At 71.7% G+C, this 56,984-nt stretch carries 45 protein-coding genes and 3 tRNA genes (1 of these 48 running past the window's edge); 25 read left to right on the forward strand and 23 right to left on the reverse strand.

Going from position 1 to position 56,984, the window contains the following annotated elements:
* Positions 1-343: 343 nt before the first annotated feature.
* Positions 344-1,492, reverse strand: coding sequence for a ParB/RepB/Spo0J family partition protein (locus tag ACFPZJ_RS01345; protein ID WP_381015951.1), 1,149 nt, complete (start codon positions 1,490-1,492; stop codon positions 344-346).
* Between the two features lie 847 nt (positions 1,493-2,339).
* Here ACFPZJ_RS01345 and ACFPZJ_RS01350 point away from each other — a divergent pair.
* Both ACFPZJ_RS01350 and ACFPZJ_RS01355 read left to right on the forward strand, forming a co-directional pair.
* Positions 2,340-2,882 (forward strand): hypothetical protein, encoded by a 543-nt coding sequence (locus ACFPZJ_RS01350; RefSeq protein ID WP_215174658.1) that lies wholly within the window; start codon positions 2,340-2,342, stop codon positions 2,880-2,882.
* Position 2,883: 1 nt separating this feature from the next.
* Positions 2,884-3,699 (forward strand): hypothetical protein, encoded by an 816-nt coding sequence (locus ACFPZJ_RS01355; RefSeq protein WP_381015953.1) that lies wholly within the window; start codon positions 2,884-2,886, stop codon positions 3,697-3,699.
* On the opposite strand, the gene ACFPZJ_RS01360 is transcribed toward ACFPZJ_RS01355, so the two are convergent.
* Positions 3,650-4,600: a recombinase family protein gene (locus ACFPZJ_RS01360; RefSeq protein ID WP_381015956.1), complete on the reverse strand. Its 951-nt coding sequence runs from the start codon at positions 4,598-4,600 to the stop codon at positions 3,650-3,652. The two genes, ACFPZJ_RS01355 and ACFPZJ_RS01360, sit on opposite strands and share 50 nt — an antisense overlap.
* Positions 4,601-5,145: 545 nt before the next feature.
* Between ACFPZJ_RS01360 and ACFPZJ_RS01365 the strand changes: the two genes are divergently transcribed.
* Positions 5,146-7,035, forward strand: a complete 1,890-nt coding sequence (locus ACFPZJ_RS01365) for a tyrosine-type recombinase/integrase (RefSeq protein ID WP_381015959.1) — start codon at positions 5,146-5,148, stop codon at positions 7,033-7,035.
* A gap of 150 nt (positions 7,036-7,185) precedes the next feature.
* Here ACFPZJ_RS01365 and ACFPZJ_RS01370 read toward each other — a convergent pair.
* From ACFPZJ_RS01370 to ACFPZJ_RS01380, 3 genes are all read right to left on the reverse strand, one after another.
* Positions 7,186-7,259 (reverse strand) — tRNA-Ile (locus tag ACFPZJ_RS01370).
* 191 nt (positions 7,260-7,450) lie between these two features.
* Positions 7,451-7,523: transfer RNA gene (locus tag ACFPZJ_RS01375), tRNA-Asn, on the reverse strand.
* Between the two features lie 5 nt (positions 7,524-7,528).
* Positions 7,529-7,601: transfer RNA gene (locus tag ACFPZJ_RS01380), tRNA-Asn, on the reverse strand.
* Positions 7,602-7,760: 159 nt separating this feature from the next.
* On the opposite strand from ACFPZJ_RS01380, the gene ACFPZJ_RS01385 reads away from it, so the two are divergent.
* The 4 genes from ACFPZJ_RS01385 to ACFPZJ_RS01400 all read left to right on the forward strand — a co-directional run bounded on the left by ACFPZJ_RS01385 (position 7,761) and on the right by ACFPZJ_RS01400 (position 13,381).
* Positions 7,761-8,066 carry a YtxH domain-containing protein gene (locus tag ACFPZJ_RS01385; RefSeq protein ID WP_381015962.1) on the forward strand — a complete coding sequence of 102 codons (306 nt, stop codon included), beginning with the start codon at positions 7,761-7,763 and terminating at the stop codon, positions 8,064-8,066.
* A 95-nt stretch (positions 8,067-8,161) separates the two neighbouring features.
* Positions 8,162-9,613 carry a xylulokinase gene (locus ACFPZJ_RS01390; RefSeq protein WP_381015965.1) on the forward strand — a complete coding sequence of 484 codons (1,452 nt, stop codon included), beginning with the start codon at positions 8,162-8,164 and terminating at the stop codon, positions 9,611-9,613.
* A gap of 106 nt (positions 9,614-9,719) precedes the next feature.
* Positions 9,720-11,453, forward strand: a complete 1,734-nt coding sequence (locus ACFPZJ_RS01395) for an ABC transporter ATP-binding protein (RefSeq protein WP_381015968.1) — start codon at positions 9,720-9,722, stop codon at positions 11,451-11,453.
* On the forward strand, positions 11,453-13,381 hold the full coding sequence (locus tag ACFPZJ_RS01400) for an ABC transporter ATP-binding protein (protein ID WP_381015970.1): 1,929 nt from the start codon (positions 11,453-11,455) through the stop codon (positions 13,379-13,381). The genes ACFPZJ_RS01395 and ACFPZJ_RS01400 overlap by 1 nt, the downstream gene beginning before the upstream one ends.
* A 62-nt stretch (positions 13,382-13,443) precedes the next feature.
* On the opposite strand, the gene ACFPZJ_RS01405 is transcribed toward ACFPZJ_RS01400, so the two are convergent.
* The 5 genes from ACFPZJ_RS01405 to ACFPZJ_RS01425 form a co-directional block, all read right to left on the reverse strand.
* The gene (locus tag ACFPZJ_RS01405) at positions 13,444-14,754 is read right to left on the reverse strand and encodes an RNA polymerase sigma factor (RefSeq protein WP_381015972.1); all 1,311 of its coding nucleotides are present in this window, start codon (positions 14,752-14,754) and stop codon (positions 13,444-13,446) included.
* A gap of 151 nt (positions 14,755-14,905) precedes the next feature.
* Positions 14,906-16,810, reverse strand: coding sequence for a DNA primase (gene dnaG / locus ACFPZJ_RS01410; protein WP_381015975.1), 1,905 nt, complete (start codon positions 16,808-16,810; stop codon positions 14,906-14,908).
* Positions 16,811-16,848: 38 nt separating this feature from the next.
* Complete coding sequence (locus tag ACFPZJ_RS01415; RefSeq protein WP_381015978.1) at positions 16,849-18,114, reverse strand: NAD(P)/FAD-dependent oxidoreductase; 1,266 nt, start codon at positions 18,112-18,114, stop codon at positions 16,849-16,851.
* Between the two features lie 135 nt (positions 18,115-18,249).
* On the reverse strand, positions 18,250-19,524 hold the full coding sequence (locus ACFPZJ_RS01420; RefSeq protein ID WP_381015980.1) for a deoxyguanosinetriphosphate triphosphohydrolase: 1,275 nt from the start codon (positions 19,522-19,524) through the stop codon (positions 18,250-18,252).
* A 125-nt stretch (positions 19,525-19,649) separates the two neighbouring features.
* Positions 19,650-20,567, reverse strand: a complete 918-nt coding sequence (locus ACFPZJ_RS01425; RefSeq protein ID WP_381015983.1) for a sirohydrochlorin chelatase — start codon at positions 20,565-20,567, stop codon at positions 19,650-19,652.
* Between the two features lie 211 nt (positions 20,568-20,778).
* On the opposite strand from ACFPZJ_RS01425, the gene ACFPZJ_RS01430 reads away from it, so the two are divergent.
* The 3 genes from ACFPZJ_RS01430 to ACFPZJ_RS01440 all read left to right on the forward strand — a co-directional run bounded on the left by ACFPZJ_RS01430 (position 20,779) and on the right by ACFPZJ_RS01440 (position 24,736).
* Positions 20,779-21,471, forward strand: a complete 693-nt coding sequence (locus ACFPZJ_RS01430) for a SanA/YdcF family protein (RefSeq protein ID WP_381015986.1) — start codon at positions 20,779-20,781, stop codon at positions 21,469-21,471.
* Positions 21,472-21,590: 119 nt separating this feature from the next.
* Positions 21,591-24,101: a molybdopterin oxidoreductase family protein gene (locus tag ACFPZJ_RS01435; protein ID WP_381015989.1), complete on the forward strand. Its 2,511-nt coding sequence runs from the start codon at positions 21,591-21,593 to the stop codon at positions 24,099-24,101.
* 206 nt (positions 24,102-24,307) lie between these two features.
* Positions 24,308-24,736 (forward strand): gamma-glutamylcyclotransferase family protein, encoded by a 429-nt coding sequence (locus ACFPZJ_RS01440; RefSeq protein WP_381015991.1) that lies wholly within the window; start codon positions 24,308-24,310, stop codon positions 24,734-24,736.
* Positions 24,737-24,904: 168 nt separating this feature from the next.
* Here the strand turns inward: ACFPZJ_RS01440 and ACFPZJ_RS01445 are convergent, their stop codons facing one another.
* Positions 24,905-25,489, reverse strand: coding sequence for an NADPH-dependent FMN reductase (locus ACFPZJ_RS01445; RefSeq protein ID WP_381015992.1), 585 nt, complete (start codon positions 25,487-25,489; stop codon positions 24,905-24,907).
* Between the two features lie 280 nt (positions 25,490-25,769).
* Between ACFPZJ_RS01445 and ACFPZJ_RS01450 the strand changes: the two genes are divergently transcribed.
* Both ACFPZJ_RS01450 and ACFPZJ_RS01455 read left to right on the forward strand, forming a co-directional pair.
* Positions 25,770-26,291, forward strand: a complete 522-nt coding sequence (locus ACFPZJ_RS01450) for a hypothetical protein (protein ID WP_381015995.1) — start codon at positions 25,770-25,772, stop codon at positions 26,289-26,291.
* A gap of 180 nt (positions 26,292-26,471) precedes the next feature.
* Complete coding sequence (locus tag ACFPZJ_RS01455; protein WP_381015998.1) at positions 26,472-27,110, forward strand: class F sortase; 639 nt, start codon at positions 26,472-26,474, stop codon at positions 27,108-27,110.
* Here ACFPZJ_RS01455 and ACFPZJ_RS01460 read toward each other — a convergent pair.
* Positions 27,048-27,461, reverse strand: coding sequence for a winged helix-turn-helix transcriptional regulator (locus tag ACFPZJ_RS01460; protein ID WP_381015999.1), 414 nt, complete (start codon positions 27,459-27,461; stop codon positions 27,048-27,050). The two genes, ACFPZJ_RS01455 and ACFPZJ_RS01460, sit on opposite strands and share 63 nt — an antisense overlap.
* A 106-nt stretch (positions 27,462-27,567) precedes the next feature.
* Here ACFPZJ_RS01460 and ACFPZJ_RS01465 point away from each other — a divergent pair, with 106 nt between their 5' ends.
* The gene (locus ACFPZJ_RS01465; RefSeq protein ID WP_381016002.1) at positions 27,568-28,488 is read left to right on the forward strand and encodes an NAD(P)-dependent oxidoreductase; all 921 of its coding nucleotides are present in this window, start codon (positions 27,568-27,570) and stop codon (positions 28,486-28,488) included.
* Here the strand turns inward: ACFPZJ_RS01465 and ACFPZJ_RS01470 are convergent.
* Entirely contained in the window at positions 28,475-29,416 is a 942-nt protein-coding gene (locus tag ACFPZJ_RS01470) for a hypothetical protein (RefSeq protein ID WP_381016003.1), read from the reverse strand. The two genes, ACFPZJ_RS01465 and ACFPZJ_RS01470, sit on opposite strands and share 14 nt — an antisense overlap.
* A 27-nt stretch (positions 29,417-29,443) precedes the next feature.
* Positions 29,444-30,226, reverse strand: a complete 783-nt coding sequence (locus ACFPZJ_RS01475) for a sulfite exporter TauE/SafE family protein (RefSeq protein ID WP_381016005.1) — start codon at positions 30,224-30,226, stop codon at positions 29,444-29,446.
* Positions 30,227-30,478: 252 nt separating this feature from the next.
* Between ACFPZJ_RS01475 and ACFPZJ_RS01480 the strand changes: the two genes are divergently transcribed.
* The 4 genes from ACFPZJ_RS01480 to ACFPZJ_RS01495 all read left to right on the forward strand — a co-directional run bounded on the left by ACFPZJ_RS01480 (position 30,479) and on the right by ACFPZJ_RS01495 (position 35,840).
* Positions 30,479-31,711, forward strand: a complete 1,233-nt coding sequence (locus ACFPZJ_RS01480) for an NAD(P)/FAD-dependent oxidoreductase (protein WP_381016008.1) — start codon at positions 30,479-30,481, stop codon at positions 31,709-31,711.
* Entirely contained in the window at positions 31,711-34,320 is a 2,610-nt protein-coding gene (gene nirB / locus ACFPZJ_RS01485) for a nitrite reductase large subunit NirB (protein ID WP_381016011.1), read from the forward strand. Before ACFPZJ_RS01480 ends, nirB begins: the two co-directional genes overlap by 1 nt.
* On the forward strand, positions 34,317-34,667 hold the full coding sequence (gene nirD / locus ACFPZJ_RS01490) for a nitrite reductase small subunit NirD (RefSeq protein ID WP_381016013.1): 351 nt from the start codon (positions 34,317-34,319) through the stop codon (positions 34,665-34,667). Before nirB ends, nirD begins: the two co-directional genes overlap by 4 nt.
* 228 nt (positions 34,668-34,895) lie before the next feature.
* Positions 34,896-35,840, forward strand: coding sequence for an SMP-30/gluconolactonase/LRE family protein (locus ACFPZJ_RS01495; RefSeq protein ID WP_381016016.1), 945 nt, complete (start codon positions 34,896-34,898; stop codon positions 35,838-35,840).
* 1 nt (position 35,841) lies between these two features.
* Here the strand turns inward: ACFPZJ_RS01495 and ACFPZJ_RS01500 are convergent, their stop codons facing one another.
* Positions 35,842-36,768 carry an oxidoreductase gene (locus tag ACFPZJ_RS01500; RefSeq protein ID WP_381016019.1) on the reverse strand — a complete coding sequence of 309 codons (927 nt, stop codon included), beginning with the start codon at positions 36,766-36,768 and terminating at the stop codon, positions 35,842-35,844.
* 515 nt (positions 36,769-37,283) lie between these two features.
* Between ACFPZJ_RS01500 and ACFPZJ_RS01505 the strand changes: the two genes are divergently transcribed.
* Both ACFPZJ_RS01505 and ACFPZJ_RS01510 read left to right on the forward strand, forming a co-directional pair.
* Entirely contained in the window at positions 37,284-37,763 is a 480-nt protein-coding gene (locus tag ACFPZJ_RS01505) for an excalibur calcium-binding domain-containing protein (RefSeq protein WP_381016022.1), read from the forward strand.
* Positions 37,764-37,854: 91 nt separating this feature from the next.
* Positions 37,855-38,364: an NUDIX hydrolase gene (locus ACFPZJ_RS01510; protein ID WP_381016024.1), complete on the forward strand. Its 510-nt coding sequence runs from the start codon at positions 37,855-37,857 to the stop codon at positions 38,362-38,364.
* 30 nt (positions 38,365-38,394) lie between these two features.
* On the opposite strand, the gene ACFPZJ_RS01515 is transcribed toward ACFPZJ_RS01510, so the two are convergent.
* The 3 genes from ACFPZJ_RS01515 to ACFPZJ_RS01525 all read right to left on the reverse strand — a co-directional run bounded on the left by ACFPZJ_RS01515 (position 38,395) and on the right by ACFPZJ_RS01525 (position 43,489).
* On the reverse strand, positions 38,395-38,841 hold the full coding sequence (locus tag ACFPZJ_RS01515; RefSeq protein ID WP_381016027.1) for a nuclear transport factor 2 family protein: 447 nt from the start codon (positions 38,839-38,841) through the stop codon (positions 38,395-38,397).
* Positions 38,842-39,100: 259 nt separating this feature from the next.
* A complete protein-coding gene (gene ppdK, locus ACFPZJ_RS01520; RefSeq protein ID WP_381016030.1) occupies positions 39,101-41,848 on the reverse strand; it encodes a pyruvate, phosphate dikinase in 2,748 nt (915 codons plus the stop codon).
* A 405-nt stretch (positions 41,849-42,253) separates the two neighbouring features.
* Positions 42,254-43,489, reverse strand: a complete 1,236-nt coding sequence (locus ACFPZJ_RS01525) for an ROK family protein (protein WP_381016033.1) — start codon at positions 43,487-43,489, stop codon at positions 42,254-42,256.
* Positions 43,490-43,609: 120 nt separating this feature from the next.
* Between ACFPZJ_RS01525 and ACFPZJ_RS01530 the strand changes: the two genes are divergently transcribed.
* The 3 genes from ACFPZJ_RS01530 to ACFPZJ_RS01540 all read left to right on the forward strand — a co-directional run bounded on the left by ACFPZJ_RS01530 (position 43,610) and on the right by ACFPZJ_RS01540 (position 49,334).
* Positions 43,610-45,133, forward strand: coding sequence for an MGH1-like glycoside hydrolase domain-containing protein (locus tag ACFPZJ_RS01530; protein ID WP_381016036.1), 1,524 nt, complete (start codon positions 43,610-43,612; stop codon positions 45,131-45,133).
* The gene (locus ACFPZJ_RS01535) at positions 45,130-47,067 is read left to right on the forward strand and encodes an amylo-alpha-1,6-glucosidase (RefSeq protein WP_381016039.1); all 1,938 of its coding nucleotides are present in this window, start codon (positions 45,130-45,132) and stop codon (positions 47,065-47,067) included. Before ACFPZJ_RS01530 ends, ACFPZJ_RS01535 begins: the two co-directional genes overlap by 4 nt.
* Before the next feature lie 440 nt (positions 47,068-47,507).
* Positions 47,508-49,334, forward strand: a complete 1,827-nt coding sequence (locus tag ACFPZJ_RS01540; protein WP_381016042.1) for an alkaline phosphatase family protein — start codon at positions 47,508-47,510, stop codon at positions 49,332-49,334.
* Positions 49,335-49,487: 153 nt separating this feature from the next.
* Here the strand turns inward: ACFPZJ_RS01540 and dusB are convergent, their stop codons facing one another.
* Positions 49,488-50,660: a tRNA dihydrouridine synthase DusB gene (gene dusB, locus ACFPZJ_RS01545; protein WP_381016045.1), complete on the reverse strand. Its 1,173-nt coding sequence runs from the start codon at positions 50,658-50,660 to the stop codon at positions 49,488-49,490.
* Positions 50,661-50,757: 97 nt separating this feature from the next.
* Here dusB and ACFPZJ_RS01550 point away from each other — a divergent pair, with 97 nt between their 5' ends.
* The 3 genes from ACFPZJ_RS01550 to ACFPZJ_RS01560 all read left to right on the forward strand — a co-directional run bounded on the left by ACFPZJ_RS01550 (position 50,758) and on the right by ACFPZJ_RS01560 (position 53,937).
* Positions 50,758-52,203, forward strand: coding sequence for an MFS transporter (locus ACFPZJ_RS01550; protein ID WP_381016048.1), 1,446 nt, complete (start codon positions 50,758-50,760; stop codon positions 52,201-52,203).
* 241 nt (positions 52,204-52,444) lie between these two features.
* The gene (locus ACFPZJ_RS01555; RefSeq protein WP_381016051.1) at positions 52,445-52,660 is read left to right on the forward strand and encodes a hypothetical protein; all 216 of its coding nucleotides are present in this window, start codon (positions 52,445-52,447) and stop codon (positions 52,658-52,660) included.
* Positions 52,661-52,752: 92 nt separating this feature from the next.
* The gene (locus ACFPZJ_RS01560; RefSeq protein ID WP_381016054.1) at positions 52,753-53,937 is read left to right on the forward strand and encodes a serine hydrolase domain-containing protein; all 1,185 of its coding nucleotides are present in this window, start codon (positions 52,753-52,755) and stop codon (positions 53,935-53,937) included.
* Here the strand turns inward: ACFPZJ_RS01560 and ACFPZJ_RS01565 are convergent.
* The 4 genes from ACFPZJ_RS01565 to ACFPZJ_RS01580 all read right to left on the reverse strand — a co-directional run.
* Entirely contained in the window at positions 53,894-54,490 is a 597-nt protein-coding gene (locus ACFPZJ_RS01565) for a TetR/AcrR family transcriptional regulator (protein WP_381016057.1), read from the reverse strand. The two genes, ACFPZJ_RS01560 and ACFPZJ_RS01565, sit on opposite strands and share 44 nt — an antisense overlap.
* A gap of 26 nt (positions 54,491-54,516) precedes the next feature.
* Positions 54,517-55,527: an aldo/keto reductase gene (locus ACFPZJ_RS01570; protein ID WP_381016060.1), complete on the reverse strand. Its 1,011-nt coding sequence runs from the start codon at positions 55,525-55,527 to the stop codon at positions 54,517-54,519.
* A gap of 83 nt (positions 55,528-55,610) precedes the next feature.
* Positions 55,611-56,219 carry a LysE family translocator gene (locus tag ACFPZJ_RS01575; protein ID WP_381016063.1) on the reverse strand — a complete coding sequence of 203 codons (609 nt, stop codon included), beginning with the start codon at positions 56,217-56,219 and terminating at the stop codon, positions 55,611-55,613.
* 84 nt (positions 56,220-56,303) lie between these two features.
* Positions 56,304-56,984, reverse strand: partial view of a glycine--tRNA ligase gene (locus ACFPZJ_RS01580; protein ID WP_381016066.1) — the 3' end only. Its footprint extends 702 nt past the window's final position; 681 of the gene's 1,383 nt are visible here — the last part of the coding sequence; its start codon lies beyond the right edge, outside the window; the stop codon is at positions 56,304-56,306.

The raw sequence follows: 56,984 nt of genomic DNA on the forward strand, positions 1-56,984 counted from the left end.
CGGGTACATACTCACGGGCCTCCGCCAGAAGGAAGGAGAGGTGGTCCGCAAGCTGACGGATCACAGGGGAGGCCGACTTGTGCCCCCAGTCCACGCACTCCGGCCTGACCTGGTGGATTCCAACAGAGTCCAGTTTCTGACCTTCGCCCATTTCTCCATCTCCAACCCCGGATGGAATTTCCCTTTTCGTACTTATATCTTATGACATTTGCAATTCCATGAACATGGAATTCGGAAGGGAATTCCAATCGAAGCGGGGCGCAGCCGATAGTCCCGGCTGCGCCCGCTCCTTCGCCTCCTGGTGAGAGGTGGGGCGCGGCCACCGCCGCGCCCCACCCCCGCTCTACTTCGCCGCCGCCTCGGCCTTCTTGGCGGGCGCCCGGCGCCCCGTGGGCTTGGCCGCCGTGGAAGTCCGCGCCGCGGGCTCCGCGCCGGCCTTCGGGGCGGGCTTGGCCACCGCCTTCTTCGCCATGGACTGCGCGTCCGCCGCCTTCGCCTCCGGCTCTTCGGTCGTCGCCTCGGACTTGGCCGCCGCCTCGGCCTTCTTCGCAGCCGCCTCCTGCTGGACCTCGACGGCCGCCTTGGTGAACTCCTCGACCATGGCCCGCTGGATGCCCTGCGCCTTGCTCAGCAGGTTCTTCACCATCTGCACCTTCGCGTACAGGCGGCCGACGACCCGCAGGTGACGGGTGAGGTCGTCACCGAGGATGACGGCCAGGTCCTCCGGCTTCTTCTCCGCCAGCTCCTCCAGCAGCGGGATCAGGACCTCCTCCGCCTTGCCGAGCCCGTCCTTCGTCTTGGCCTTGGCCTTCTTCTGCTTCTCCTGCTCCTCGGCCGTGGGTGCCTTCTCGTTAGTGAGGGAGGTCTGCTGCTCCATCATCTTGAGGCCGTTGGCGAAGTGCTGCGCCTCGGCTTCGCTGTCGAAGTCACCACGCACGTACCGCATGGCCGCCACCATCTGGTTCGCCGGGTTGAGCTGGGCGATGTGCCAGGCGAGGTTGTTCTTGATCTGCCCCTGGTCGACCATCTCGGCCACCTCAGGGCGCAGGGTGAGCAGGCCCAGCCGCCAGGTGATGTGGGTCTCCGTCTTGCCGAACTGCTTGGCGATCTTCGCCGGAGTCCATCCGGCGGCCTTGAGGTCGGCGTACGCACCGGCCTCCTCCATGATCGTCATGTCCGCCCGGTTGACGTTCTCGGCGATGCTGAGGACGTAAGCCTCTTCCTCGGTGGCACCCTCGACGACCTTCGCCGGAATGACCTCCAGGCCGGCCGCCTGGCAGGACCGCCAGCGCCGCTCGCCCGCGATCAGCATGTAGGGGACCTTGGCGCCCTCGACCGGCCTGATGACGACCGGCTGGAGGAGGCCGTTCTCCTTGATGCTGCTGGTCAGTTCCGCCTGCGCCTCCTCCGAGAAGAACTTCCTCGGCTGCTCCGGGTTGGGGGCGATCTCGCTGACCTTGACGTTGATGAACTCGACCTTGTTGTCAGCCATTTTCCCGCGCCTTTCGTGAATTCCAGTGGGGTGTTTTCCTTTGTTCTTACGCTTATATCTTAATAGCGAATACCGCCAAAGCAAGTTCAGAACTCTTTTATTTCAAGGGAATTCAAGAAGGAGAATTTGCCGCTTTTGCGGATTCCCGTTTCTGGGCGGGGACATGAGAGAGCCCGCCACAACCAAGCGGTCACGGCGGGCTGACTCCCGTCACGCACCCCGACAGCCGCACCGGACGGCCGACTCCTCGCCGGGCGGGGCGCGGGGGGGTCGGCCGCCCGGCGAGGAGTAGGGAAGGACGCCGCTCACGCGACGCTGCCGTGCGGGGCTCCTGCGGCTACTGTACCCGCCCGGCACTCCAGAACGTACAGCAGCTCTTCAAAAATGTCATCTATCTCAGTCCTCGAGGGCATGACGTCGCCCTCACAGGCTGTCAGGTCTCACCCCCACCGCTTCCTCCGCCCGGCTTCCGCCTTCGCATGAGCGCCATCACCTCGACAACCCTGCGCGCATCGTCCCCCGCCGACCGGCTCGCCCCACCACGCAGGACCCGCGGGGCCCCCTTCGCAATCTCAGCGATCCGGCGCTCGTCAACTTCGGACATGGATATGCGGTTCCTCCCGTTGCACGGCGTGCGCCCCGCTCCGCCCGCCGCTGTAAGCGACTCCTCGGGGCGCCAGCCCGGAGGCAGGCGCACGGGAGCGCAGCCGGTGCCGCCTCACCGGTCAACGCTCCGCCGAGAAACTGTGCGACAAACCCTATAACCCCCGCGACCTGCGATGTAGTGTTGCTTCACACGGTGATTACCGGTCAGTCACAACGCCCGGAGCATACGACACAGCCTGAGATGACGGACATGGCAGAAAACCGCGCCACCGGGCGGCCCCTGAGCCTGCGAGTGAAACTGCTCACTCTGCTAAGGCTGCGGCGCGACCCCGAGGGCTTCACCCCCAGTGCACGCGACATCTCCGAGGCGACCCGTGGCGGTCCAGGCGCCTCGATCTCCCACGGCCAAGTCACCAGCCTGCTCAACGGATCGAGTGGCAACCCACGCACGTCCACCATCGACGCGGTGGCTCACGCCCTTGGTGCGCCGGCCGCCTTCCTCCTGCCAGGGCCCGAGTGGGACGACCTGGCCGCGCTCACGGTGTACGTGTCGCACCCGGAGGCACGTCAAGTCTTGCGTTTAATGGAGGGTCTTGAGGTGCAGGACATTCTTGAAATCACCTCAAGGCTCCGGGAGATCCGTCGCCTGAAGGGACTGTCCGAGGACGTCCCGGCGATCCCCCCGCCTCCCCCCGGCGTCGACCAGCCCCGTGAGGGGCGTCCGCGCCGCCGGAGCTTGGATGAAGCCGCTGAGAGGGCAGCGGATTACTTGGAAGGACGCTGACGTGGAAGGCCCGATCTTCGGCCTGTGCGCGGTGCTCACGCTGTTGAGTACCGCAATAGCCATCAGCCGGAGCCTCGTGCAGAAGAGACGCAGCGGCAAGACGTACCGCTTGGCGCTGTCGGCCCACCTCGTGGCGCTGGTGAGCAGCTTCGTCGGCTCCCTACTGGCCGTCCCGACCATGGCGGACATCGCAGACAGAGCCACCACGGCCGAACTGTCGACCCTCGTCTCGGACATCGCCGCGGTGATCTTCTGTGCCAGCCTTCAAATCCTCATCATCGACTGGGAGTACTACAGAGAGCTGCCGCACTACGTCAGCATCGCGTGCCGTGTCACCTTGGTGTTGATGGTGACCAGCCTGCTGATCTGGCAGTTCCGTCGGGCCGACCCCACCGGGCTCGGGGTGGAACTGTCCACCTCCTACGCGCGGATCAGCGAGGTCCGTACCTACTTGCTGACGTACCTGTGCTTCTTCGCTGCTGCCGGAGCCGAAGTGGCGATGCGCGCCGCGAAGCTCGCGTACGGCATGCGTCGAACGGGCCGCTCGGCTGGCACCGGAATGGCCGTGGCAGCGGCCGGGGCGGTACTGGGTGTCCTCTACGCCATGAGCCGAAGCGGCTACGTTCTCGCATACGAAGCCGGCCACGCGTGGCCCTCGACGCTTGAGCGCATCATCAGCCCCGCGTTGGCTGGACTCTCTCTGGGCGGCATCGTGGCCGGCTTGTCGATGGCCGTCCTCGCCAACAGCCGCTCTGGATCGTCAACGCCTAGGCGGAGCGCGGCTCCTGCTCGGCGGCACCCCACTGCCGCCAGGTAAGAGCGACCCGGTCCGCGTCCACGGTGCGCGATCCCCTGGATGCGGCCGGGTACACGGCGATCTGTTCCAGGAGAAGCACGACCAAGCCCTTTTTCGCTTTCAACGGGGCGTGCTTCCACCAGCGCACAAGGTCCGGGACGTCCCCAACGGGGACGTGCTTGACCTGCTTCAGGAACCGGGCCTGTGTTGCCGTCTCCCGGATCAGGTTGGTCAGCTCCTTGTCCGCCGTCTTGAAGGCGGCAAGCGACATACCTGACCCCTTGGCGTAGTCCGCGCCCAGCTTCTTCTGCCGTCGGCGTGCCGATGCGACCTGCTTGTCCAGCTTCTCCGCCTGAGCCAGCAATTCATCACGCGCAGCACCGATCAGCTCCGCCACTTCGGGCTTCGCCAGCTCCGCCAGGACGTGTTCGCTGACATAGGTCTCGAACAAGTCGGCATTGATGCGGACTTTTCCACAACCGCCTGGGTGCTGTGGAGAACTCGGGGGGCAACGGTGACCTCGGGCACCGGCATTCGACGGTGACGCCCCCAGCGTGTGCCCACACAGACCGCACACGCTGAGGGGACCCGAGAGCAGGTACTCCCGCTGGTCGCCGCGCTGCTTATCCGGGTCGTTCACCTGCCGCATGGCACGGATGGCGAAGAAGTCCTCCACCGGGATGATCCGAGGGCCGCCGCTGTCGACCAGCTCGCCGTCCTCCGTCTCCCGCAGACCGGCGATGGCCGGGTGATGGAGGACACCGGCCAGCACATCCGGCTTGAACTCGTTGCCCTGGGTCGTGCGGTAGCCGTGCTCGGTCATCCATACAGTGATCGCGGGCCAGGTCTGCTTCTCCAGCCGCCGCGAGGCGGCGGCCCGGATGCCCTCCGCCTCGTCCTCGCGCACGCGCTGGTACGCCATGTCCCAGAACCCGTAGAGCCTTGGCATGATCTCGACCCCTCTACCCGACCCCTCCCAACATTGACTAATTTACCAGCGAGATAGGTCACAGTGTTGATAAACCAACGAACACCTCAGAATCGTGCATATCTCGTGATCATGGACTCACCTCCGCGCGAGGCTCGACACCCAGCACCCTCCAGAGCTCAGCCGTCGGAACGCGGACCGTCCCCCCAAGGGGCAGTGTCCTGACGGGGAACGTGCCCGTCCTGATCAGCTCGTACGCCTTGTCGCGGCCAATGCCCAGCGCACGTCCAGCTGTTGTCACATTGACCGTGGCCGGGAGAGCGAGTAGCTCCTCCAGCCCCATGGCTCCGCTCGGTCCGCTCGCTTTCTGAGCAGTCATGTCGTTGGTCGCCTGTCTCCCCCGCGCCAACATGCTGGCAACTTTACAACGGTGTCCGACAGCCCCAGCAAGATCGAAAGAGATCACGCCAGACACGTACGGATACGTACGCACGCCGACGACTGGCTGTGAGCCAAGCAACAGACCAGCAGGGGGTCGGATGTTCGAGCCGAGCTACTACCGGCGGTGCCAGTGCAAGGGGCCGCTCAAGGACAAGGAGGGCAACCCGGTCCTCGACGCGGACGGCAAGCCGAAGATCGGGGACATCGGGCTGACATGCCCGAAGCTCGGCAAGGGACACGGCACCTGGTACTTCTACTTCGAGGCCGAGCGCGGCGAGGGCAACAAGCGCGCCCGAATACGCCGCGGGGGCTTCACCAGGCTGGACGACGCCAAGAAGAAGGCCAAGGAGCTGTACGACGCGGCCACGGCCGGCACCGACGTACTCTCCGACGAAACGTGCGGCGACTTCTTCCTGCGGTGGATCAAGGCGAAGAAGTCCCTCGCCCGCACCACCCGCCACGGCTACGAGGAGCACATCAACAACTACCTGATGCCGCACCTCGGTCACATCAAGCGCCGTGACCTCAAGGTCCGGCACCTCGACAAGATGTACGACGCGATCGAGAAGGAGAACGCCGAGCGGATTCTCCACCGTCTCCGCGTCGATCAGCTCCAGAATGAACGGGACGCCGCGCACCGGGCCTGGGTGAAGACGGCGGGCTATGCCAAGAAGGAGGAGCGCCGCGCCGCCCGCCGTGCCTTCCTCGACGCGAACGCCGCGCTCCGCGAGGGCAAGAAGGGGCTGCGGAAGGTCACCTCCGCCGCCACCATGCACCGCATCAACGACACCCTCAGCTCGGCGCTGTCCTGGGGGATCAAGCGCGAGCAGGCGTTCGCCAAGAACTGGGCGCAGCTCGTGGAGCTGCCGCCGGTCACCCGGCCGAAGCCGCTCGTCTGGACGCCCGAGCGCATCGAGCACTGGAAGCGCACCGGCGAGAAGCCCGGCCCGGTCATGGTCTGGACACCGGAGCTGACCGGTCAGTTCCTCGACTTCGTCAAGGACGACTGGCTCTACGAGCTGTGGCACAGCTTCATCTTCCTCGGCCCCCGCCGAGGCGAGATGGCCGCACTGCCCTGGACAGAGGTCAGCACCGACGCCCTTTGGCTACGGATCTCCCAGCAGATCGTGGAGGTGGCCTACCAGCTGTACGGCGAAGCACCGAAGGCCGACAGCGTCCGCACCCTCTCCCTGAGCCTCGAGTCCGGCGAGAACCTGGTCAGCTTCCGGGCAAAGCAGGAGCAGAAGCGCCAGGAGTGGGGAGACGCCTACGTCGAGACCGGCCGCGTGTGGACGCACGAGAACGGCGAGGCGCTGCACCCCGACTGGATCTCCCGCCGCTTCACGCGCCTCGTGGAGCTGTCTGGACTGCCGCCGGTCCGCCTGCACGACCTGCGTCACCTGGCGGCCACCCTGTCCCTGCTGGCCGGTACCGACATCAAGGTGGTCCAGGAGAAGCTGGGGCACTCCTCGCGCCAGATCACCTCCGACACCTACACCAGCGTGCTGCCCGAGATGATGCGGGCCGAGGCCGAGTCGGTCATGGCCGTCGTCCCCCGAGAAGTCCCCTTCGAGGTGCGCGCCCCGCTGACGATCCCCGAGAAGGCATGGCAAGGGGACATCGCGGTCTTCTTCGCCCACGGTGCACGGCAGTCAGGTGGCACCTGGGCCGTGGGAGCGCAGACCCAGCCCGACTCCGATCTCCTCGGCATGATCACCCTCGCCGGCCGGGGCCAGGACGACGCCGCCAACGCGGCCGTGAAGTGGATACGCGAGCACTGCGCCGCGAACGACCTGGAGCTGGTCCGGGTCGAGAACTTCAATGATCGCTACCCGGAGGAGCAGCGAGCCGACTTCTCGCTCACGCGCTTCACGATCGCCCGCTCCGAGTCTCCGGGGGTGGACGGCTGGGCACTGCCGACGGGCCTGCCGCCCGCAGCATCGCGGCCCACCCGCCGGGCTCCGAATGGGCGCCGGAAGGCGGCCTGAAGGCCCCTGTGTCCCCTGACCGGTCCCGTGTCCCCTGTGTGTCCCCTGGATCTTGGTCTGAACGGATGAACAGGGGTCGCCACCCTGGAGTGGTGACCCCCGTTCTCGCGTTTCCGCAGGTAGAAACGGTTCTCTAGGTGAACCGCGGGGTGGGGCGGGTGGGACTCGAACCCACGGCCGACGGATTATGAGTCCGCTGCTCTAACCGGCTGAGCTACCGCCCCATAGCGGCGTGTCGCGTACATGTGTGCGCGCCGTCTGCCGCAGCATAGCCGCTCATACGATCTCCTGCTTCGGATGGTCGGCTCTGCACGGCTGCCTTCATGACCTTGAGGACTCCGCCGCGCCCCGCGCGGTTCCCGGGGCGGGGGAGCGGACATGAAAAAGGACCCCTGTGGGGTCCTCGTTCAGCATGCTCCCCCGACTGGACTCGAACCAGTAACCTGCCGGTTAACAGCCGGCTGCTCTGCCAATTGAGCTACGGAGGACCGAGCTCCCCCGACTGGACTCGAACCAGTAACCTGCCGGTTAACAGCCGGCTGCTCTGCCAATTGAGCTACGGAGGAATGCCTCGTCTGCATCGAACGTACCTACCTGGGTATTCGCCAGGGGGCGCGCGCTCGCTGCGACACATACATTAGCGCAAGCAGGGGGGTGCTCCGCCAATCGGTACTCCCCGGCGCCGACGCCGTACCGGAGACCTACGCAAGGGAAGGGTGGCCGCGATGCGTTACCGGCTCACGTTCGTCGCCGGACTCGCTCTGGGTTATGTGCTGGGCACACGCGCCGGGCGCGAGCGCTATGAGCAGCTGATGAAGTCAGCCCGGCAGATCGCGCAGAACCCCGCCGTCCGCAACACCGCGGAGACGGCGGCACAGCAGGGCCGCGAGTTCGCGGGCAAGGCGTACCACGCGGTGAGCGACAAGGTCGGCGACCGCGTCCCCGACTCGGTCGCCGAACGGGTCCGCTCCCTCAAGGAGCGCACGGCCCACGGCGCGGGCGAGGACGACTGGGGCACCAGCAACACCTGACGATTCGTCTCGGGTGCCTTGAGCGGCCGTGCCCGCTCGGGGCACCTGGGCGCCCGCGGCCCGAGCAGACGGAGCGGTGCGGCAGAATTTTCGCCATGGGGATAGTCGCCGGGTTGGACAGTTCGCCCGATTTCACTCGCATCGTCGTCTGCGACACGGACACGGGAGCCGTGCTCCGGCAGGGCTATGCGCCGCATCCGGTGGAGAGCCCCGAGGGCGGCAGGCCCTCCGACGTCGATCCGCAGGCGTGGCTGCTGTCCCTGGGGGAGGCCGCGGGCGGCGGGCTGCTGGAGGGTGTGCAGGCGATCGGGGTGTCCGCGCAGCAGAACGCGGTGGTGCCGCTGGACGCGCAGGGGGCCACCGTGCGGCCGGCGATGGTCGGGAGCGACAAGCGGACCCAGGTCGCGGCGGCCGACCTCGTCGACGCGCTGGGCGGCCGGGAGGCGTGGGCGCAGGCCGTGGGGTGTGTGCCGCAGGTCGCGCAGCCGGTGACCAAGCTGCGCTGGCTGGCCCGGACCGAGCCGGACAACGCCCTGCGCACGGCCGTCCTGATGCAGGCGCACGACTGGCTGGTGTGGCAGTTGCTCGGGCGGCCTGTGAGAAGGACCACGGACCGGGGCGGCGCCTCGGGCACCGGGTACTGGTCGGCCGCGACCGGCGCCTACCGGCCCGACCTGGTGGAGCTGGCGCTCGGGCACCAGGTCATGCTGCCGGAGGTGCTCGGCCCGGCCGACGCGGCCGGTACGACGCCGGAGGGGCTGCTGATCTCGGCGGGGACCGGGGAGACGATGGCCGCCGCCTTCGGGCTCGGGATCGGGCTGGGTGACGCGGTGGTGTCGCTGGGCGCGTCCGGGTCGGTGATGGCGGTGCATCCCGAGGCGCTGGTCGACGGCACGGGGATGATCACCGCCCTGGCCGACGCGACCGGTATGCACCTGCCCGTCGTGACGACCCTGAACGCCGTGCGGACCCTGCGCGGAGCTGCCGAACTGCTCGGGCTGCCCGATCTGGAGAGCCTGTCGGACCTGGCGATGAAGTCGACGCCGGGGGCGCACGGGCTGGTCCTGCTGCCCTATCTGGAGGGTGAGCGCACGCCGCATCTGCCGCACACCGCCGGGACCCTGGCGGGGCTGCGGCGTGAGTCGATGAAGGCGGAGCACCTGGCGCGGGCCGCTTTCGAGGGCATGCTGTGCGGGCTCGCCGACGCGCTGGACGTGCTGCGGGGCCGGGGTGTGGACGTACGGCGGATCTTCCTGCTGGGGCCGGCCGCCGAGCTGCCCGCCGTGCAGGCCGCGGCGCCCTCGCTGTTCGGTACGCAGGTCGTGGTGCCGCAGCCCGCCGACTACGCCGCGATCGGCGCCGCCCGGCAGGCGGCGTGGGCGCTCGGGGTGTCCCAGGGCACGCTCGATCCGCGCAACCCGCCGGCCTGGCAGGGCGCGGTCGCGCAGGTGCTGGAGCCCGGCGAGGAGCTGGCGGTGGGGCAGGCGGTGCGGCAGCAGTTCGTGTCGGTGCGGGAGCAGACCCATCCAGGGGCGTTTCGCTCGTGACGGGCGCCGCTGACGGGTTAATCGGTTGAGGTAACACGGGTGGAGTGTTCGACGATAGGGGCCAAGGGCAACCATCCGCCCCGCCGCCGACTCCGAGAGAAGCAGCGTGCTCATACGACTCCTGCGGACCTATCTCAGGCCGTACCGAAAACCCATCGCCTGGCTGGTGCTGCTGCAGTTCCTGCAGACGTGCGCCACTCTCTACCTGCCCACGCTCAACGCGGACATCATCGACCAGGGCGTCGTCCACGGGGACACCGGCTACATCCTCGGGTACGGCGGCCTGATGATCGGCATCTCGCTGGCGCAGGTCGTGTGCAACGTCGGCGCCGTGTACTACGGCGCCCGTACGGCCTCCGCGCTCGGGCGGGACATCCGGGCGTCCGTCTTCGACCGGGTGCAGTCGTTCTCCGCGCGTGAGGTCGGTCACTTCGGTGCGCCGTCGCTGATCACGCGTACGACCAATGACGTCCAGCAGGTGCAGATGCTGGCGCTGATGACGTTCACGCTGATGGTGTCGGCGCCCATCATGTGCGTGGGCGGGATCGTGATGGCGCTCGGGCTGGACGTGCCGCTGTCCGGGGTGCTGGTCGCGGTGGTGCCCGTGCTGGGCCTCTGCGTGACGCTGATCGTACGGCGGCTGCGGCCGCTGTTCCGGGCCATGCAGGAGCGGCTGGACACGGTGAACCGGGTGCTGCGGGAGCAGATCACCGGCAACCGTGTGATCCGGGCGTTCGTGCGGGACGAGTACGAGCAGCGGCGGTTCCGGAAGGCCAACGCGGACCTCACCGACGTGGCGATGGGCGCCGGCAATCTGCTCGCGCTGATGTTCCCGGTGGTCATGACGGTGGTGAACCTGTCGTCCATCGCGGTGGTGTGGTTCGGCGCGCAGCGCATCGACAGCGGCGGCATGCAGATCGGTGATCTGACGGCGTTCCTCGCCTATCTGATGCAGATCGTGATGTCCGTGATGATGGCCACCTTCATGTTCATGATGGTGCCGCGCGCGGAGGTCTGTGCCGAGCGCCTCCAGGAGGTGCTGGGGACCGAGTCGAGTGTCGTGCCGCCGGTCGCGCCCGTGACGGAGCTGCGGCGGCACGGACATCTGGAGATCCGTGGGGCGGGCTTCCGCTACCCGGGTGCCGAGGAGCCGGTGCTGAAGGCGGTCGACCTGGTGGCGCGGCCCGGTGAGGTGACCGCCGTGATCGGGTCGACCGGCAGCGGCAAGACGACGCTGCTGGGGCTGGTTCCCCGGCTGTTCGACGCCACCGACGGGGAGGTGCTCGTCGACGGCGTGGACGTACGGACCGTCGATCCGCGGCTGCTGGCGCGGACCGTGGGACTGGTGCCGCAGAAGCCGTACCTGTTCGCGGGGACGGTGGCGACCAATCTGCGGTACGGCGATCCGGACGCCACCGACGAGGAGTTGTGGCACGCGCTGGAGGTGGCGCAGGCCAGGGAGTTCGTCGAGCGGCTGGAGGGCGGGCTCGACGCGCTGATCGCCCAGGGCGGGACGAACGTCTCCGGCGGTCAGCGGCAACGGCTCGCGATCGCGCGCACGCTGGTGCAGCGGCCGGAGATCTACCTCTTCGACGACTCCTTCTCCGCCCTCGACTACGCCACCGACGCGGCCCTGCGCGCGGCGCTGGCGCGGGAGACCTCCGAGGCGACCGTCGTGATCGTCGCCCAGCGGGTGGCGACCATCCGGGACGCCGACCGGATCGTGGTGCTGGACGAGGGCCGGGTCGTCGGCACCGGTCGGCACCACGAGCTGATGGCGGACAACGAGACCTACCGGGAGATCGTGCTCTCCCAGCTGACGGAAGCGGAGGCCGCCTGATGGCCGGGCCGATGGGGCGGATGATGGCCGGGGGCGGCCCCGATCAGCGGTCGATGGACTTCAAGGGGTCGGGCAAACGGCTCATCAGCCGGTTCCGGCCCGAGCGGCTCACGCTCTACGGGCTGCTGCTGTGCGTGGTCGTGAGTGTCGGGCTCAACGTGATCGGGCCGAAGATCCTCGGCAACGCCACCGACCTGGTCTTCGCGGGGATCGTCGGGCGGGAGATGCCGGACGGGGCGAGCAAGGAGCAGGTCCTCGACTCCATGCGCGAGCGCGGCGACGGTGACGTCGCCGACATGCTGCGCGGCACGGACTTCACTCCGGGAAAGGGCATCGACTTCGCGGCCGTCGGGCACGTGCTGCTGCTCGCGCTGGCCGTGTTCGCGGTGGCCGGGCTGCTGATGGCGGTGGCGACCCGGCTGGTGAACCGGGCCGTGAACCGGACGATGTACCGGATGCGCGAGGACGTGCAGACGAAGCTGTCGCGGCTGCCGCTGTCGTACTTCGACAAGCGGCAGCGCGGTGAGGTGCTGAGCCGGGCCACGAACGACATCGACAACATCGGGCAGACGCTCCAGCAGTCGATGGGCCAGCTCATCAACTCGGTGCTGACCATCATCGGCGTGCTCGCGATGATGTTCTACGTCTCCTGGATCCTGGCGCTGGTCGCGCTGGTGACCGTGCCGCTGTCGTTCGTCGTCGCCACCCGCGTGGGCAAGCGGTCGCAGCCGCACTTCGTGCAGCAGTGGCGCACGACGGGCAAGCTCAACGCGCACATCGAGGAGATGTACACCGGGCACACGCTGGTGAAGGTGTTCGGACGGCAGGAAGAGTCGGCCCGTCAGTTCGCCGAGCAGAACGAGGCGCTGTACGAGGCCGGGTTCAAGGCGCAGTTCAACAGCGGGATCATGCAGCCGCTGATGTTCTTCGTGTCGAACATCAACTACGTGCTGGTGGCGGTCGTGGGCGGTCTGCGGGTGGCGTCCGGCGCGCTGTCCATCGGGGACGTGCAGGCCTTCATCCAGTACTCGCGGCAGTTCTCGATGCCGCTGACGCAGGTCGCGTCGATGGCGAACCTGGTGCAGTCCGGTGTCGCGTCGGCCGAGCGCGTCTTCGAGCTGCTGGACGCCGAGGAGCAGGAGGCCGATCCGGTGCCGGGGGTGCGGCCGGAGGAGCTGCGCGGGCGGGTGGCGCTGGAAGAGGTGTCGTTCCGGTACGACCCCGACAAGCCGCTCATCGAGGACCTGTCGCTGACGGTGGAGCCCGGGCGGACGGTCGCGATCGTCGGCCCGACGGGAGCGGGCAAGACCACGCTGGTCAATCTGCTCATGCGGTTCTACGAGGTCACCGGCGGGCGCATCACCCTCGACGGCGTCGACATCGCGCGCATGTCCCGCGACGAACTGCGCGCGGGAATAGGGATGGTGCTCCAGGACACCTGGCTGTTCGGCGGCACCATCGCCGAGAACATCGCGTACGGGGCGGCCCGGGAAGTCACCCGCGGCGAGATCGAGGAGGCCGCGCGGGCCGCGCACGCCGACCGGTTCGTCCGGACGCTGCCCGACGGCTACGACACGGTGATCGACGACGAGGGCACGGGCGTCAGCGCCGGTGAGAAGCAGCTCATCACCATCGCGCGGGCGTTCCTGTCCGACCCGGTGATCCTGGTGCTGGACGAGGCGACGAGTTCGGTGGACACCCGCACGGAGGTGCTGATCCAGAAGGCGATGGCCAAACTCGCGCACGGGCGTACGTCGTTCGTCATCGCGCACCGGCTGTCGACGATCCGGGACGCCGACACGATCCTCGTGATGGAGAACGGCTCGATCGTCGAACAGGGCGCGCACGAGGAACTGCTGGCCGCCGACGGCGCCTACGCGCGGTTGTACAAGGCGCAGTTCGCGCAGGCGGTCGCGGAGGTGGACTAGGGGGTGGGGCCGCCCTCCGAGGCAATCCGAGAGCACGCGAGGGGAGCGGCCCCCGTCCCGGCTCAGTCCAGGTAGCCCCTCAGCTGGTCCGCGAAGGCGTGGTCGCGGAGTTTGTTGAGGGTCTTGGACTCGATCTGCCGTATGCGTTCGCGGGTGACGCCGAAGATGCGGCCGATCTCCTCCAGGGTGCGGGGGCGGCCGTCGATCAGTCCGTAGCGGAGCTGGACCACCTTGCGTTCGCGCTCGCCGAGGGTGGAGAGCACCGCCTCCAGGTGCTCGCGCAGCAGCAGGAACGCCGCCGACTCCACCGGGCTGGTGGCGTCGCCGTCCTCGATGAGGTCGCCCAGCGCGACGTCATCCTCCTCGCCCACCGGGGCGTGCAGGGAGACCGGTTCCTGGGCGAGGCGGAGCACCTCGCCGACCCGCTCGGGCGGCAGGTCCAGGTGGGCGGCGACCTCGTCGGCGGTCGGTTCCTGGCCCCGCTCCTGGAGCATGCGCCGCTGGACGCGGACGACCCGGTTGATGAGTTCGACGACGTGCACGGGCACGCGGATGGTGCGGGCCTGGTCGGCCAGGGCGCGGGACATGGCCTGGCGGATCCACCAGGTCGCGTACGTGGAGAACTTGTAGCCGCGGGCGTAGTCGAACTTCTCCACGGCCCGGATCAGACCGAGGTTGCCCTCCTGGACGAGGTCGAGCATGGTCAGCCCGCGGCCCACGTACCGCTTGGCCACGGAGACGACGAGCCGCAGGTTCGCCTCGATCAGGCGGCGCTTGGCCATCCGGCCCATGACGACGAGCCGGTCCAGGTCGAGGGCGAGCTGGCTGTCCAGGTCGGGCGTGTTGAGGAGCTTCTCCTCGGCGAACAGGCCGGCTTCGACACGGCGGGCGAGTTCCACTTCCTCGGCCGCGGTGAGCAGGGGGATGCGGCCGATCTCGCGCAGGTACTGGCGGAACAGGTCCGAGGAGGGGCCGCCGGTCTCGGTGCGCGCCGGCGAGGCCTCGACGGGTGCGACGGGCTCGGTGACCTCCAGCGCCTCGGCCGGCGGCTCGCTCGGCTCGGGCGGGGTGACGGGCTCCGTCTCGGGGTGGGTCTCGGGGTGGTGCGCGACACGGTTCTGCGCGGGTCCCGCGGCGAGCGCGTCGGTCTCCGCGTCGGGTTCCGTGCCGTCCGTACGTGTGTCGGTCGGGATGAGGGTCTGGGTCTGCACGGGGGCGACCTCCAGGATGATCGCTGCTGAGGGGTACGGCAGCGGTACTTCGGGGGCGGAGTCGGCGGCCTCGCCGCTGTCCGTCCCGTACGCGATGGGCGGAACCGCGGGGGTCTTGGACCCGTGAGGGACGGATCGGCCGCGCTCCGAGGACTCAGGCACCGGAACCCAGTGTGGGGTAAGACACATCGCCGCCACGAGGGGCGTGCGATGACTTTTTGCGTTCGGTCCGTGACCGCGCGGTGATGGTCCGGCGTACGGGTGTGCAGCCCTGCGGGAGGTGAAACCGGTGGGAAGGCCTACCTCGCGTCGGTCAGAGCGCCGCGGCGCCGTGTTCCCGCAGGGCCTGGTCGTACTGCTGGAGGACCCACAGTTCGTTCTGTACGGCGGCCAGCTGAGCCGGGTCGCCGCCGGTGGAGAGGCGGGCGACGGTGCTCTGGAGGTCGCGGATGCGGCGTTCCACCGCGCGGCGGCGGACGGTGACCAACTGGGCGCCCGCGTAGGCCTCGTCGACTTCTCTGCGCAGCATGATCGGTTCGACCGCGAGTTCGGTGACCATCGCGCGGACCGTGTCGTCGGGGGCCGCGTCGCGGACGCGGACCAGGTACTCCTGCGGGTCCTGCGTGCCGTACTCGGCGCCGCCCGCGTCCAGGACGGCCTGGCGTACGGCCGCGTAGGGCGGGGCGGTGAACTCGTCGACGCCGTACGCGTCGAAGGCCGGGGAGACCAGCTCGGGGCGTTGCAGGGCGAGTTTGAGCAGCTCGCGTTCGGTGGCGTAGACGGGGTTGCGCAGGTTGAGGGCCGGGCCGCGGGGGGCGGACGGCTGGGCGGGACCGTGCCCCCGCTCCGGCTGCCGGGTGGGCGCCGGGCCCTTGCCGCCGCGTTCCCGGGCCCAACGGGCCAGCTGGGCCACGCGCTTGACCACGAACTGGGTGTCGAGGATGCCGAGCATGCCGGCGAGCTGGACGGCGACCTCGTGCTGGGCGCCGGTGTTCTTGATGCGGGCGACGACCGGGGCGGCCTCGTCCAGCGCCGCCGCACGGCCCGCCGGGGTGTCCAGGTCGTAGCGGCCGACGATCTGGCGCAGGGCGAACTCGAAGAGCGGTGTGCGGGGTTCGACCAGGTCGGCGACCGCCTCGTCGCCCTTGGCCAGGCGCAGGTCGCAGGGGTCCATGCCGTCGGGAGCGATGGCGATGTAGGTCTCGGCGGCGAACTTCTGGTCGTCCTCGAAGGCGCGCAGGGCCGCCTTCTGCCCGGCCGCGTCGCCGTCGAAGGTGAAGATCACGCGGGCGCTGCCGTTGTCCATCAGCAGGCGGCGCAGGATCTTGATGTGGTCGCCGCCGAAGGCCGTGCCGCAGGTCGCGATGGCGGTGGTGACGCCGGCGAGGTGGCAGGCCATGACGTCGGTGTAGCCCTCGACGACGACGGCGCGGCTCGTCTTGGCGATCTCCTTCTTGGCGAGGTCGATGCCGTAGAGGACCTGCGACTTCTTGTAGATCGCCGTCTCGGGGGTGTTGAGGTACTTGGGGCCGTTGTCCGCCTCGTACAGCTTGCGGGCACCGAAGCCGACGACGTCGCCGCCGATGTCGCGGATGGGCCACATCAGGCGGCCGCGGAAGCGGTCGATGGGGCCGCGGCGGCCCTCCTGGGAGAGGCCGGAGAGGATCAGTTCCTTGTCGCTGAAGCCCTTGCCGCGCAGGTAGCGGGTGAGGTGGTCCCAGCCCTGGGGGCTGTAGCCGACGCCGAAGTGGACGGCGGCGGCCTGGTCGAAGCCGCGCTCGGCCAGGAAGACCCGGCCGGTCTCGGCCTCGGGGCTGGTGGCGAGCTGCTCGGCGTACCACTCGGCGGCGATCTTGTGGGCCTCGACCAGGCGGATGCGCTCGCCGCGCTGGTGGGTGGGGTTGTACCCGCCCTCCTCGTAGCGCAGGGTGATGCCGGCCTGGCCGGCGAGGCGCTCGACCGCCTCCGAGAAGGAGAGGTGGTCGATCTTCATCACGAACGTGATGGTGTCGCCGCCCTCCTGGCAGCCGAAGCAGTGGAACAGCCCCTTGCTGGGGCTGACCTGGAAGGACGGCGACTTCTCGTCGTGGAACGGGCAGAGGCCCTTCAGGTTGCCGCCGCCCGCGTTGCGCAGCTGGAGGTACTCGGAGACGACGGCGTCGATCGGGACCGCGTCCCGTACCGCCTTCACGTCCTCGTCGTTGATCCGTCCTGCCACGAAGTGATTCTACGGGCACGGTCGGACAGTTCCGTCGGCTACGGGACGAGGCTGTCCAGCGGAATGTGCGGGTCCGCCAGTGCCTCCGTGTTCACGTGTGCCCTGGAGCGGATCAGCCGCTGGATGGGGTCCGTGACGTCCCACACGTTCACGTTCATCCCGGCCAGCACGCGTCCGTCCTTCACCCAGAACGCGATGAACTCCCGCTTCCCGGCGTCCCCCCGGATCACCACCTGGTCGTAGGCGCCCGGCGGCGCGGAGCCGGAGTACTCCATGCCCAGGTCGTACTGGTCGGTGAAGAAGTAGGGCAGACGGTCGTACGTCACGTCCCTGCCCAGCATCGCGCGGGCGGCCGCCGGGCCGCCGTTGAGCGCGTTGGCCCAGTGCTCGACCCGCATCCGCGCCCCGAAGAGGGCGTGCGGAAAGGAGACGACGTCGCCGGCCGCGTGGATGTCGGGGTCGGAGGTGCGCAGTCCCTCGTCCACGACGATGCCGCCGCCGTGCGCCCGGTCGGCGATCTCCAGGCCCGCCGCCTCGGCGAGGCCGGTGCGCGGGGCCGCGCCGATGGCCGCCAGGACCGCGTGCGCGGGGTGCTCCTCGCCGTCGTCGGTGCGGGCGGCGAGGACCATGCCGTCCTGCCCGACGATCTCGGTGAGCCGTGCGCCGAAGTGGAAGCGGACGCCGTGCTCGCGGTGCAGCTCGGCGAAGAGCTGGCCGAGCTCGGGGCCGAGGACCGAGTGCAGCGGTGTCTGTCCCCGGTGGACCACGGTGACCTCCGCGCCGTACTCCCGGGCCGCCGCCGCGACCTCCAGGCCGATCCAGCCGGCGCCGGCGATCACGAGGTGGCCGTTGTCCCGGCCGAGGGTGGTCAGCACCTGCTTGAGGCGCTCGGCGTGGGCGAGGCGACGCAGGTGGTGGACGCCGGCGAGGTCGGTGCCGGGGATGTCCAGGCGGCGGGGTTCGGCGCCGGTCGCCAGGAGCAGCTTGTCGTAGCGGACGACGGTGCCGTCCTCGCCGAAGCGGACCGTCTTCGCCGTACGGTCGACCGCGTCGACGGTCTGTCCGAGGTGCAGCTCGACGTCGTTGCGCGCGTACCAGGCCGGCTCGTGCACGAAGACGCTGTCGCGTTCCTCCTTGCCGAGCAGGTAGCCCTTGGACAGGGGCGGGCGCTCGTAGGGGTGGTCACGTTCGTCGCAGATCAGTATCACCCGGCCGGTGAAGCCCTCCGCTCGGAGCGTCTCGGCCGCCTTCGCGCCGGCCAGGCCGCCTCCGACGATGACGAACGTCTGATCCGCGTCGACCACTTGTTTGCCTCCTCGTAAGGGTGCCGCCACCTGCGAGCGTCCCGCACGGAGCGTGATGCGGGAAGAGGGAGTGGCCCGATCAGGCCACGGAGGGTCACCTTCGGGCATGCCGGGATCACTCGGTTCCCGTCAGTGTCATCCCTGCCCCGTCAGACGGGCGTGAAGCGAGCGGGCCGAGGCGTCGGTGAAGGAGGCGATCTGGTCGACGATCACCCGTTTGCGGGCACGGTCGTTCGCGGCGCGGTCGAACAGGGCGCGGAACTGCGGGTCCAGGCCGTCCGGGGCGCGGGCGGTGAGGGCCTCGGCCAGTTCCATCACCACGATCCGCTGGTCGGCGCGGAGCCGCTCCTGCTCGGCGCGCTGCATGACGTACAGGTCGGCCACCGCCTTGAGGACGGCGCACTCCATGCGGGTCTCGCGCGGCACGACGAGTTCGGCGCTGTACCGGGTGAGCCGTCCGCCGCCGTACGCCTCCCGGGTCGCGCCCTCGGCGGCGAGGCAGAAGCGGCCGATGAGCTGGCTGGTGGCGTCCTTCAGCCGGGCCTGGGCGACGGCCGTGCCGTCGTAGCCGTGCGGCCACCACTCCTGTTCCTGGAGCCGGTCGAGGGCCTCTGCCAGTTCGGCGGGGTCGGTGCCGGCGGGGACGTACCGTCCGACGGCGACCGCGAAGACCTCCTGCCGTTCGGGCTCGGCGTGCAGGCAGTTGGGGTCGATGTGCCCGGCGTGCAGGCCGTCCTCCACGTCGTGCACCGAGTACGCCACGTCGTCGGACCAGTCCATGACCTGCGCCTCGAAGCAGGTGCGGGTGCCGGGGGCCTCCTTGCGGACCCAGTCGAAGACCGGGCGGTCGTCCTCGTAGACGCCGAACTTGACGGAGGCCGGGTCGGTGGGGTGGGCGCCGCGCGGCCAGGGGTACTTGGTGGCGGCGTCGAGGGCGGCGCGGGTGAGGTTGAGGCCGACGGAGCCCTCCTCGGTGAACCGCTTGGGCTCGATGCGGGTCAGGAGCCGGAGGGACTGCGCGTTGCCCTCGAAGCCGCCGCAGTCCTCGGCGAACTCGTTCAGGGCCTGTTCGCCGTTGTGGCCGAAGGGCGGGTGGCCGAGGTCGTGGGAGAGGCAGGCGGCCTCGACGAGGTCCGGGTCGCAGCCGAGGGCGGCGCCGAGTTCGCGGCCGACCTGGGCGCATTCGAGGGAGTGGGTGAGGCGGGTGCGGGGGCTGGCGTCCCAGGCCGGGCCCATGGTTCCCGGCGTGACCACCTGGGTCTTGCCGGCCAGGCGGCGCAGGGCCGCGGAGTGCAGGACGCGGGCGCGGTCGCGCTGGAAGGCGGTGCGGCCGGGGCGCTTGTCGGGTTCGGGGGCCCAGCGGTCGAGTGACGTCGGGTCGTAGCCGGTGGGGGGTGTGGTGCCTGCCATGTGTCGACAGTAAGGGCATCAGGGGTGCTGTGCGCCTGGGCGTCCGCCGGGTTCGGTCGTCCCGCGTGTGCGGGTCGCGCGGGGCCGGTCGCGCGGGTCCCCGCCACCCGGGGCCTCTGTCCGCGTTATGAGGCCGAGGCCAGAGGTGCGGGGCCGGTGAGCGTCAGCGGGGTCGCCTGTGCCTGGTCGTAGCGGTGCAGGAGGAGACGGGCCATGGCCGGGTGGGTGCCGAGGGGCGCCGAGGCGATCCAGGGGGCCGCCTCCGCGCACTCGGTGGCGAAGCGGCCGGGGGCCGTGAAGTACGAGGCGACCGCGACCCGGTGGCGGCCTCGGGCGGCCAGGGCCCGTACGGCGTCGGGGACGGTCGGCGCGGCGGCGGAGGCGTAGGCCGGGACCACGGGGACGCCGAGACGGTCGGCGAGCAGGCGCGCGGTGCGGCCGGTGTCGGTCCTCGACTCGGGGTCGCGGGAGCCGGCCGCGGCCAGGACGACACCGCTCACCCGGCGGGTGCCCTCGTCCGTGCGGGGCCGCCAGCCGGCCTCGACCAGGCGGGCGTACAGGGCCTCCACCAGGAGCGGGTGGGGGCCGAGCGGGGCGGCCACCCGGGTGCGTACCCGGGCTGCGGCGGCCATCTCCGGGATGTCCTGCTTGACGTGGTAGCCGCGGCTGAGCAGCAGCGGGACGAGAACGGCCCCGTCGGTCGTCCCCGCGTCCAGTGCGGCGAGCGTGTCCGGGAGCAGGGGCTCGTTCAGTTCGATGTGGCCCAGGTGCACGGGCAGGCCGGGGCGCAGCGCGCGGACGCGGTCCAGGAGCGCGCGTACGGTGCTCAGCGCGCGCGGGTCGCGGCTGCCGTGCGCGACGACGACGAGGGCGGGAGGGCCCGGGCGGCGCCGGCCGTCGAGCGCGACGAGGCCGAGCTGGCTGGCGAGCTGGCTGCTGATCCGGTTCATGATGTGCGCCGTACTGTCGAGGTGGTCCCCCTGGGGCGGCTGTGCACCGGGGCCGGTCGTGGACTCGTCGTGAGGAGGGTTCGACGCCGTCATGAACCGATGGTGGCGGCGGGACGTTGCCGCCCCGTTGCGCGGGAATGACGGGTGTTTTCCAGCGCTTCACGGCGGGGGGCCAGGGTGGTGTGAGGCGGTGTGACCTGCGGTTTCGCTGTCCGGAGTGAAACTGGTCACGTCGCCGCGGTGAACCGGAGGGGGCGCCGGGACGTCCTTTCGTGTCGAGAGCCGACCGGGGGAGGACCGTCCGATGCGCCGCCTGAGACAGATCAGACCGCGCCTTCCGCGCACGCGCGCCGGGCAGCGGCGGCTGGTGCGGGTCGTCATGGGCCTGTGCGTGCTGGCGCTGCTCCCGGCGACCTGGATGCGCCTGGTCTCCGGCGACCGGCTGCGCACCGCGGCCGACGTGCCGCGCACCGAGGTCGCCGTCGTCTTCGGCGCGGGCCTGTGGGCCGGGGAGCCGTCGCCGTACCTGGCGCACCGGCTGGACGCGGCGGCAAAGCTGTACCGGGAGGGCCGTATCGAGGTGGTGCTCGTCACCGGCGACAACAGCCGCAAGGACTACGACGAACCGGACGCGATGCGCGCCTACCTGACCCGGCACGGTGTGCCCGACGCGCGGATCGTCAGCGACTACGCCGGCTTCGACACCTGGGACTCCTGCGTCCGCGCGAAGAAGATCTTCGGCGTGGACCGGGCCGTCCTGATCAGCCAGGGCTTCCACATCCGGCGGGCGGTGGCGCTGTGCCAGGCGGCGGGCGTCACGTCGTACGGCGTGGGCGTCGACGCGGTGCACGACGCCACCTGGTACTACGGGGGTGCCCGGGAGATCCTCGCGGCGTCCAAGGCGGCCTGGGACGCGGCCTTCCGGCCCGACCCGCGGTTCCTCGGGCCGCAGGAGCCGGGGGTCCGGCGGGCGTTGGCCGCGGCCGGTGAGCCGTAGCGGCCGCAGGGGGACGGGTGTGTGCTCACGTCGGGGGAAGCGGGGCGGGGAGGTCCCCGTCCCGGCCGTGTAACAGGGAGCCGTCCCGCGCGTAACAAGGACGAAGCACTGTGGGTGGCATGCAGAACTCCGCGACGCCCACGCACTGCCCGTACTGCGCCCTGCAGTGCGGGATGAACCTCACGCCCGCGGCCGACGGGACCGTCGAGGTGAGCGAGCGGGTGGACTTCCCGGTGAACCGGGGCGCGCTGTGCGGCAAGGGCCGTACGGCGCCGGCGGTGCTCTCGTCCCGGGTGCGGCTGACCTCCCCGTTGGTGCGCTCCGAGGGCACGTTGGTGCCCGCCTCCTGGGACGAGGCACTGGACCGGATCGCCGGGGCGCTGTCCCGTACCCGCGCCGAGCACGGCCCGGACGCGGTCGGGGTGTTCGGCGGGGGCGGGCTGACGAACGAGAAGGCGTACTCGCTCGGCAAGTTCGCGCGGGTCGTGCTCGGCACCTCGCAGATCGACTACAACGGCCGGTTCTGCATGTCGTCGGCGGCGGCGGCCGGCATCAAGGCGTTCGGGCTGGACCGGGGGCTGCCGTTCCCTCTGGAGGACATCCCGAAGACCGGCTGTGTGATCCTCGTCGGGTCGAACCTGGCGGAGACCATGCCGCCGTCGCTGCGGTTCCTCACCGAGCTGAAGGACAACGGCGGCAAGCTCGTCGTGGTCGACCCGCGCCGCACGAGGACCGCCGAGCAGGCCGACCTGCACCTGGCGCCCCGGCCCGGCACCGACCTGGCCCTGGCGCTGGGTCTGCTGCACCTGGTCATCGCCGAGGGGCGGACGGACGAGGAGTACATCGCCGAGCGCACGACCGGCTGGGAGGACGCGCGGGCGGCGGCGATGGCGCACTGGCCGGAGTACGTGGAACGGATCACGGGGGTGTCCGTTCCCCAACTCCGCCAGGCGGTACGGATGTTCTGCGAGCCCGAGCACGCGATGGTGCTCACCGCGCGCGGACCCGAGCAGCAGTCCAAGGGCACCGACACGGTCGGCGCGTGGATCAACCTGTGCCTGGCGACCGGCCGGGCGGGCCGCCCGCTGTCCGGTTACGGCTGTCTGACCGGGCAGGGCAACGGGCAGGGCGGGCGCGAACACGGCCAGAAGGCCGACCAGTTGCCCGGCTACCGCAAGCTGACCGACCCCGAGGCGCGACGGCACGTGGCCGAGGTCTGGGGGGTGGACCCCGACTCCCTGCCGGGGCCCGGGCGCAGTGCGTACGAGCTGCTGGACGCGCTGGGTACGGACATCAGGTCGCTGCTGCTGATGGGCTCCAACCCGGTGGTGTCGGCGCCGCGCGCCGCGCACATCGAGGAACGGCTGAAGTCCCTGGACTTCCTGGCGGTCTGCGATGTCGTGCTGTCCGAGACGGCGGCCCTCGCGGACGTCGTCCTGCCGGTCACACAGTGGGCGGAGGAGACGGGGACGACGACGAACCTGGAGGGCAGGGTGCTGCTGCGCCGCCAGGCCGTCACCCCGCCCGCCGGCGTGCGCAGCGACCTGGAGGTCATGCACGAGCTGGCCGCCCGGCTGGGCGGCGAACGGGCCCTTGAGAAGGGCTTCCCGACCGACCCCGAGGAGGTCTTCGAGGAACTGCGCCGCGCGAGCGCGGGCGGGCCCGCGGACTACTCGGGGATCACGTACCGCAGGCTCGCGGAGGAGAACGGCGTGTTCTGGCCGTGCCCGGCACCCGCAGAGCACCCGGGGGACGGCCCGACCACACAAGGAAGCGCGGCGGGCCGCCCGGCCGTCGGGGGTGACGCGGGGGGTGTCATGGGTGACCCCGCGCGCGCCAGCGGTGACCCGGAGGGTGTCACGGGCGAAGTGCGGGACGTCACGGGTGACCCGGCGGGCGCCACGGGTGTCGCGCAGGACGCCACAGGCGACACGGCTCGCGTCAGGGACGGCGTGCGGGACACGAGTGCCGCGGCGGGCGTCAGGGACGGCGTGCGGGACGTCACGGGTGACCCGGCGGGTGCCACAGGTGACACGGAGGGTCTCGCGAGCGGCCTGCGGGACGTCACGGGTGCCGCCGAAGACTGTGAGGACGCGGTGTTCGACGCGCTGCCGGATGATCCCGCCCGGGACGACGGTTTCTCGCAGGCGGTGCCCGCCGGCGTCCACCCTGGCACGCCCCGCCTCTTCCTCGACCGGTTCGCCACCGAGGACGGCAGGGCGCGGTTCGTTCCCGTGGCGCACCGGGCGATCGCCGAGGAACCGGACGACGAGTACCCCCTGCTGCTGACCACCGGGCGGGTCGTGGCGCAGTACCAGTCGGGCGCGCAGACCCGGCGGGTCGACGAGCTGAACGCCGCCGCGCCGAGCCCCTTCGTCGAGCTCCACCCGCGCCTGGCCGCGCGGCTCGGCGCGTCCGAGGGCGACCCGGTGGCGGTCGTCTCGCGCCGCGGCCGGGCCGTCGCGCCGGCCCGCATCACGACGGCCATCCGCCCCGACACCGTCTTCATGCCCTTCCACTGGCCCGGCGAGGGCCGCGCCAACACCCTCACCAACCCCGCGCTCGACCCGACCTCCCGGATGCCGGAGTTCAAGGCGTGCGCGGTGCGGGTGGAGGCGGTGCGCCCGTGACCGGCCCCTGAGGATCACCCCCCGCCACACCCCCGTCCGTACGGACCGCCAGAGCCGCGGCGCGTCCGCGCGGACGGGGGTGCCGTCGTACCGGCGGACTGGGTGCCACGACAGCGCGATCGGGGCCTCGCGGCAGCCGGGCCGACGACGCCATGTCAGCCCATGTCGGCGCACGTGGACATGGGTCAGGGGTGAGAATCGTTTCTGTGAGGCCCTCTTCCCCACTCCCCTTCTTCGTCTACGGCACCCTCCGCCCCGGCGAGGCCAACCACGACCTCTTCCTGCGCGGCCGTACCCTCACCGAGGAACCGGGACGGTTCATGGGCGCGGTGCTGTACGACGGCCCCGGCTATCCGTACGCCGTCGAGGAGCCGGGCGGCGGCGTGGTCAGCGGGGAACTGATCACCGCCCTGCCGGAGGCGTACGGCGACCTGCTGACCGAACTGGACCGGCTGGAGGGATACGCGCCCGGATCGCCACGGAACCTCTACGAACGGGTCGCCCGCGAGATCCTCCGCGACACCGGCGGCACGGCGGTACGGGCCTGGGTGTACGTGGCCGGCCCCACCGTCGCCGCCCGGCTGCGCGCCCGGGGCAAGCTGATCGAGACCGGGGACTGGCGGGCGCGACGGTGAGGACAGGGGACGGCTGAACGGCGTCCGCCATGTCCCCCTGTGCACGGACGCCGGCGCCACCGACCGCCGGGCCCCGGGCGGCCGGCTGGGCGGGACGGGTTCGCGCCCGGCGCCCTCACCCCCGCACCCCCGCCCACGACACACCCCGCCCCAGGAACGCGCGGTCCGTCAGTCTCCGTAGGGCCTCTTCTCGCGGGCCTCGCGCAGGGACCAGCCCCACCAAGTGAGCTGGTCCAGCATCGTCTTCGCCGCCGCGTCCGGGCCCGAGGGGTCCTTCAGGCGGCCCGCGTCGTCGAAGGACGCGCCCGCGTTGGGGAAGGAGACCGTGTCGCGGATCGTCACGGCGTGCAGTTCCGCGAAGACCTGGCGGAGGTGCTCGGCGGCGCGCAGGCCGCCCGAGACGCCGCCGTAGGAGACGAGGGCGACCGGCTTGGCACGCCATTCGGTGAAGTGCCAGTCAATGAGGTTCTTCAGGCCCGCCGGGAAAGAGTGGTTGTACTCGGGGGTGAGGACGACGAACGCGTCGGCGCGGGCCAGTTTCGGGGTGACCTCGGCCAGCGCGGCGGTGGCCTCCGGGGTGCGGTCGAAGGACGTGGGCAGGTCGGTGGCGGCCACGTCCACGACCTCGGGCAGCAGGTCGTCGCGGCCCTGGACGCGGTCGAGGAGCCAGTCGGCGACGACCGGGCCGAAGCGGCCTCGGCGGTTGCTGCCGACGACAACGGTCACACGCAGGGCATCGGTTGCTGTCTTCATGCCGCACAGCGTCATACCTCAAGCTTGCTTGAGGTCAAGCGCAGCGGTTCCCGCGCCGGTCACCCGTTCACACGCGCGCCCGGCCCTTTTCCCTTCCATCCCGCGCAGGGCTCACTGACCTGCGAAGACGCCCACTGAAGGCTCCGTCGCCGCGCCTGCCCGACACCCGTTCACCACGTTTCTGACACCACCTCAGCAAGCGCGCTCGCCCCGCTGCCCCTTACCTCGGAAGTGCACCTCTGAGTGCAGGGGCACCACCGATCAGCTCGAAGGAGCACCGATGCGACGTACCGTCCGACAGCTGAGCGGTACCGCGCTCGCCGTCGCCGCCGCCGGCCTCCTCGCCGGGCCCGCGTACGCGTCCGGCACCGGCGGCCTGGAGGTCCACCCGTCCTCCGCGGTCCCGGGCGACCAGGTCACGGTGGACACGGCGGCGTGCGGCGACGGCGGTACGGCGGCGGGTGACGCCAGCGCGGTGGGGGCCGGCGCCTTCACGCTGGCGCCCAGCGCCCATGAGCGGGAGGCGATCGGACAGTTCAGGGTGCCGCCGGGCGCGCAGCCGGGGACGTACGAGATCGCCGCGCGGTGCGCCGGGGACGGCCGGCGGGTGACCGGCGACCTGGTGGTCACGCTGACGTCCCCGCGCGCCCAGGTGCACCCGAGAGGAAGCGTGAAGACGGGGGTCGGCGGCGCACTGGGCCCCGATCCCGTGCAGACCGCGGCCGGCGTGGCGGCTCTCGCCGTCGCCGCCGCGGGCGGTACCTGGCTCCTGCATCGCCGGGCGAGAGGCGACGGGATCTGACGGACACCCTCCGCTGTCCGTCCGCCGGTACCGCATGTCCCCTCCCCCTCCGGGTCCGACGCCCCTCGCGGCCCGGAGGGGGGTACGGGGGCAGCTCCACGACGGGTCGACAGGGCCGGCAGTGCAGGGGGCGCCCCGGTTCCGGGGTTCCAGGGTTCCAGGGTCAGGAGAGGGTCCGTCATGCGCGGGTTCAGCAGGTCCGGCACCGCGGCCGACGCCGCGATAGCGGCCGTCACCGTGCTCGCCCTGTGCGCCGGTACGTGGCTGGTGCTGGGCGGCACGCGCACGCACGCCCCGCCGCAGCCGTCCGCCGCGCAGGCGCGTACCTGGCAGGACGGCCGGCGGCCCGCCGCGCCACCGCTGCCGCCCTCCCCGCCCGACCGCATCCGGATCCCCGCGATCAGGGTGGACGCCCCGCTGGTCGGCCTCGGCCTGACCCCCACCGGCAGCCTGGACGTGCCGCCCGCCGACCGGCCCGACCTCGCCGGCTGGTACGCGGCCGGCACCACCCCGGGCGAGACGGGCACCGCCATCGTCGCCGGTCATGTCGACAACGCCGACGGCCCGGCCGTCTTCTACCGCCTGGGCGCCCTGAAGAAGGGCAGCACCGTCGAGGTGGACCGGCGCGACGGCGGCGTCGCCGTGTTCACCGTGGACGCCGTCGAGGTCTACGACGCCGAGGATTTCCCCGACGCGAAGGTGTACGGGGCGGCCCGGAGGCCCGAGCTGCGGGTCATCACCTGCGGCGGCGGCTACTCACGTGCCACGGGCTACCAGGGGAACATCGTCGTCTTCGCGCACCTGACCGGCAGCCGCTGAGCCCTGCTCCGCCGCTCGGTACGCGCTGCCCAGGACGTTCTCCCGGCCCCACGCGCCGAGCGGCGCCAGCGCCTCGTTGAGGGTGACGCCCCGGGGCGTCAGGGAGTACTCGACGCGGGGCGGCACCTCGTCGTACGCCTCCCGGTGCACGATGCCGTCGGCCTCCAGTTCGCGCAGCTGAGCGGCGAGCACCTTCTCGGTGACCCCGGGCAACTCCCGGCGCAGCTCGCCGAAGCGGCACGGCCGCTCGTGCAGCGCCCACAGGATCAGCACCTTCCACTTGCCGCCGATCACGTCCATCGCCGCGTCGATCCCGCACACGTACGCGCCCGGCCGCCGTCCGGTCACCATGTCCGGCCCCTCCCCCTGTCCGCTGCCTGCACCCTTCCCCGGAGGTAACCACCCACTCCGAAGTGCGTACTTGAGCAGGCCGTTCCCTGGGACGAGCCTAAACGCCATGACCGACAAGCCCCTTGCTCCCCGTACCCCGCTCACCCTGCTCGGCGCCGGTGCCATGGGCACCGCGCTCGCCCGCGCCTGGCTCGCCGCCGGGCACCCGGTGACCGTCTGGAACCGCACCCCCGCCCGCGCCGAGGCCCTCGCCGCCGAGGGCGCGACTCGCGTCCGCACCGCCGCCGAGGCGGTGGCCGCGAACCGGCTCGTGATCGCCTGCCTGCTCGACGACGCCTCCGTCGGCGAGTCCCTGGACGGGGCCGACCTGACCGGGCGGGACCTGGTGAACCTCACCACGAGCACGCCCGCACAGAGCCGTGCCCGCGCAGCCCGGGCCGAGGCGCGCGGCGCCCGCTACCTGGACGGCGGCATCATGGCCGTCCCGCCGATGATCGGTGTTCCGGACTCCGGCGGATACGTCTTCTGCAGCGGCTCCGGTGCCCTGTTCGAGGAGCACCGGGACACCCTCACCGCCCCGACCGGCGCCCGTTACGTCGGTGCGGACCCGGGCTTCGCGGCGCTGCACGACGTGGCGCTGCTGAGCGCGATGAACGGCATGTTCGCGGGCGTGGCGCACGCCTTCGCGCTGATCCGCCGGGAGGAGATCGCCCCGAAGGACTTCGCGCCGCTGCTGGTGTCCTGGCTCACCGCGATGGCCCCCGCCGTCCACCGGACCGCCGAGCACCTGGAGAGCGGCGACTACACCAGCGGCGTGGTCTCCAACCTGGAGATGCAGGTCGCGGGCATCCCCACACTGCTGCGGACGGCCGAGGAACAGGGCGTGAGCACCGAGCTGCTGCGGCCGTACCTGGACCTGATGGCGCGCGACCTCGCCGCCGGGCACGGCGACGAGGACGGCACGGGGGTGATCGACCTGCTGGCGCGGACCGCTCCCGCGGGCTCCGCGGAAGCTACCTCGGGCTGACCGCGAGCGCGGGCGGGTACGCGTCGCCGTTGGCGTTGACGACGATCCAGCGGTCACCCACCTTGAGGAGCTGCGCCGCGCTGTAGACCTTCCACCTGACCTCGCGCAGCGTGGTCCCGTCCTCCTCGCCGATCCGGGCGCCGTCACCGGCGGCGAAGGTCCACAGGCGCTGGTTGTCTCCCAGGACGGCCACCCGGTCGCGGCCGGCCGGTGCCAGGGCGACGACCGTCGTCCCCAGGTCGGCGTGCCAGCGGCGCCGTCCGTCGGCGAGCGAGTAACCCGAGACCCGCTCGACCCGGTCGGCGCCCGGCTCGGCGGCGGCGACGACGAGAGTGCTGCCGCTGACCACCGCCCGCAGGGCCGGGCGCGCGGAGAGGACGTCCGTGGTCTCGGTGACGACGGCCAGGTCCTCCTCGTCGGCGGTGAGGGGGATCGTCACCGGCTCCGCGTCCGCCTCGTTCGGGCCGCCGTAGGACAGCGCGGCGGCGACACCGCGCTCGTCACGCTCCCGCACCAGGAGGGTGAACGGGTCGGCGGAGATCACCAGGGCCTCGCTCAGGGCGCTCTCCACCGGCAGCGCACGGCGGTTCAGCTCCTTGCCCGTGGCGTTGTCCAGGGTGACGAGCCACGCCGAGCGGAACTCGGTGTAGCCGCCGCAGGTGACGACGACCCGGGTCGTACCGCCGGTCGCGGAGGCCACCTCGGGCGCGCACTCGGCGTCGTCGCCGCGCGCGTCCTCGGGATCGGTGACCTTCACGGTCCAGCGCACCGCGCCGTCGGCGAGGCCGTACCCGCGGATTACCGACTCGCCCAGGGCCACGGCCACGCCCGCGTCGGCGGTCAGGAGCCCGTCGCCGCCCTGGCCGTAGAAGAGGGTGACGCCGCTGATGTCGCGCTCCCACACCTTGCGGCCGCACCGCCCGCTCACCCCCCGTCAGCCGGGACGTTCAGGAGGTCAGGCCAGCCACTGCTCGTACGCCAGGTTCGCCACCAGGGCGAAGACGACCGTCAGCAGCACGATCCGTACGAAGCGGCTGCCCTTCTTCAGGGCCGTGCGGGCGCCCAGCATGCCCCCCGCCAGGTTGAAGGCGGCCATGAGCGCGGCCAGTTGCCACAGCACGGCGCCCTGCCAGGCGAACATCGCGAGGGCTCCCGCGTTGGTGCAGCAGTTGACGATTTTCGCGGTGGCGGAGGCGGTCACCAGGTCCAGGTGGAGGAGGGCGGTGAGCGCCAGGACCAGGAAGGTGCCGGTGCCGGGGCCGATGAACCCGTCGTAGAAGCCGATGCCCAGACCGGCCAGGCCGATCGCCGCGAGGATCTGGCGGCGGGTGGCGGGGCCGGTGGCGGGGGCCGTGCCGAAGGCGGGGCGCAGGATCACGAAGGCGGCCACGCCCAGCAGCACCACCATGATCACCGGCTTGAGCACGTCCGTGCTCATGCCGGCCGCGAAGAAGGCCCCGGCGGACGATCCGGCCAGGGCGGCCAGCCCGCTCCGTACCGCCGTCCCGACGTCCACCGGTGCCTTGCGGGCGTACGTCACGGCGGCGCCGGTCGTGCCGACGATGGCGACGGCCTTGTTCGTGCCGAGCGCGTGCGCGGCGGGGGTACCGGCGGGCAGGCCGAGCAGGAGCACGGGGAGCAGCAGCAGCCCGCCGCCGCCGACCACGGCGTCGATCCAGCCGGCGGCGAGGGCCGCGAGGCACAGCAGGGCGACCATGGTCAGGGAGATGTCGGGCACGATCGCGACCCTAAGGACGGGATGGTTGCGCAGTCCATCGAATTGAGCGTCGTCTGAGGTTCCTCCGGTCGTAGACGATGCCGCCCGCACGGAACTCGGACCGGGACGGCCCTCTCCCACCGCGCCTCACACCACGCCGCGCCGCGCCCTCCGAACCCTCACACCCATCCCCCGCTCCCGCTGAGGGCAGCGTTCCGCGCGGGAAACAGACGTGATGCTGCCGGGAAACACCGGCACCGCACGCTCAAGGGCATGACCTCGAATGAGCGTGTGGTGGTGATCGGCACCGGCCTCGCGGGCGTACGTCTCGCCCGGCGGCTCGGTGAGCTCGGCACGCCCGTGACGCTGATCGGCGAGGAGGAGCACCGCCCGTACAACCGGGTGCTGCTCGCCGAGGTGCTGGCCGGACGTTACAGCCCCGAGGTGATCGCCCTGCCGGCACCCGCGGAGCTGACCCGCGGGCGGGTCACGGGCATCGACCGGGGCGCGCGCACCGTGCGGTGCGAGGACGGTTCGGTGATCGCGTACGACAGGCTCGTCCTGGCGACCGGCTCCAACCCGGTGCTGCCGCCGCTGCGCGGGCTGTTCACCGGGAGCGGCGAGCAGCACGCGCTGCCCGAAGGGGTGCACGCCTTCCGCACCATGGACGACTGCCTGGGCCTGTCCAAGGCGGTCCGGCCGGGCGTGAAGGCCGTCGTCATCGGCGGCGGGCTCCTCGGGGTCTCCGCGGCCCGGGCGCTGGCGCTGCGCGGCGCGCAGGTCGTCCTCGCCCAGCAGGCCGAGCGGCTCATGGAGCGCCAGCTCGACCCGGCCGCCTCGAAACTGGTCAAGCGGCACCTGGCCGACCTGGGCGTCGAGGTCCACACCGAGTGCCGGGTGCGCGACGTGCGCTGCGTCGGTGGCGCGGTCCGCTCGGTGGAGATGGCCGACGGGTACGCCCTCGACGCCGAGCTCGTGGTCCTGGCGTGCGGGGTCCACCCGCGCGTCGGCCTCGCGCAGAGCGCGGGCCTGGAGGTCCGCAAGGGCATCGTCGTCGACGACGAGCTGCGCACCTCCGACCCGCACATCCACGCCGTCGGCGACTGCGCCCAGCACGCCGGCACGGTGTACGGGCTCGCCACCCCGGCCCTCGAACAGGCGGACGCGCTGGCCGAGTTGCTGGCGGGGGACGCCGCGAGCCCGGCGGCCCGCTACACCGGCACCCGGTCCCTGACCCGGCTGACGCTCACGGGGGACGACAGCCCCTTCGACCTCGCCGCGTTCGGCGAGACGGAGGCACGCCCGGGCGACGACGTCGTCCAGCTCACCGACGCCACCCGCGGCACCTACCGCAAGGTCGTCGTCCGCGACGACCGCCTGGTCGGCGGGGTTCTCGTCGGCGAACTCGGCACCGTCGGCGCGCTCGCGCGCGCCTGGGAGGGAGCAGAGCCGCTCCCCGACAACGGCCCCCTGCTCCACCTGCTCACCAACGATGGAGGCTCCTGATGACGGCCACCCCGGGGACGAACCCCACGATCGTGCTCGTCGGCCACGGCATGGTCGGCCAGCGCTTCCTCGAAGCGCTGGCCGAGCGCGGCCTGACCGCCACGCACCGCGTGGTCGTGCTGTGCGAGGAGCCGCGTCCCGCGTACGACCGCGTCCAGCTCACCTCGTACTTCTCGGGCAAGTCGCCCGAGGACCTGTCCATGACGGACATGGAGTTCATCAAGGACCACGGCATCGAGCTGTACGTCGGCGACCCGGCGGAGACCATCGACCGTGCGGCGAGGAAGGTGACCGCCCGTTCCGGTCTGGTCGTCGACTACGACGTCCTCGTGCTGGCCACCGGCTCCTACCCGTTCGTGCCGCCGGTGCCGAACAAGGACGCCACCGGCTGTTTCGTGTACCGCACGATCGAGGACCTCCTCGCCATCGAGGCGTACGCGAAGACCAGGGCGTCGACGGGAGCCGTCGTCGGCGGCGGTCTGCTCGGTCTGGAGGCCGCGGGCGCGCTCAAGGGCCTGGGCGTCGAGACGCACATCGTGGAGTTCGCGCCGCGCCTGATGCCGGTGCAGGTCGACGAGGGCGGCGGCGCCGCGCTGCTGCGCACCATCGAGGACATGGGTCTGAGCGTCCACACCGGTGTGGGGACGCAGGAGATCGTGACGGACGCCGAAGGCGCCGTCACCGGCATGAAGCTGTCCGACGGTTCCGAACTGGCCACCGACATGGTGATCTTCTCCGCCGGTGTCCGCCCCCGCGACCAGCTGGCCCGCGACTGCGGCCTGACGGTCGGCGAGCGCGGCGGCATCAGCGTCGACGAGCAGTGCCGCACGGTGGACGACCCGCACGTCTTCGCGATCGGTGAGTGCGCGCTGGCCGCCGACGGCCGGGTGTACGGCCTGGTCGCGCCCGGTTACGAGCAGGCCGAGACGGCCGCCGCGACGATCGCCGCCGACGAGGCGTCCTTCACGGGTGCCGACCTGTCCACCAAGCTGAAACTGCTCGGCGTGGACGTGGCGTCCTTCGGCGACGCGCACGGCACCACCGAGGACTGCCTGGACGTCGTCTACTCCGACTCCCGCGCGGGCCTGTACAAGAAGCTGGTCATCGGCCGCGACGGCACGCTGCTCGGCGGCATCCTGGTCGGCGACGCGGACGCGTACGGCACGCTGAAGGCCTTCACCGGCTCGGTCCCGCCGGTGAAGCCCGAGTCCCTCGTGCTGCCCGCAGGCGCCGGGGAGTCCGCCCAGCTCGGCCCGGCCGCGCTGCCGGACGAGGCGATCATCTGCTCCTGCCACAACGTCTCCAAGGGCACGATCCGCGGCGCGGTCACCGACCACCAGTGCACCACCGTGCCCGAGGTCAAGAAGTGCACCAAGGCCGGTACGGGCTGCGGCAGTTGCGTCAAGGTCCTCGGCCAGCTCGTCAACGCCGAGCTGGAGGCCGGCGGCATCGAGGTCGACAAGGGCCTGTGCGCCTGCTTCTCGCAGACCCGTGAGGAGCTGTACGAGATCGTCCTCGCCCTGCGCATCAACACCTACCAGGACCTGCTGGACCGCTACGGCCGCGAGGAGGCCCGGGGCGGCGACGGCTGCGAGATCTGCAAGCCGACGGTCGGCTCGATCATCGCCTCCCTCGCCCCGACGATCGGCGCGAGCGGCTACGTCCTGGACGGCGAGCAGGCCGCCCTGCAGGACACCAACGACCACTTCCTGGCCAACCTGCAGAAGAACGGCTCGTACTCGGTCGTGCCCCGCATCCCCGGCGGTGAGATCGCGCCGGAGAAGCTGATCGTGATCGGCGAGATCGCCCGCGACTTCGGCCTCTACACCAAGATCACCGGTGGTCAGCGGATCGACATGTTCGGCGCCCGCGTCGAGCAGCTGCCGCTGATCTGGGCCCGGCTGGTGGACGCCGGCTTCGAGTCCGGCCACGCCTACGGCAAGGCGCTGCGCACGGTGAAGTCCTGCGTCGGGCAGACCTGGTGCCGCTACGGCGTCCAGGACTCCGTCCGCATGGCGATCGACCTGGAGCTGCGCTACCGGGGCCTGCGCTCGCCGCACAAGCTGAAGTCGGCCGTCTCCGGCTGCCAGCGCGAGTGCGCGGAGGCCCAGTCGAAGGACTTCGGCGTGATCGCCACCGCCAACGGCTGGAACCTGTACGTCGGCGGCAACGGCGGCGCGACCCCGCGCCACGCGGACCTGCTCGCGCAGGACCTTTCGGACGCCGAACTGATCCGGCTGATCGACCGGTTCCTGATGTTCTACATCCGCACCGCCGACCGTCTGGAGCGCACCTCCACCTGGCTGGAGCGGATCCCGGGCGGCCTGGAGCACGTACGGGACGTGGTGGTGGACGACTCGCTCGGCATCTGCGAGGAGCTGGAGCAGCTGATGGCGGCCCATGTCGCGCACTACCGCGACGAGTGGGCCGAGACCATCAACGACCCGGAGAAGCTCGCCCGGTTCGTGTCCTTCGTGAACGCGCCCGACACCCCGGACCCGGTCGTCTCCTTCGTGCCCGAGCGCGACCAGATCAAGCCCGACCTGCCGCTGCTGTCCATCGGCATGCGACCTGCCGAAGACGTCCTGGAAGGAAGCGCCCAGCGATGACCCTGGCTCTCGAGACCACCGGCCTGAAGGTCGAACTGCAGCTGGCCGACGGCTGGTTCGCGGTCTGCGACCTGAGCGCGCTGCTCCCGGGCCGCGGCGTGGCGGCCCTGCTGCCCGACGGCCGCCAGGTGGCACTCTTCCGCGACCGGAACGGCCGCCTGTACGCCATCGACAACCGCGACCCGTTCACCGGCGCGGCGGTCCTCTCCCGCGGCCTGACCGGCACCCACCAGGGCCGCCCGTTCGTGGCCTCGCCGCTGCTCAAGCAGCGCTTCGACCTGGAGTCGGGGCAGTGCCTGGACGACGAGGCGGTGCGGGTGGCCACGTACGAGGTACGGGCCTCGTAGGTCGGTTTCCCGACCGCGCGCATGCGCGACGAGGTGCCGCTCGGCCGGGGTGCGGGGGACGGCGGCTCCACCGTCTGGTCCCGTGCCGGGCGGCCCGTCGGGCTTCCCGGCGGCGGCTCCCGTCGGCCATCGCTGTCGAGTTCCTGTCGAGTTCGCCGTGTCCGGCCCTGCGCTCCGAGTGGTTCGCGTTTCATCGAGGGGTACCCCACCCGCCACGGAGGCCGAACCATGACTCGGAACCATCCCCAGCCGTCCCGACGCGCCGTCCTCGGCACAGCCGCCGTCGCCGCGCTCACCGTGGCAGCCGGAGCCGGCCCGGCACAGGCCGGCTCACGGCCCGCCTGGCCGACCGGGTTCCCGCTCCCGGACGGCTGGCTCCCCGAGGGCATCACCATCGGCGCCGAGCCGTACGCCTACCTCGGCTCCCGCGCCGACGGCGCCGTCTACCGCACCGACCTGCGCACCGGGGAGGGCCGGATCCTCCACGCGGGAGCCCCGGGCCTGACGTCCATCGGACTGAAGCTGGACCGCGACGGCCTGCTGTACGTCGCCGGGGGCGGAGGCGGCACCACCCGCGTCATCGACTCCCGCACCGGCAGGCTCCTCACCACCCACCGACTCACCGCCCCGACCGGCCACTTCGTCAACGACGTCGTCCTGCTCGGCGACCGCGCCTGGTTCACCGACTCGTGGGACGCGGTGCTGTACGGCGTACCGCGCGGCCGCGGCGGACAGGTACGGACGTTGCCGCTGACCGGCGACTGGACACAACTGCCGGACGTCATCAACGCCAACGGCCTCGTCGGCACGCCCGACGGCCGCGGCCTGATCGTCGTCAAGAGCACACCGGGCGAGCTGTACCACGTGCGCCTCAGGACCGGTCACGCCACCAGGATCTCGCTGGTGGGCGCGGCCGACGTCGTCAACGGCGACGGCCTGGTCCGCGTCGGCCGCACGCTGTACGTCGTGCAGAACCGCCTCAACAAGGTGACCGTGTTCGACCTCGACGCGGAGGTCACCACGGCCACCCTGCGGCGCACGATCACCGACCCGCGGTTCGACGTCCCCGCCACGGCCGCCCGCTTCGGCGACCGTCTCTACCTCGTCAACGCCCGCTTCACCAGCCCGCAGACGCCAAAGACCACGTTCAACGCGGTTGCGGTGCCGCTCTGACTCACCCCTTGAGGGCGTCGTACGTCACGCCCGTCAGCCGTTCGGAGGCGGCCCACAGCAGCCGGGCCGCCCGGTCGTCACGGGTCCGGGGCGCCCGCCAGGACGGGCCGGGTGCCCCGCGCCACATCGCGAAGGACGGGCCGAGGAAGGCGTCGGGACGGACGTCGGGCGCGGTCGCGGCGTACAGCACGGGCAACGCGCCGGCCCGGGCGGACTGGGCGAGGAGCCGGTTTCCGATCCGCATGACCCGCTCGACGGCCCGTTGGCCCGCCGCCCGCGCTCCGGCGGTCTGGAGGTCGGTGGCCGCGTACCCGGGGTGGGCCGCGGCCGCCACCAGATCCGCGCCGTGCGCGGCCGCCCTGCGCGCCAGCTCGTGCGTGAACAGCAGGTTCGCGGTCTTGGAGCGGCCGTAGGCGACCCAACGCCGGTAGCGGCGCTCGCTGTTGAGGTCGCGCAGGTCGATGTCGGCCATCGCGTGCATCAGGCTGGAGACGGTCACGACCCGGGCCCCGGGCGCGGCGAGCAGCGCGGGCAGCAGCAGCCCGGTGAGGGCGAAGTGCCCCAGGTGGTTGACGCCGAACTGCGTCTCGAACCCGTCCGCCGTCGTCCCGTACGGCAGCGCCATCACCCCGGCGTTGTTGACGAGCACATCGAGCCGCTCGTACGGGAAGGCGGCGGCGAAGGAGCGCACGGAGGCCAGGTCCCCGAGGTCCAGCAGCCGCAACTCGACGTCGGCCTCCGGCATGTCGGCGCGGAGCCGGTCCACGGCGGCCGTGCCCCGCGCCTCGCTCCGGCACGCGAGCACGACCCGGGCCCCCTTGCGGGCCAGCTCCCGCGCCACGGCGTGGCCGAGCCCGCCGTTGGCGCCGGTGACGACGGCGATGCGCCCCCTCTGGTCGGGGATGTCGTGCGCGGTCCAGCCGGACATGGACGGCCCCCCTTCGTCTGCGGCCGGGTCCAGCCTACGAGCGGCGAGCGCCGGGCGTAATCGTCCGGCAGGGGCCGGGCGTCCAGATGGAACCACTCGGCCCCGTCCGTGGGGCGTGACCCCGCATCCCCGACGGGGGCGCAGCCTGGGCGGGGGCGTCCCCCCACCCGAACGGACCGCCGTCCGCTGCCCAGGCGCCCCCGACGGGGCCGCAGTCCGGGCGGGGGCGTCCCCAACGGAGGCGCCGTCCCCGGCCGGGGCGTACCCGAACCGGGCACCAGCCCGGGGCCGGGTGCCCGAACGGGCCGCCTGCGCTCTCCCGCCGACGGCACCCGTCTGTGCTTCTCGAGCCGGCGGGGCACCCCCGGCAGCTCGGTCGCACGAGGTGCGGGGCCCGCTCCGCGCACAGCCACGACCGCATTCACGTGACCATCACAGAATGGTCACCCGTCTCTCACCCCGGGCCGCTCGGCCGTAGCGTCGTCCCCTCACGCACCGTCTGCCTGGGGGGCGACATGACCAACCCGTACACCGCACCACCCGTGCCACAGCCGACCCGCCCGGCGCCCCGATGGGCCCGCAAGCGGTACCTGCTGCCCGCCCTCGGGCTGGCCCTCTTCATCGGTGTCGGCATCGGCGCGGGCGGCGAGACCACGACGACGCGGGCGAAGCCCACGGCGGCCGATCCCCGACCGACGGTCACGGTGACGGCGACGGCGACCGTGACGCGGACGTCGGAGCCGGAACCGGCCCCGACGGTGACCGCGACGAAGACCGTCAAGGCCACGCGAACGGTCACCGCGCGCCCGGCGACGGCCGGCGGCGACGACTCCGGCGGCGATGGCTCCGGCGGTGACGGCTCGGCCGGCCAGGACGTCTACTACGCCAACTGCAGCGAGGTCCGCGCCGCCGGCGCCGCCCCCATCCACCGCGGCGAGCCCGGCTACGCCTCCCACCTGGACCGCGACAACGACGGGGTGGCCTGCGACACCTGACGTGATCACGCGGGTGACCATCCGTACGTCCGGCCGTTCCTCCGGTTGGGCAGCCGGCACCCGGCTGCCCGGCCGACGGAAGGACAACAGCGTGGACACCACCCTCCCCCAACTCGCCGTACTGCCCCGCGAGGAGTGGATCAAGACGCTCCCGCAGGCCATCGTCGCGTCCTGTGTGCTGCTCCTCGACGCCGAGGACCGGATCCTGCTGCTGCGGTACGCGGCGGGACAGCCCGGCGCCGGGACCTGGGGGCTGCCGGGCGGCATGCTCGACCACGGGGAGGACCCGGTCGGCGCCGCACGCCGGGAACTGCACGAGGAGACCGGCATCGTCCTCGACGACGACCCCCGGCTCCTCGGCTACGACCACCGGGCCGACGTGAACGGGACGGGCCCGGTCATCGACTTCTACTTCCACGGCGGCGTGCTGCCGGCCGGACAGGCCATCAGGCGCAGCGCCGAGCACGACGCGCACGGCCTGTTCCGCCTGTCCGAGCTGGAGACGGCCCCCCTGACGTCCCGTCCGCCGACCCTCCTCGCGCTGCACACCGCCGCCCGCTCCGGGACCGTCGTCTGCCTGCGGGAAGGGCAGCCGCTCTGACCTCGGCGCCCGGCCCTTGGCGGGCGCGGCTCACGGGGTGCAGGCCGCGGCGACGGCCAGGCTGTCCTCGTAGAGGTGGTGCCGGGTGATCCGGCCGTTCTCGACGGTGAGGCGCAGCGCGAACGGGCTCTCGAAGGACTTCCCCGTCGCGCGTACGGTCCCCGACACCTGCCCCGTCAGGACGGCGTCGGCGCCGTCGACCAGGAAGGCGTCGACGCGGGCGCGCGCGTCCTCGGGCACGGTGTGCCGCATCAGGTCCGTGAACTGCGCGGCGCATTCGGCGGCGGTGGAGCGCGGGCGGATCCACGGGACGACGGGGTTCTCGGCGAGCAGCCAGTCGACCCGGTCGGCGAAGAGGGTGACGAGCCGCTCGGTGTCCCCGGCCACCCGGGCGGCGAGGAACTCCCGCACGACGGCGCGGGTGGTCTCGGAGACGGAACACGCGGCGGGGGCGGGGGCGGTGGGCGTGACGGACATGGCGCTCTCCTCGCGGCTGCGGCCGGACCCGGCGGGCGTTCCCGCCGATGTGCTCGATCCTGCCGCGGGAGGGGAGAGCGGTCGATTACCCGAGGGGTAAGGGGAGGGGGAGGGGGGATGAGCGGTGCGGCGCGGCAGGGCGCCGAGGAGAAGAAGGGCGGCACCCCCGCACGGGTGCCGCCCTTCCTGGTGCTCCGCGACCGTCGTCGCGTCGGTGAGGGTCGGACGTGACCGACGACGGTCCCGGGGCTCGGTCCGGTCAGCGGTGGTCGCTGCCCTCCGCCTGGACCGCCGCCCGGCCGGCCTCCAGACGGGCCACCGGGATGCGGAACGGGGAGCAGGAGACGTAGTCGAGGCCGACCTCGTGGAAGAAGTGCACCGACTCCGGGTCGCCGCCGTGCTCGCCGCACACGCCGAGCTTCAGGTCGGGACGGGTCTGACGGCCGGCCTGCGCGGCCAGCTTCACCAGGGAGCCGACGCCGTCCTTGTCGATCGTCTCGAACGGGCTGACACCGAAGATGCCCTTCTCCAGGTACGCCGTGAAGAAGCTCGCCTCCACGTCGTCGCGGCTGAAGCCCCACACCGTCTGGGTCAGGTCGTTGGTGCCGAAGGAGAAGAACTCCGCGGCCTCGGCGATCTGACCGGCGGTCAGGGCGGCCCTGGGCAGCTCGATCATCGTGCCGATGGCCAGCTTCAGATCGGTGCCGGTCGCCTCCTGGACCTCCGCGATGACCTTGTCGGCCTCCTCGCGGACGATCTCCAGCTCCTGGACCGTGCCGACGAGCGGGATCATGATCTCGGCGCGCGGGTCGCCCTTGGCGCCCTTGCGTTCGGCCGCGGCCTCCGCAATTGCCCGGACCTGCATGGTGAACAGGCCGGGGATGACCAGGCCGAGGCGCACACCGCGCAGGCCCAGCATCGGGTTCTGCTCGTGCAGGCGGTGCACGGCCTGGAGCAGGCGCAGTTCGTTCTCGTGCGGCTCCTGCCGGGACTCGGCGAGCGCGACGCGGACCGACAGTTCGGTGATGTCGGGCAGGAACTCGTGCAGCGGCGGGTCGAGCAGGCGGATGGTGACGGGGAGGCCGTCCATCGCCTCGAACAGCTCCACGAAGTCCTGCTTCTGCAGCGGGAGCAGCTCCTTCAGGGACTCCTCGCGCTCGGCCTCCGTGTCGGCCAGGATCAGCCGCTCCACCAGCTCACGCCGGTCGCCGAGGAACATGTGCTCGGTGCGGCACAGGCCGATGCCCTGGGCACCGAAGCGGCGGGCGCGCAGCGCGTCCTCGGCGTTGTCGGCGTTGGCCCGTACGCGCAGCCGGCGCTTGCGGTCCGCGAAGGCCATGATGCGGTGCACCGCCTCGACCAGTTCGCCGGCGTCCTCGGCGCCCGCGTGCATGCGGCCCTCGAAGTACTCGACGACCGGGGAGGGCACGACCGGCACCTCGCCCAGGTAGACCTTGCCCGTGGAGCCGTCGATGGAGATGACGTCGCCCTCCTCGACGACGTGACCGCCCGGCACCGTCATCCGGCGGCGCTTGGTGTCGACCTCCAGCTCCTCGGCACCGCAGACACAGGTCTTGCCCATGCCGCGCGCGACGACGGCGGCGTGGGAGGTCTTGCCGCCCCGGCTGGTGAGGATGCCCTCGGCCGCGATCATGCCGTCCAGGTCGTCGGGGTTGGTCTCGCGGCGGATGAGGATGACCTTCTCACCGGAGCGCGACCACTTCACGGCGGTGTAGGAGTCGAAGACCGCCTTGCCGACCGCGGCACCCGGGGAGGCCGCGATGCCCCGGGCCACCTGCTCGACCTTCGCGCTCTCGTCGAAGCGCGGGAACATCAGCTGCGCGAGCTGCGCGCCGGTGACGCGCTGCAGCGCCTCCGCCTCGTCGATGAGGCCCTGGTCGACCAGCTGTGTGGCGATCCGGAAGGCGGCACCGGCGGTGCGCTTGCCGACCCGGGTCTGGAGCATCCACAGCCGGCCGCGCTCGATGGTGAACTCGATGTCGCAGAGATCCTTGTAGTGGTTCTCCAGCGTCTCCATGATCTGCATCAGCTGGTCGTACGACTTCTTGTCGATGCGCTCCAGGTCGGCGAGCGGGACGGTGTTGCGGATGCCCGCGACCACGTCCTCGCCCTGCGCGTTCTGCAGGTAGTCGCCGTAGACGCCCTGGTGGCCGGAGGCGGGGTCGCGGGTGAAGGCGACGCCGGTGCCGGAGTCCGGGCCCAGGTTGCCGAAGACCATGGAGCAGACGTTGACGGCCGTGCCCAGGTCGTGCGGGATGCGCTCCTGGCGGCGGTAGAGCTTGGCGCGGTCGCCGTTCCAGGAGTCGAAGACCGCGCGGATGGCGAGGTCCATCTGCTCGCGCGGGTCCTGCGGGAAGTCCCGGCCGGTCTCCTTCTTGACGATCTTCTTGAAGGTGGCGACCAGCTTTTTCAGGTCGGCGGCCGCCAGCTCGGTGTCGACCGTGACCTTCTTGGTCTCCTTGGCCTTGTCCAGCGCGTCCTCGAAGAGCTCGCCGTCGACGCCGAGGACGGTCTTGCCGAACATCTGGATGAGGCGGCGGTAGGAGTCCCAGGCGAACCGCTCGTCGCCGGCCTGCTTCGCCAGGCCCTGCACCGACTTGTCGGAGAGGCCGATGTTGAGGACGGTGTCCATCATGCCCGGCATGGAGAACTTGGCGCCGGAGCGGACGGAGACCAGCAGAGGGTCGTCGGTCTGGCCGAGCTTCTTGCCCATGCGGGCCTCGAGCGCCTCGAGGTGCGCACTCACCTCGTCACGCAGTGCCGCCGGTTCCTCGCCGCTCTCCAGGTAGACCTTGCAGGCCTCGGTGGTGATGGTGAAGCCGGGCGGGACGGGAAGGCCGAGGTTCGTCATCTCGGCGAGGTTCGCGCCCTTGCCGCCGAGGAGGTCCTTGAGGTCCTTGTTGCCCTCGGTGAAGTCGTAAACGAACTTCACGCCCTCAACGCTCTTACCGTGCTCAGCTACCTGGGGATCTTTGTTTTCCGACACGGGTCTCGACTCCTCGAGGACGCGGTGGCTGCCCTGACGGCGAGGAACATACCCAGATCAAAGGCGTCTGGGTACGTCCACTTGCGCGTCATACGCCTGTAACCACTCCTCCGCCACCGGATCGAAAGTCAAGGCTTGGCAAGCGGCGACGGCCGGATGTTTTCACTTCTTGAAGACATCAACGCCCGTAGACGTCGATTGGCGCTCGTTTGAGCAGCTCACGACACGCTTGATTTCGCTCGGTGAACGATCAAAGGGTGGCACTGAGTGCCACCCTTTGGAGAAGTGCAGTCGCTCATGATCCGCTCATCTGAGCGCAACCCTTATCAAGGGTGGCGAGAATCACGCTGCCACAGCCGACCGGATTTCACCATCCGGACGGGTCCCGGAACGGAAACACGCCCGTCACACCCCCAGGGCCCGCAGCCGCTGCTCCACCCGCTCCGGCGCGTACAGATGCTCCACGACCAGGGCCCCCGCCCCCACCAGCCCCGCCCGCTCCCCCAGGCGCGAGGTCACCACCTCCAGGTGGGCGGTGGAGCGCGGCAGCGCCCGCTGGTACAGCAGCTCCCGGACGCCGGTGAGGAACGGCGTGCCGGCGAGGTCCCCGGCGATCATCAGCACCCCCGGGTTCAGCAGGGTCACCACGGTCGCCAGGACGTCCCCGACCCGGCGTCCCGCCTCCCGCGCGAGTCCGACCGCCTCGGGATGCCCGGCCGCCAGCAGGTCCCGTACGTCCGAGCCGGACGCCGCCGGCACGCCCGCCTCCGCCAGCCGCCGCGCCACGGCGCCGCCGCTCGCGACGGCGGCCAGGCAGCCGTACGCACCGCACCGGCACAGCGCCTCGGCGCCCTCGGGCACCCGGATGTGCCCGAGGTCCCCGGCACCGCCGTCGACGCCCCGGTAGACCGAGCCGTCGACCACGACCCCGGCGCCGATGCCGGTGGAGACCTTGACCAGCGCGAACGCCGAGCAGTCCGGATACGACGTGCGCTGCTCGCCGTAGGCCATGAGGTTGGCGTCGTTGTCGACGAGCACCGGGACGGCCGCGGCCCCCGTGTGCTCCGTGAAGGCCCTGACCAGGCGTCCTGTGATGTCGTAGCCGTCCCAGCCCGGCATCATCGGCGGCTGGACCACGCGGCCGGTCTCGCTGTCGACCGGGCCCGGCACCGCCAGGCCGATGCCGCACGCCTCCTCCCCCCGGTGGCCCGCCTTCTCCAGCAACTCGGCGAACCAGCGGCCGAGTTCGCCGAGCACGGCGTCGGGGCCGTCCTCGATGACCAGCGTGCCCGAGTGCTCGGCGAGGATCTCGCCGGACAGGGACAGCACGGCGGCGCGGGCGTGCCGGGTGTCGAGGTCGGCGGCGAGGACGACCGCGTGCTCGTCGTCGAACTCCAGGGTGATCGAGGGGCGTCCGCCCAGCGGGGAGTCCACCGGCCCCCCGGCGCCCTCGCGCAGCCAGCCCGCGCGGAAGAGCCGGTCGAGCCGCTGGCCGACGGTGGCCCGGGACAGTCCCGTCGCCTGCTGGAGCGCGCCCCGGGTCGTGGCGCGGCCACTGCGCACGAGTTCGAGCAGATCGCCGGCGCTCGCCTGACCGCCTGCTCTGGTGGATGTTCCGGTCCTCCCCGGCCGTCCGGTCATGCGCACCCCCTTGTGTTTCCCAACCCTGCATTACATATTGGGTTTTGCGTGTTAAATAGACGTAACCCTACGGTAGCCATGACCGAACCGGTCGGCCGGACGTCTTTCGGGGAGCCCCGAGTGGAGCGCACTGCCCAACTGACCACACGTCCCACGCACTCCTCCGTCGCATACGATCCGGCCGCCGCGCCCCCGGCGCTGTCGTCGCTGCGCCTGAGGGCTGCGCGGGTGCTGGAGGACAACTGGACGGGGACGTCCACGGTTCCCTCGCGCGGGCTGTACCCGCACCAGTGGTCCTGGGACTCGGCGTTCATCGCGATCGGCCTCAGGCACGTCTCGCCGTTACGGGCGCAGACGGAACTGGAGACCCTGCTGGGCGCCCAGTGGTCCGACGGCCGGATCCCGCACATCGTCTTCAACCCCTCCGTCCCCCTCGACGCGTACTTCCCGAGCCCCGACTTCTGGCGCTCCTCGACCGCGGGCCGTGCCGCGGGCGCCCCGCGCACCGTACAGACGTCCGGCATCGTGCAGCCACCGGTGCACGCGCTGGCCGCGTGGCTGGTGCACGAGGCCGATCCGGGGCTGTCGCGGGCGCGCGGCTTCCTCGCCCGGGTGCATCCACGGCTCGCGGCCTGGCACCGGTATCTGCTGCACCGGCGTGACCTGGGCGGCGGCGGGCTGGTCTCCGTCGTGCACCCCTGGGAACAGGGCATGGACAACAGCCCCTGCTGGGACCGGCCGCTGTCCCGCGTCGCTCCGGCCCCGGCCCGCTCCTTCCGCCGCGCCGACCTCGACCACGGCGCCCCCGAGGACCGGCCGACGGACCTGGACTACGGGCGGTACGTACGCCTGGCGGCGGACTACCGGGACCGGGGCTACCTGGACCAGGGCTACGCGGACCGGGGCTACGGGGAGCAGGGCTACGGGGACCGGGGCTGCGCGGACCGCAGCTACCGGGACGCCGCGGCGGGCGGCGAACCCGGGGGCGGGGGAAGGGACTTCGCCGTGGAGGACCCGGCGTTCAACGCCCTGCTCATCGCCTCCGAGCACGCCCTGGCCCGGATCGCCCAGGAGCTGGGCGCCGCCGGTTCGGCCCGGCACGCCCGCGCGCGGCGGCTGACGGCGGCGCTGGTGGAGCGGCTGTGGGACCCGGCGGCGGGGATGTTCCTGTGCCGGGACGTGCGCGGCGGGGAACTCGTCCCCGAGCGCGGCGTCTCCGGGCTCGTCCCGCTGCTCCTGCCCGGCCTGCCCGGTGACATCGCCGCCGCCGTGGTCCGTACGGCGTGCGGACCGCACTTCGGGCTGGGCGGGGTGACCCGTCTCGTCCCGAGCTACGACCTGCTCGGCGAGGCCTTCGACCCGCACCGCTACTGGCGCGGCCCGGCCTGGTTCAACACGAACTGGCTGCTGGAGCGCGGCCTGAGACAGCACGGCGAACACGGCCGGGCCGCCGCCCTGCGCAAGGCGGCGCTGCGGATCGCGGACACCTCCGACTTCGCGGAGTACGTCGACCCGTACACCGGCGAGGCCTGCGGCGCGACCGGCTTCGGCTGGACCGCCGCGCTCACGCTCGACCTGCTGAACGACCGGCCCGGATGGGACAGCGACGGCGCCAAGGCGACCAAGGGAGGGGACCGGGGATGACGGACCGGCACCATCTGCTCGTGCACGGCGGGACGTTCGCCGCCGTGGGGGACCGCGGGGACATCAGCGGAGTGCGGGGCGTCAGCGCCCCCGACGGGTTGTTCGTACGCGACGGCCGGCATCTGAGCCGGTGGCAGCTCACGGTCGACGGGGCCGTGCCCGAGGTGCTGTCGCCGGTGGCCGACGGGGACACCGCGCGCTGCGTGCTCGTCCCGCGCGGCGGCCGCAACGAGCCGCCCGCGTGCACGCTCTTCCGCGAACAGGCCGTCGGCGACGGCTCGTTCGTCGAATCGCTGCGGGTGACCAGCAACCGCCCGGTCCCCACCACCGTCCGCCTCGCGATCACCGCCGACGCCGACTTCACCGACCAGTTCGAACTGCGCTCGGACCACCGCACGTACATGAAGGTCGGCGCGGTCCGCTCCCGCCAGGTCCTCGGCCACGGCGTGGAGTTCACCTATCAGCGCGGTGAGTGGCGCTCCCGTACGACCGTGACCACCGACCCCTCCCCGGACTCCGTCGAGGAGACCGGCACCGGGGCCCGCCGTATGGTGTGGACGCTGGAACTCGCACCGCACGGCACGGCCGAGCTGCTCCTGCGGGTCATCGCCCGCCCGCACGGCGAGAAGCGGGCCCTGCGCGTACCGCGCGACCCGGCCGCGCTCACGGAGCGACTGCTCGACCGCGAGGGCGAGTTCGTCCAGGGCGTGGCCTTCCCGACAGGCTGGCCCGAGCTGGCCGCGGCCTGCGCGCGGGGCCTGGCGGACCTGGCCGCGCTCCAGGTCCCGGCGACCGGCCCGGACGGCGAGGAACTGCGTGTTCCGGCCGCCGGAGCCCCCTGGTTCCTCACCCTGCTGGGCAGGGACGCCCTGCTGACATCACTGTTCGCCCTGCCCTACCGCCCACGGCTGGCAGCCGCCACGCTGCCCGCGCTCGCCACGACCCAGGCGACGGAGACGGGGGTGGACGCCGTCGCCCAGCCCGGCAAGATCGTGCACGAGGTGCGACAGGGCGAGCTGGCTCACTTCGGGCAGGTGCCGTACGGCCGCTACTACGGCTCGGTCGACGCCACCCCGCTGTTCCTGGTGCTGCTGGGCGCCTACGTCGAACAGACCGGGGACACCGGACCGGCCCGCCGGCTGGAGGCCAACGCCCGGGCGGCGGTCGCCTGGATGCTGGACCACGGCGGGCTCACCTCGCGCGGCTACCTCGTCTACCGTGCCGACCAGGGCGGTCTCGCCAACCAGAACTGGAAGGACTCCCCCGGCGCCATCTGCTCCTTCGACGGCAGCCGCCCGCACGGTCCGGTGATGGCGGCGGGCGCCCAGGGCTACGCGTACGACGCGCTGCGCCGCACGGCGTGGATCGCCCGCACCGTCTGGCAGGACGAGACGTACGCCGCCCTGCTGGAACAGGCGGCCGGCGACCTGCGCGACCGCTTCCAGCGGGACTTCTGGATGCCCGAGCGCTCCTTCCCGGCGCTCGCGCTGGACGGCAACGGCAAGCGGGTCGACGCACTGGCCTCGGACGCCGGGCACCTGCTGTGGTCCGGCCTGCTGGACAAGGAGTACGGCGAACTGGTCGGCCGGCGGCTGCTGGAGCCGGACTTCTTCTCCGGCTGGGGCGTCCGGACGCTCGCCGCCGGGCAGCCGGCGTACCACCCCCTCTCCTACCACCGCGGTTCGGTGTGGCCGCACGACAACGCCCTGATCGCGCTGGGCCTGGCGCGCTACGGGCTGCACGACGAGGCCCGCACGGTCGCGCACGGCCTGGTCGACGCGGCCACCGCGACCGGCCACCGCCTCCCCGAGGTCCTCGCGGGCTACGGCCGCGACACCCACCCCGAGCCGGTGCCCTACCCGCACGCGTGCGTACGCGAATCCCGTTCGGCGGCGGCACCGTTGGCCCTCCTCACGGCGGTGGGCGGCGCGTAGCGCGGTGATTGGCGGTGCGCGGCGCGGCGGTCGGCGGCGCGTGGCACGGCGGTCGGTGGCGCGCGGTGTGGTGGTCGGCGGCGCATGGCGCGGCGGTGGGCGGCGCGTGGCACGGCGGTCGGCGGGCCGTGGCGCGGCGGTCTGGGCGCTCACCGCGACGGTCAGCGGCGCATGGCGCGGCGGTCGGCGACGCGTAGCACGGTGGTCCGGGTGCTCAGCGCGACGGTCGGCGACGCGTGGCGCGACGGTCGGCGGCGCTCAGCACAGTGGTCGGCGGTGCTCAGCCCGGCCGTCGGCGTGGCGTTTGCCGGGTGTTTGCCGAGCGCTTGCCCGGCGAGCTGAACACACCTCACGGACAGCCCGTACGGAAGGACGGCGGACCCGGGTTCCCCCACGCCGGGTCCGCCACCTCACCGGGTTCCGTACGGAAGGACCTTCGGGTGCCTGTCTTCACGCGCCTCCGCCAGCTGCCCGGCACGACCGGCGACGACAGCCCCAGGCCAGTGGCCGACGACCCGGCGCAGGCCCCCTCGACACAAGCCGACCCGGCACAGACCGACCCGACACAGGCCACACGCTCGTCCCTCAAGGCCCGCATCGCCCACTGGCGCACCTGGCGCTCGCGCCACCCCACCGCCGCCCGGGCCCTGTCCTGGACCGTCACCGCCCTGGCCGCCGTCCTCGTCCTCGGCGCGCTGCTGCTGCCGAACCACCTCTTCGCCCTGCGGCCGAACAGGTTCACCCGCATCCCAGCTGAGGCGATCATCGGAGCGGTCGTGCTCCTCGCCCTGCCGCGCCGCCCACGCCTGGCGGCGGCGGCACTGTACGGCACCGGCCTGGCCGCACTGACCCTCCTCAACCTCCTCGACATGGGGTTCACCGAGTACCTGGGCCGGGGCTTCAACGCCGCGCTGGACTGGGACCTGCTGCCGGACGCCCAGTCGTACGTCGCCGACCTGACGAGCCCTGCCGTCGCCACCGCCACCGCGGTCGGTGCCGCGGTCCTGGTGCTGCTCCTCGTGTCGGTCATGGTCTGGGCGACGGTCCGCCTCGGCGACCTGCTGGTGCGGCACCGTTCGCGGGCGACCCGGGGCGCGCTGGTCGCCGGAACGGTCTGGATCACCTGCACCGCCCTGAACCTCCAGTTCCTCGGCATGCCGATCGCCTCCGACCGTGCCGCCGGGGCCCTGAAGACCCACGCGCGGCGCACGCTGGACTCCCTGCGGGACGAGGCGACTTTCGCGAAGGAGGCCAGGACGGACACCTTCGGCGCGACCCCCGCGGAGCAGTTGCTGCCCGATCTGCGCGGCAAGGACGTGATCTTCACGTTCATCGAGAGCTACGGCCGCAGCGCCGTCGAGGACCCGGTGATGGCGCCCGGTGTCGGCAGGACCCTCGACACGAGCACGAAGGAGCTGGCCGAGGCGGGCTTCCGCGCCAAGAGCGGCTGGCTTACCTCGGCGACGTACGGCGGCAGCAGCTGGCTGGGCCACTCCACGACCATGTCCGGCCTGTGGATCGACAACCAGCGCCGCTACCGCACCGTCACCGCCGGGGACCATCTCACCCTCACCAAGGCGTTCCAGAAGACCGGCGCGTGGGACACGATCGGCATCATGCCGGGCGTGCAGAAGGGCTGGCCGGAAGCCGAGTGGTACGGCCTCGACAAGGTCTACGACGCCTTCGACCTCGGCTACAAGGGTCCGAAGTTCAGCTGGTCGACCATGCCGGACCAGTACGCCCTGGAGGCCTTCCAGCGCCGGGTGCACGGCAGGAAGCACGACAAGCCGCTGATGTCGCTCGTCATCCTGACCTCCAGCCACCAGCCCTGGGCGCCCCTCCCGAAGACGGTCGGCTGGGACGAACTGGGCGACGGCTCGGTCTTCCGCTCGATCCAGCAGGCCGGCAAGAAGCCGGCGGACATCATCACGGACACCACGAAGTCCCGCCAGGAGTACGGCAGGTCCATCGAGTACTCCCTCACCAGCCTCACCCAATGGCTGAAGCGGTACGGCACGGACGACACGGTCCTGGTCTTCCTCGGCGACCACCAGCCGATCGCCCGCGTCAGCGGCAACAACGCCAGCCGCGACGTACCCGTGTCGATCGTCGCCAAGGACCCCAAAATCCTCGACAAGATCACCCACTGGAACTGGTCGGAGGGCCTGAAGCCAACCAGGACGGCCCCGGTCTGGAAGATGAACGCCTTCCGAGACCGCTTCCTGACAGCCTTCGGCTCGACTCCGTCGCGGGGGACGGGGCGATGAGAGACGGCTGGGGCGGGGGTGGAGCCTCGGGGCGCCGGGGCGAAGCCCCCGCGAGGGTGCAGGGCACGCAGTCCCCGCCTGGGTCTGGGGCGGAGCCCCGGGCCGAGAGCACCCCTCAACCCACCGCATCGGGCGGGTGGGCAAGACCCCCTGTCAGCCGCCCGAGGTGTCCAGTTCCGCTTCCTCACCGACGCCCGCGCAGTCGTACGGGTCCTTCAGCCAGCCGTCCGGCAGTACCACCCGGTTGTTGCCGGACGTACGCCCCCGGGGCCCGTCGGCACCCGCCGGCCACGGCTGGTCGAGGTCCAGCTCGTCCAGCCCGGCCCGCAGCTCCTCCAGCGACGACGTGATCGCGAGCTTCTTGCGCATCTCTGACCCGACCGCGAACCCCTTCAGGTACCAGGCCACGTGCTTGCGGAAGTCGACGACCCCCCGCGACTCGTCCCCGATCCACTCCCCGAGCAGCGTGGCGTGCCGGACCATGACATCGGCCACCTCACGAAGCGCCGGCCGCGCCATCTCCCCCGGACGCCCCTCGAACGCCGCCACGAGGTCCGCGAACAGCCACGGCCGCCCCAGGCACCCACGCCCGACGACCACACCGTCGCACCCGGTCTCCCGCACCATCCGCAGCGCGTCCTGCGCCGACCAGATGTCCCCGTTGCCGAGCACGGGAATCTCCGGCACATGCTCCTTCAGCCGCGCGATGGCGTCCCAGTCGGCCGTACCGCCGTAGTGCTGCGCGGCCGTACGCCCGTGCAGCGCGATCGCGGTGACGCCCTCCTCGACGGCGATCCGACCCGCGTCCAGGTACGTGAGGTGATCGTCGTCGATGCCCTTGCGCATCTTCATCGTCACCGGCAGCCCCCCGGCCCCGCTCACGGCCTCCCGCAGGATCGCCCGCAGCAGGTTCCGCTTGTACGGCAGGGCCGACCCACCGCCCTTCCGCGTCACCTTCGGCACCGGGCAGCCGAAGTTCAGGTCGATGTGATCGGCCAGGTCCTCCTCCGCGATCATGCGGACGGCCTTGCCGACGGTCACCGGGTCGACGCCGTACAGCTGGATCGAGCGCGGTCGCTCACTCGCGTCGAACTTGATGAGCTGCATGGTTTTGTCGTTGCGCTCGACCAGCGCCCGCGTGGTGATCATCTCGCTGACGAACAGGCCCTTGCCGCCGCTGAATTCCCGGCACAGCGTGCGAAAGGGCGCGTTGGTGATCCCGGCCATGGGCGCGAGCACGACGGGCGGCTGCACCGAGTGCGGGCCGATCCGCAAGGTCGAGTTCATCGTGGACGTGATCGTGGGCGTGGTCGTGAGCGTGGACATCCCCCCATTGTCACGCACACCGACGGGTTCCCGACCCCAAGATCGTGCAAAAGTCATTAGTTAGACGCACTATCGAATCGGGCGTACGATGACGCCCATGCCCCAGCTCAGCCCTCGCCGTCGCATGCTGGTGCTCGCGATCTGCTGCATGAGCCTGCTGATCGTGAGCCTGGACAACACGGTCCTGAACGTGGCCCTGCCGTCGATGCAGCGGGAACTGCGCGCGAGCACGTCGGGACTGCAGTGGACGATCGACGCGTACACGCTGGTCCTGGCCTCGCTGCTGATGCTGGCCGGCTCCACGGCCGACCGGATCGGACGCAAGCGGGTCTTCATGGCGGGCCTGGTCGTCTTCACCGTCGGCTCGCTGCTGTGCTCCCTCGCACCCGACCTCGACCTGCTGGTGGTCTTCCGTATGGTGCAGGCGGTGGGCGGCTCGATGCTCAACCCGGTCGCCATGTCGATCATCACCAACACCTTCACCGACCCGCGTGAGCGCGCCCGTGCGATCGGCGTGTGGGGCGCGGTCGTCGGCATCTCGATGGCGGCCGGGCCGCTGGTCGGCGGCCTGCTGGTGGAGTCCGTCGGCTGGCGCGCGATCTTCTGGGTCAACCTGCCGGTGGGCCTGGCCGCCCTGCTGCTCACCCTCCGCTTCGTCCCCGAGTCCCGGGCGGACCGCGCCCGCCGCCCCGACCCGGTCGGCCAGCTCCTGGTCATCGCCCTGTTCGGCTCCCTGACGTACGCGATCATCGAGGCGCCGCACGCCGCGTTCACCGCTGTCGCCCCTTTCGCGGCGCTGGCGTTCGCCGCCCTGGCGGGCCTGCTCTGGTACGAGCCGCGCCGCACCGAACCGCTGATCGACCTGCGGTTCTTCCGCTCGGCGCCGTTCAGCGGGGCCACCGGCATCGCGATCAGCGCCTTCGCGTCGCTGGGCGGCTTCCTCTTCCTGTCGACGCTGTACCTGCAGAACGTGCGCGGTCTGGACGCCCTGCACGCGGGCCTGTGGATGCTGCCGATGGCCGTCCCGACGTTCTTGTGCGCCCCGCTGTCCGGCCGCCTGGTCGGCAATCGCGGCCCGCGCCTGTCCCTGCTGGTCGCGGGCTGCGCGATGACGGCGAGCGGCGCGCTCTTCGCCGCCTTCCAGGCCGAGACCTCGAACGTCACCCTGTTCCTCGGTTACGTCCTGTTCGGTGTCGGCTTCGGCTTCGTCAACGCCCCCATCACCAACACCGCGGTCTCCGGCATGCCCCGCGCCCAGGCGGGCGTGGCCGCCGCCGTCGCCTCCACCAGCCGGCAGCTGGGCCAGACCCTCGGTGTGGCGGTGGTCGGGGCGGTGCTGGCCTCCGGCGTGGGCTCCTCGCCGTACCGGGACGCCTTCGCGTCGGCCGCCCGCCCCGGCTGGTGGATCCTCACCGCCTGCGGTCTGGCCGTCCTGGTCCTGGGCGCGGTGACCAGCGGCCGCTGGGCCCGGCGCACCGCCGAGCGCACGGCGCAACGGCTGGAGGCGGCCGACGTGCGTCGAGCAGCGGGCATCAGCGCGTAGGCCCGTCCGAGCACGGTGCCCGGCGCCCGGCACCCCGCACCCGCCCCCCACCTGCACCCCGCACCCGGCACCCCGCCAACCCTCACCGCTCACCCCGGCACCCACCGAACACCCCAGTGAGCACGATGCGTCGAGCCCGCTCACCGGCGGTAACCCGCGCTCGTGCACGCCCCGTTGATGTTGCTCTTGCTGCACACTCCTTGTCGTCCGTCGTACGTCGTCCGCGGAAGCCGGAGGGGTCGTGCCGCAGAGCAGGCAGGTCGACACGAGCAAGGTCAGTCGCTGGGACCAGCACGGCCGGGAGCACGTGGTCCGGGTGCGGCGCACGGGTGTGCAGCGCACCATTCGCTGTGACACGTGCGGCTGGCGCCGGAGCGCGCAGTTCCTGCCCTGGCTGAAGGCGGAGGAGCACCTCGCCGAGGCCCATCAGGCGACGGTGGACCCGACCGCGGCGTGACGGCACCACGACCGGTCGACAGAGCGATGACTTTCCGCCACGGCGGCAGTCGTACGTACCACGACGACCGCCGCACTCCGGGAAGGCCGACGATGAGCGAGCTGCGTGACATCCTCCGACGGCACGTCGACGCCGGTACGGTGCCAGGAGCCGTGGGCCTGGTGGCCCGGGGCGACGAGGTGGAGGTGGTGGCCGTCGGCTCGACGGACGCCGGCGGCACCACCCCGATGGCCCGGGACTCGATCTTCCGCATCGCCTCGATCACCAAGCCGATCACGGCGGCGGCGCTGCTGATGCTGGTGGAGGACGGCCGACTCGCCCTGGACGCGCCGATCGACCCCTGGCTGCCGGAGCTGGCGAAGCCGCTGGTGGTCCGTACGCCGTCGAGCCCGGTCGACGACGTCGTCCCGGCCCTCCGCCCGATCACGGTCGAGGACCTGCTCAGCTCCCGGCCGGGCTGGGGCTTCCCCTCCGACTTCTCGCTCCCCGCCGTCCAGGCCCTCTTCGAGGTACAGAAGGACGGCCGCGCGCCGCGGGCCTTTCCCGACCCGGACACCTGGCTGGCGCAGCTCGCCCGGGTGCCTCTGCTCCACCAGCCGGGCGAGGCCTGGCTGTACCACACCTCCTCGGACCTCCAGGGCGTCCTGATCGCCCGGGCCTCGGGCCGTACGCTCCCGGAATTCCTGGCGGAGCGGGTCTTCGGGCCGCTGGGCATGACGGACACGGCGTTCGAGGTCCCGGAGGCGAAACGCGACCGGTTCACGACCTACTACCGCGTCGACGAGCCCGGCGCCCTGGAGCCGGCCGACGGGCCCAACGGCCAGTGGAGCTCTCTGCCGGCGTTCCCGTCGGGCGGCGGCGGGCTGGTCTCCACGGCCGACGACTGGCTGGCCTTCGCCCGCATGCTGCTGAGCGGCGGCGAGGCGAACGGCCACCGCCTGCTCTCCCCCGGCTCGGTGAGCCGCATGACCACCGACCACCTGACCGCGCGACAGCGGCAGGACGCCCGCCTGTTCCTGGAGGGCCAGGGCTGGGGCTACGGCGGCCAGGTCGACATCACCCACGCCGCCCCCTGGAACGCCCCCGGCCGCTACGGCTGGACCGGCGGCACGGGCACCACGGCCCACCTGGTCCCGACCACCGGGACGGTCACGATCCTGCTGACCCAGGTGGGCCTCCAGTCCCCGCGACCGCCCCGGATCATGCGCGACTTCTGGCACTGCGCGGCGGGCCCTAGGCGCGCAGCCCCCGCATCAGCAGGTCCACGACCGCTGTGAAGTCGGTCTCGATGTCGGGCTCGGTCCACTCCCGGGCGTAGCTCGGGTCGTGGAAGCGGCCCGTGGCGTGGAAGAGGGCGCGGGCCGTGGTCTCCGCGTCGGCGGCGGGTGCGAAGGCGCCGGCCGCGACGCCCGCCGCGACGATCCGCGTCAACTGGCCGGTCAGATCGGCGATGTGCGCGCCGACCGCCTCGCCGTTCTCACCGACCAGGACCATGTACGTGGCGAGCAGCTCGGGGTCCTCGCACGCCTTGCGGCGCTTCGCGGCGAACAGGGCCGCCAGCCAGTCGCGCAGCCGGGCCTCCGGGTCCGGGTCACGGTCCCCGGCGACGAGGCCGGCCAGTTCCTCGGACGTCCGGTCCAGCCACCGCTTGGTGACCGCCTCGCGCAGCGCCGCCTTCGTACGGAAGTGCCGGTAGACGCTGCCGTGGCTGACGCCGAGCGCGCGGGCCACGTCCACCACGGTGGCCTTCGCCGGCCCGTGGCGGCGCAGCACCTCCTCGGTCGCCTCGAGGATGCGCTCGGCGGTCAGGGTCTCGGTGGTCGGTGCCATGCCCTAGACGGTACCTGGCACGGAGATCAGCGTTCGCTGTCCAGGTGTGCCATCTGCGCGGCCGGGTAGCGCTCGCCCGCCACCGCGTCCACCGGAACGGCCGCCTCGATCGCCGCGAGGTCGGCCGCGTCCAGCGTCACCTCCAGCGCGCCCAGCGACTCCGCCAGCCGGTCCCGCCGCCGGGCGCCGACCAGCGGCACGATGTCCTCGCCGCGGGAGAGCACCCAGGCGATGGCGATCTGCGCGACGGTCACGCCCTTCTGCTCGGCGATCTTGCGGAGCGCCTCGACGAGGTCGAGGTTGCGCTGGAGGTTCTCGCCCTGGAAGCGGGGCGAGTGCGCCCGGAAGTCGTTCGCGGCGAGCTGCCGGTCACGGGAGAAGTGGCCGGAGATCAGCCCCCGGGAGAGCACACCGTAGGCGGTGACGGAAATGCCCAGCTCACGGGCGGTCGGCAGGATGCGGTCCTCGATGCCGCGCGTGATCAGGCCGTACTCGATCTGCAGGTCGGTGATGGGGGCGGTGGCGGCGGCCCGGCGGATCGTGTCCGCGCCGACCTCGCTGAGGCCGATGTGGCGCACGTGGCCCTGCTCGACCAGTTCCTGGATGGCGCCGATCGTCTCCTCGACGGGGACGTCCGGGTCGAGCCGGGAGGGCCGGTAGATGTCGATGTGGTCCACGCCGAGGCGCTGGAGGGTGTAGGCGGCGAAGTTCTTCACGGCCGCGGGACGGGCGTCGTAGCCCAGCCAGGAGCCGTCGGGGCCGCGCAGCGCCCCGAACTTCACGCTGATCAGGGCCTGTTCGCGCCGGTGGGCGGGCGCGGAACGCAGGGCCTCGCCGATCAGCAGTTCGTTGTGGCCCATGCCGTAGAAGTCGCCGGTGTCCAGGAGGGTCACGCCCGCCTCCAGGGCGGCGTGCACGGTGGCGATCGACTCGGCGCGGTCCGCGTCGCCGTAGAGCGCGGACATGCCCATGCAGCCGAGGCCGAGGGCGGAGACGCGGGGGCCGGTGGTTCCGAGAGAGCGGGTCTGCATCGTCATGGCTTCACGATGACATGACAGCTGACAGATTTCAATATCTGTCATTCAATACCTGTCAGTCGTCATGTGTCGGCCGCCACGTGTCAGCCCTCGTACGCCAGCCTCGCCCCCAGCGCCACGAACGACCCGGCGAAGACCCGCCGCAGCCACGTCACCACGCGCGGACGCGAGGTGACGTGACGGCGCACGGAGGCCGCGAGAACGCCGTACGCGGCGAAGACCAGGAACGTCACCGCCATGAAGACCCCGCTCAGCGCCAGCATCCGCGGCACCGAGTGCGGCTCGTCGGGGCCGACGAACTGCGGCAGGAACGCGAAGAAGAAGATCGTCAGCTTCGGGTTGAGGAGGTTGATCAGGATGCCGCGCACGATGACACGCCCCGCCGAGCGCGGGGCGGCGTCCTGGTCGACGGCGATCGCCTCCCGGTCCCTGAGCGTGGCCCAGGCCATGTACAGGAGGTAGGCGACACCCGCGTAGGTGAGGACGCGGAAGGCGGTGGCACTGGTGTGCAGCAGCGCGGCGACGCCGGTGACGGTGGCCAGCACGTGCGGGACGATGCCGAGGGTGCAGCCGGCCGCCGCGACGACACTCGCCCGGCGGCCCCGGGAGAGCCCGGCGGCCAGGGTGTAGACGACCCCGGTGCCGGGGGTGGCGACGACCACGAGGGTGGTCAGCAGGAACGCGATACTCATGACGCCACCCTGGTAAAGCAGTGGCCCCCGGCACAGGTCCACCAAGGAACCCGTATCGGGGGCCACTGCGCGGGCCGCGAGGTCCTAGCAGCCGAGCAGACGCCCGGCCAGGTAGCCCTCGATCTGATCGAGAGACACCCGCTCCTGCTTCATGGAGTCACGCTCGCGCACCGTCACGGCGTTGTCGTCCAGCGTGTCGAAGTCGACGGTCACGCAGTACGGCGTACCGATCTCGTCCTGGCGGCGGTAGCGGCGGCCGATGGCGCCCGCGTCGTCGAACTCGATGTTCCAGTGCTGGCGCAGCGCCTGGGCGAGGCCCTTGGCCTTCGGGGACAGCTCCGGGTTCCGGGACAGCGGCAGCACGGCGACCTTCACCGGGGCGAGGCGGTGGTCGAGCCGCAGCACGGTCCGCTTCTCCATCTTGCCCTTGGCGTTGGGCGCCTCGTCCTCGACGTAGGCGTCGAGCAGGAAGGCGAGCATCGCCCGGCCGACACCGGCCGCGGGCTCGATGACGTACGGCGTCCAGCGCTCGCCGGCCTCCTGGTCGAAGTAGGAGAGGTCCTGGCCGGAGGCCTTGGAGTGGGCGCCGAGGTCGTAGTCGGTGCGGTTGGCGACACCCTCCAGCTCGCCCCACTCGTTGCCGCCGAAGTTGAAGCGGTACTCGATGTCGGCGGTGCGCTTGGAGTAGTGGGAGAGCTTCTCCTTCGGGTGCTCGTACCAGCGCATGTTCTCCTCACGGAGACCCAGGCCGGTGTACCAGTTCCA

Origin of the sequence: Streptomyces bullii (assembly GCF_042657145.1) — a bacterium.
Taxonomy (GTDB): domain Bacteria; phylum Actinomycetota; class Actinomycetes; order Streptomycetales; family Streptomycetaceae; genus Streptomyces; species Streptomyces bullii.

What these genes read in the sequence shown, in the direction of transcription:
- ACFPZJ_RS01450 (WP_381015995.1), top strand. Translation starts at nt 25,770, where the DNA reads ATGCGACGTACCGTCCGACAGCTGAGCGGTACCGCGCTCGCCGTCGCC.
- ACFPZJ_RS01550 (WP_381016048.1), top strand. Translation starts at nt 50,758, where the DNA reads ATGCCCCAGCTCAGCCCTCGCCGTCGCATGCTGGTGCTCGCGATCTGC.
- ACFPZJ_RS01400 (WP_381015970.1), top strand. Translation starts at nt 11,453, where the DNA reads ATGGCCGGGCCGATGGGGCGGATGATGGCCGGGGGCGGCCCCGATCAG.
- nirD (WP_381016013.1), top strand. Translation starts at nt 34,317, where the DNA reads ATGACCCTGGCTCTCGAGACCACCGGCCTGAAGGTCGAACTGCAGCTG.
- ACFPZJ_RS01420 (WP_381015980.1), bottom strand. Translation starts at nt 19,524, where the DNA reads ATGGCAGGCACCACACCCCCCACCGGCTACGACCCGACGTCACTCGAC.
- ACFPZJ_RS01495 (WP_381016016.1), top strand. Translation starts at nt 34,896, where the DNA reads ATGACTCGGAACCATCCCCAGCCGTCCCGACGCGCCGTCCTCGGCACA.
- ACFPZJ_RS01570 (WP_381016060.1), bottom strand. Translation starts at nt 55,527, where the DNA reads ATGACGATGCAGACCCGCTCTCTCGGAACCACCGGCCCCCGCGTCTCC.
- ACFPZJ_RS01435 (WP_381015989.1), top strand. Translation starts at nt 21,591, where the DNA reads ATGCAGAACTCCGCGACGCCCACGCACTGCCCGTACTGCGCCCTGCAG.
- ACFPZJ_RS01565 (WP_381016057.1), bottom strand. Translation starts at nt 54,490, where the DNA reads ATGGCACCGACCACCGAGACCCTGACCGCCGAGCGCATCCTCGAGGCG.
- ACFPZJ_RS01350 (WP_215174658.1), top strand. Translation starts at nt 2,340, where the DNA reads ATGACGGACATGGCAGAAAACCGCGCCACCGGGCGGCCCCTGAGCCTG.
- ACFPZJ_RS01500 (WP_381016019.1), bottom strand. Translation starts at nt 36,768, where the DNA reads ATGTCCGGCTGGACCGCGCACGACATCCCCGACCAGAGGGGGCGCATC.
- ACFPZJ_RS01430 (WP_381015986.1), top strand. Translation starts at nt 20,779, where the DNA reads ATGCGCCGCCTGAGACAGATCAGACCGCGCCTTCCGCGCACGCGCGCC.
- ACFPZJ_RS01460 (WP_381015999.1), bottom strand. Translation starts at nt 27,461, where the DNA reads ATGGTGACCGGACGGCGGCCGGGCGCGTACGTGTGCGGGATCGACGCG.
- ACFPZJ_RS01360 (WP_381015956.1), bottom strand. Translation starts at nt 4,600, where the DNA reads ATGGCGTACCAGCGCGTGCGCGAGGACGAGGCGGAGGGCATCCGGGCC.
- nirB (WP_381016011.1), top strand. Translation starts at nt 31,711, where the DNA reads ATGACGGCCACCCCGGGGACGAACCCCACGATCGTGCTCGTCGGCCAC.
- ACFPZJ_RS01575 (WP_381016063.1), bottom strand. Translation starts at nt 56,219, where the DNA reads ATGAGTATCGCGTTCCTGCTGACCACCCTCGTGGTCGTCGCCACCCCC.
- ACFPZJ_RS01465 (WP_381016002.1), top strand. Translation starts at nt 27,568, where the DNA reads ATGACCGACAAGCCCCTTGCTCCCCGTACCCCGCTCACCCTGCTCGGC.
- ACFPZJ_RS01560 (WP_381016054.1), top strand. Translation starts at nt 52,753, where the DNA reads ATGAGCGAGCTGCGTGACATCCTCCGACGGCACGTCGACGCCGGTACG.
- ACFPZJ_RS01365 (WP_381015959.1), top strand. Translation starts at nt 5,146, where the DNA reads ATGTTCGAGCCGAGCTACTACCGGCGGTGCCAGTGCAAGGGGCCGCTC.
- ACFPZJ_RS01515 (WP_381016027.1), bottom strand. Translation starts at nt 38,841, where the DNA reads ATGTCCGTCACGCCCACCGCCCCCGCCCCCGCCGCGTGTTCCGTCTCC.
- ACFPZJ_RS01535 (WP_381016039.1), top strand. Translation starts at nt 45,130, where the DNA reads ATGACGGACCGGCACCATCTGCTCGTGCACGGCGGGACGTTCGCCGCC.
- ACFPZJ_RS01385 (WP_381015962.1), top strand. Translation starts at nt 7,761, where the DNA reads ATGCGTTACCGGCTCACGTTCGTCGCCGGACTCGCTCTGGGTTATGTG.
- ACFPZJ_RS01480 (WP_381016008.1), top strand. Translation starts at nt 30,479, where the DNA reads ATGACCTCGAATGAGCGTGTGGTGGTGATCGGCACCGGCCTCGCGGGC.
- ACFPZJ_RS01445 (WP_381015992.1), bottom strand. Translation starts at nt 25,489, where the DNA reads ATGAAGACAGCAACCGATGCCCTGCGTGTGACCGTTGTCGTCGGCAGC.
- ACFPZJ_RS01425 (WP_381015983.1), bottom strand. Translation starts at nt 20,567, where the DNA reads ATGACGGCGTCGAACCCTCCTCACGACGAGTCCACGACCGGCCCCGGT.
- dusB (WP_381016045.1), bottom strand. Translation starts at nt 50,660, where the DNA reads ATGTCCACGCTCACGACCACGCCCACGATCACGTCCACGATGAACTCG.
- ACFPZJ_RS01390 (WP_381015965.1), top strand. Translation starts at nt 8,162, where the DNA reads ATGGGGATAGTCGCCGGGTTGGACAGTTCGCCCGATTTCACTCGCATC.
- ACFPZJ_RS01525 (WP_381016033.1), bottom strand. Translation starts at nt 43,489, where the DNA reads ATGACCGGACGGCCGGGGAGGACCGGAACATCCACCAGAGCAGGCGGT.
- ACFPZJ_RS01505 (WP_381016022.1), top strand. Translation starts at nt 37,284, where the DNA reads ATGACCAACCCGTACACCGCACCACCCGTGCCACAGCCGACCCGCCCG.
- ACFPZJ_RS01345 (WP_381015951.1), bottom strand. Translation starts at nt 1,492, where the DNA reads ATGGCTGACAACAAGGTCGAGTTCATCAACGTCAAGGTCAGCGAGATC.
- ACFPZJ_RS01455 (WP_381015998.1), top strand. Translation starts at nt 26,472, where the DNA reads ATGCGCGGGTTCAGCAGGTCCGGCACCGCGGCCGACGCCGCGATAGCG.